The 57,097-nt window shown below is 69.3% G+C and carries 47 protein-coding genes and 9 pseudogenes; 32 read left to right on the forward strand and 24 right to left on the reverse strand.

Annotated elements, in window-relative coordinates; translation table 11 throughout:
* Positions 1-60: 60 nt before the first annotated feature.
* From PV734_RS44670 to PV734_RS44690, 5 genes and pseudogenes are all read right to left on the reverse strand, one after another.
* Complete coding sequence (locus PV734_RS44670; RefSeq protein ID WP_319090097.1) at positions 61-270, reverse strand: DUF397 domain-containing protein; 210 nt, start codon at positions 268-270, stop codon at positions 61-63.
* A pseudogene (locus tag PV734_RS44675) lies at positions 267-497 on the reverse strand (transcriptional regulator); the annotation flags it as partial. The pseudogene PV734_RS44675 and the gene PV734_RS44670, both read right to left, overlap by 4 nt.
* A 388-nt stretch (positions 498-885) precedes the next feature.
* The gene (locus PV734_RS44680) at positions 886-1,500 is read right to left on the reverse strand and encodes a DinB family protein (RefSeq protein WP_319294977.1); all 615 of its coding nucleotides are present in this window, start codon (positions 1,498-1,500) and stop codon (positions 886-888) included.
* Positions 1,501-1,563: 63 nt separating this feature from the next.
* Positions 1,564-2,859, reverse strand: a complete 1,296-nt coding sequence (locus PV734_RS44685; RefSeq protein WP_319294979.1) for a GNAT family N-acetyltransferase — start codon at positions 2,857-2,859, stop codon at positions 1,564-1,566.
* An 89-nt stretch (positions 2,860-2,948) separates the two neighbouring features.
* Positions 2,949-3,503, reverse strand: a complete 555-nt coding sequence (locus tag PV734_RS44690; RefSeq protein WP_319090094.1) for an ATP-binding protein — start codon at positions 3,501-3,503, stop codon at positions 2,949-2,951.
* A gap of 153 nt (positions 3,504-3,656) precedes the next feature.
* Here PV734_RS44690 and PV734_RS44695 point away from each other — a divergent pair, with 153 nt between their 5' ends.
* Together PV734_RS44695 and PV734_RS44700 are read left to right on the forward strand one after the other, a co-directional pair.
* A complete protein-coding gene (locus tag PV734_RS44695; RefSeq protein WP_319294981.1) occupies positions 3,657-4,418 on the forward strand; it encodes a metallophosphoesterase family protein in 762 nt (253 codons plus the stop codon).
* Positions 4,415-4,723 (forward strand): hypothetical protein, encoded by a 309-nt coding sequence (locus PV734_RS44700; protein ID WP_319090092.1) that lies wholly within the window; start codon positions 4,415-4,417, stop codon positions 4,721-4,723. Before PV734_RS44695 ends, PV734_RS44700 begins: the two co-directional genes overlap by 4 nt.
* Before the next feature lie 400 nt (positions 4,724-5,123).
* On the opposite strand, the gene PV734_RS44705 is transcribed toward PV734_RS44700, so the two are convergent.
* Both PV734_RS44705 and PV734_RS44710 read right to left on the reverse strand, forming a co-directional pair.
* A complete protein-coding gene (locus PV734_RS44705) occupies positions 5,124-5,585 on the reverse strand; it encodes a DUF2690 domain-containing protein (RefSeq protein WP_319294983.1) in 462 nt (153 codons plus the stop codon).
* Between the two features lie 139 nt (positions 5,586-5,724).
* Entirely contained in the window at positions 5,725-6,093 is a 369-nt protein-coding gene (locus PV734_RS44710) for a peptidoglycan-binding domain-containing protein (protein ID WP_319090090.1), read from the reverse strand.
* A 282-nt stretch (positions 6,094-6,375) separates the two neighbouring features.
* Between PV734_RS44710 and PV734_RS44715 the strand changes: the two genes are divergently transcribed.
* Complete coding sequence (locus tag PV734_RS44715) at positions 6,376-7,578, forward strand: sensor histidine kinase (protein WP_319294986.1); 1,203 nt, start codon at positions 6,376-6,378, stop codon at positions 7,576-7,578.
* Positions 7,579-7,629: 51 nt separating this feature from the next.
* Positions 7,630-8,313 (forward strand): response regulator transcription factor, encoded by a 684-nt coding sequence (locus tag PV734_RS44720; RefSeq protein ID WP_319090087.1) that lies wholly within the window; start codon positions 7,630-7,632, stop codon positions 8,311-8,313.
* A 211-nt stretch (positions 8,314-8,524) separates the two neighbouring features.
* Here PV734_RS44720 and purU (PV734_RS44725) read toward each other — a convergent pair.
* Both purU (PV734_RS44725) and PV734_RS44730 read right to left on the reverse strand, forming a co-directional pair.
* A pseudogene (gene purU, locus PV734_RS44725) lies at positions 8,525-8,701 on the reverse strand (formyltetrahydrofolate deformylase); the annotation flags it as partial.
* Between the two features lie 12 nt (positions 8,702-8,713).
* Positions 8,714-9,034 (reverse strand): annotated as a pseudogene (locus tag PV734_RS44730) (DUF6584 family protein); the annotation flags it as partial.
* A 201-nt stretch (positions 9,035-9,235) separates the two neighbouring features.
* Here PV734_RS44730 and PV734_RS44735 point away from each other — a divergent pair.
* Positions 9,236-9,466: pseudogene (locus tag PV734_RS44735) on the forward strand (5,10-methylenetetrahydrofolate reductase); the annotation flags it as partial.
* A gap of 84 nt (positions 9,467-9,550) precedes the next feature.
* Here the strand turns inward: PV734_RS44735 and PV734_RS44740 are convergent.
* The 3 genes and pseudogenes from PV734_RS44740 to PV734_RS44750 form a co-directional block, all read right to left on the reverse strand.
* Positions 9,551-9,694 (reverse strand): annotated as a pseudogene (locus PV734_RS44740) (DUF397 domain-containing protein); the annotation flags it as partial.
* A 46-nt stretch (positions 9,695-9,740) separates the two neighbouring features.
* A complete protein-coding gene (locus PV734_RS44745; protein WP_319294988.1) occupies positions 9,741-10,721 on the reverse strand; it encodes a phosphotransferase enzyme family protein in 981 nt (326 codons plus the stop codon).
* Positions 10,722-11,087: 366 nt separating this feature from the next.
* Entirely contained in the window at positions 11,088-11,930 is an 843-nt protein-coding gene (locus tag PV734_RS44750) for an NAD(P)H-binding protein (protein ID WP_319294990.1), read from the reverse strand.
* Between the two features lie 96 nt (positions 11,931-12,026).
* On the opposite strand from PV734_RS44750, the gene PV734_RS44755 reads away from it, so the two are divergent.
* Positions 12,027-12,998, forward strand: coding sequence for an AraC family transcriptional regulator (locus PV734_RS44755; RefSeq protein ID WP_319090084.1), 972 nt, complete (start codon positions 12,027-12,029; stop codon positions 12,996-12,998).
* A 48-nt stretch (positions 12,999-13,046) separates the two neighbouring features.
* On the opposite strand, the gene PV734_RS44760 is transcribed toward PV734_RS44755, so the two are convergent.
* The 4 genes from PV734_RS44760 to purU (PV734_RS44775) all read right to left on the reverse strand — a co-directional run bounded on the left by PV734_RS44760 (position 13,047) and on the right by purU (PV734_RS44775) (position 15,662).
* Positions 13,047-13,610, reverse strand: a complete 564-nt coding sequence (locus PV734_RS44760) for a YcxB family protein (protein WP_319294992.1) — start codon at positions 13,608-13,610, stop codon at positions 13,047-13,049.
* 27 nt (positions 13,611-13,637) lie between these two features.
* Complete coding sequence (locus PV734_RS44765; protein WP_319294994.1) at positions 13,638-13,937, reverse strand: hypothetical protein; 300 nt, start codon at positions 13,935-13,937, stop codon at positions 13,638-13,640.
* Between the two features lie 71 nt (positions 13,938-14,008).
* Entirely contained in the window at positions 14,009-14,677 is a 669-nt protein-coding gene (locus PV734_RS44770; RefSeq protein ID WP_319294996.1) for a hypothetical protein, read from the reverse strand.
* Between the two features lie 103 nt (positions 14,678-14,780).
* On the reverse strand, positions 14,781-15,662 hold the full coding sequence (gene purU / locus PV734_RS44775; protein WP_319090080.1) for a formyltetrahydrofolate deformylase: 882 nt from the start codon (positions 15,660-15,662) through the stop codon (positions 14,781-14,783).
* Between the two features lie 252 nt (positions 15,663-15,914).
* On the opposite strand from purU (PV734_RS44775), the gene PV734_RS44780 reads away from it, so the two are divergent.
* The 12 genes from PV734_RS44780 (at position 15,915) to PV734_RS44835 (ending at position 36,967) form a co-directional block, all read left to right on the forward strand.
* The gene (locus PV734_RS44780; protein ID WP_319090079.1) at positions 15,915-17,390 is read left to right on the forward strand and encodes an aldehyde dehydrogenase family protein; all 1,476 of its coding nucleotides are present in this window, start codon (positions 15,915-15,917) and stop codon (positions 17,388-17,390) included.
* Between the two features lie 20 nt (positions 17,391-17,410).
* On the forward strand, positions 17,411-18,508 hold the full coding sequence (locus PV734_RS44785) for a glycine betaine/L-proline ABC transporter ATP-binding protein (protein ID WP_319090078.1): 1,098 nt from the start codon (positions 17,411-17,413) through the stop codon (positions 18,506-18,508).
* Between the two features lie 491 nt (positions 18,509-18,999).
* Positions 19,000-20,526: an ABC transporter permease gene (locus PV734_RS44790; RefSeq protein ID WP_415924381.1), complete on the forward strand. Its 1,527-nt coding sequence runs from the start codon at positions 19,000-19,002 to the stop codon at positions 20,524-20,526.
* Positions 20,527-20,539: 13 nt separating this feature from the next.
* A complete protein-coding gene (locus PV734_RS44795) occupies positions 20,540-21,529 on the forward strand; it encodes an ABC transporter substrate-binding protein (protein WP_319090076.1) in 990 nt (329 codons plus the stop codon).
* A 367-nt stretch (positions 21,530-21,896) separates the two neighbouring features.
* Positions 21,897-24,344: an FAD-dependent oxidoreductase gene (locus PV734_RS44800; RefSeq protein ID WP_319090075.1), complete on the forward strand. Its 2,448-nt coding sequence runs from the start codon at positions 21,897-21,899 to the stop codon at positions 24,342-24,344.
* A 165-nt stretch (positions 24,345-24,509) separates the two neighbouring features.
* Complete coding sequence (locus tag PV734_RS44805; RefSeq protein ID WP_319090074.1) at positions 24,510-25,742, forward strand: sarcosine oxidase subunit beta family protein; 1,233 nt, start codon at positions 24,510-24,512, stop codon at positions 25,740-25,742.
* A 24-nt stretch (positions 25,743-25,766) separates the two neighbouring features.
* Positions 25,767-29,048: a sarcosine oxidase subunit delta family protein gene (locus PV734_RS44810; protein ID WP_319090073.1), complete on the forward strand. Its 3,282-nt coding sequence runs from the start codon at positions 25,767-25,769 to the stop codon at positions 29,046-29,048.
* Entirely contained in the window at positions 29,041-29,688 is a 648-nt protein-coding gene (locus PV734_RS44815; RefSeq protein ID WP_319090072.1) for a sarcosine oxidase subunit gamma, read from the forward strand. The genes PV734_RS44810 and PV734_RS44815 overlap by 8 nt, the downstream gene beginning before the upstream one ends.
* Before the next feature lie 385 nt (positions 29,689-30,073).
* A complete protein-coding gene (locus tag PV734_RS44820; RefSeq protein WP_319295015.1) occupies positions 30,074-32,986 on the forward strand; it encodes a glycosyl hydrolase 115 family protein in 2,913 nt (970 codons plus the stop codon).
* A 136-nt stretch (positions 32,987-33,122) separates the two neighbouring features.
* Positions 33,123-33,812 carry a polysaccharide lyase family 7 protein gene (locus PV734_RS44825; RefSeq protein ID WP_319294998.1) on the forward strand — a complete coding sequence of 230 codons (690 nt, stop codon included), beginning with the start codon at positions 33,123-33,125 and terminating at the stop codon, positions 33,810-33,812.
* 3 nt (positions 33,813-33,815) lie between these two features.
* Positions 33,816-34,565, forward strand: a complete 750-nt coding sequence (locus PV734_RS44830) for a heparin lyase I family protein (RefSeq protein ID WP_319090070.1) — start codon at positions 33,816-33,818, stop codon at positions 34,563-34,565.
* Positions 34,566-34,624: 59 nt separating this feature from the next.
* Positions 34,625-36,967 carry a glycosyl hydrolase family 95 catalytic domain-containing protein gene (locus tag PV734_RS44835; protein ID WP_319295000.1) on the forward strand — a complete coding sequence of 781 codons (2,343 nt, stop codon included), beginning with the start codon at positions 34,625-34,627 and terminating at the stop codon, positions 36,965-36,967.
* A 137-nt stretch (positions 36,968-37,104) separates the two neighbouring features.
* Here PV734_RS44835 and PV734_RS44840 read toward each other — a convergent pair whose 3' ends face one another.
* From PV734_RS44840 to PV734_RS44850, 3 genes are all read right to left on the reverse strand, one after another.
* Positions 37,105-37,851: an alpha/beta hydrolase gene (locus PV734_RS44840; protein WP_319295002.1), complete on the reverse strand. Its 747-nt coding sequence runs from the start codon at positions 37,849-37,851 to the stop codon at positions 37,105-37,107.
* 224 nt (positions 37,852-38,075) lie between these two features.
* The gene (locus PV734_RS44845) at positions 38,076-38,357 is read right to left on the reverse strand and encodes a twin-arginine translocase TatA/TatE family subunit (protein ID WP_319295004.1); all 282 of its coding nucleotides are present in this window, start codon (positions 38,355-38,357) and stop codon (positions 38,076-38,078) included.
* A gap of 117 nt (positions 38,358-38,474) precedes the next feature.
* Entirely contained in the window at positions 38,475-39,050 is a 576-nt protein-coding gene (locus PV734_RS44850) for a TerD family protein (RefSeq protein WP_319090066.1), read from the reverse strand.
* A gap of 157 nt (positions 39,051-39,207) precedes the next feature.
* Here PV734_RS44850 and PV734_RS44855 point away from each other — a divergent pair, with 157 nt between their 5' ends.
* Both PV734_RS44855 and PV734_RS44860 read left to right on the forward strand, forming a co-directional pair.
* The gene (locus tag PV734_RS44855; RefSeq protein ID WP_319090065.1) at positions 39,208-39,597 is read left to right on the forward strand and encodes a BlaI/MecI/CopY family transcriptional regulator; all 390 of its coding nucleotides are present in this window, start codon (positions 39,208-39,210) and stop codon (positions 39,595-39,597) included.
* A 6-nt stretch (positions 39,598-39,603) separates the two neighbouring features.
* Entirely contained in the window at positions 39,604-40,542 is a 939-nt protein-coding gene (locus PV734_RS44860; protein WP_319295006.1) for a M56 family metallopeptidase, read from the forward strand.
* A 31-nt stretch (positions 40,543-40,573) separates the two neighbouring features.
* Here the strand turns inward: PV734_RS44860 and PV734_RS44865 are convergent, their stop codons facing one another.
* Positions 40,574-41,029 (reverse strand): TerB family tellurite resistance protein, encoded by a 456-nt coding sequence (locus PV734_RS44865; RefSeq protein ID WP_319090063.1) that lies wholly within the window; start codon positions 41,027-41,029, stop codon positions 40,574-40,576.
* Between the two features lie 448 nt (positions 41,030-41,477).
* Here PV734_RS44865 and PV734_RS44870 point away from each other — a divergent pair.
* A pseudogene (locus PV734_RS44870) lies at positions 41,478-42,814 on the forward strand (hemolysin family protein).
* Positions 42,811-43,830, forward strand: a complete 1,020-nt coding sequence (locus PV734_RS44875) for a hemolysin family protein (RefSeq protein ID WP_319295008.1) — start codon at positions 42,811-42,813, stop codon at positions 43,828-43,830. Before PV734_RS44870 ends, PV734_RS44875 begins: the two are co-directional and overlap by 4 nt.
* A gap of 20 nt (positions 43,831-43,850) precedes the next feature.
* On the opposite strand, the gene PV734_RS44880 is transcribed toward PV734_RS44875, so the two are convergent.
* Positions 43,851-44,369 carry a hypothetical protein gene (locus tag PV734_RS44880; protein WP_319295010.1) on the reverse strand — a complete coding sequence of 173 codons (519 nt, stop codon included), beginning with the start codon at positions 44,367-44,369 and terminating at the stop codon, positions 43,851-43,853.
* A 106-nt stretch (positions 44,370-44,475) separates the two neighbouring features.
* Positions 44,476-46,428: an amino acid transporter gene (locus tag PV734_RS44885; RefSeq protein ID WP_319090059.1), complete on the reverse strand. Its 1,953-nt coding sequence runs from the start codon at positions 46,426-46,428 to the stop codon at positions 44,476-44,478.
* A gap of 553 nt (positions 46,429-46,981) precedes the next feature.
* On the opposite strand from PV734_RS44885, the pseudogene PV734_RS44890 reads away from it, so the two are divergent.
* The 8 genes and pseudogenes from PV734_RS44890 to PV734_RS44925 form a co-directional block, all read left to right on the forward strand.
* Positions 46,982-47,213 (forward strand): annotated as a pseudogene (locus PV734_RS44890) (sensor histidine kinase); the annotation flags it as partial.
* Positions 47,214-47,404: 191 nt separating this feature from the next.
* Entirely contained in the window at positions 47,405-49,282 is a 1,878-nt protein-coding gene (locus PV734_RS44895) for an APC family permease (protein ID WP_319295011.1), read from the forward strand.
* Positions 49,283-49,322: 40 nt separating this feature from the next.
* Positions 49,323-49,529, forward strand: a complete 207-nt coding sequence (locus tag PV734_RS44900; RefSeq protein WP_319090057.1) for a hypothetical protein — start codon at positions 49,323-49,325, stop codon at positions 49,527-49,529.
* Entirely contained in the window at positions 49,526-49,615 is a 90-nt protein-coding gene (kdpF, locus tag PV734_RS44905) for a K(+)-transporting ATPase subunit F (RefSeq protein WP_009326374.1), read from the forward strand. The genes PV734_RS44900 and kdpF overlap by 4 nt, the downstream gene beginning before the upstream one ends.
* 7 nt (positions 49,616-49,622) lie before the next feature.
* Entirely contained in the window at positions 49,623-51,302 is a 1,680-nt protein-coding gene (kdpA, locus tag PV734_RS44910) for a potassium-transporting ATPase subunit KdpA (protein WP_319090056.1), read from the forward strand.
* A complete protein-coding gene (kdpB, locus tag PV734_RS44915) occupies positions 51,299-53,434 on the forward strand; it encodes a potassium-transporting ATPase subunit KdpB (RefSeq protein ID WP_319090055.1) in 2,136 nt (711 codons plus the stop codon). The genes kdpA and kdpB overlap by 4 nt, the downstream gene beginning before the upstream one ends.
* A 6-nt stretch (positions 53,435-53,440) precedes the next feature.
* Complete coding sequence (locus tag PV734_RS44920; protein WP_319090054.1) at positions 53,441-54,112, forward strand: potassium-transporting ATPase subunit C; 672 nt, start codon at positions 53,441-53,443, stop codon at positions 54,110-54,112.
* Positions 54,113-54,293: 181 nt separating this feature from the next.
* A complete protein-coding gene (locus tag PV734_RS44925) occupies positions 54,294-54,977 on the forward strand; it encodes a response regulator (RefSeq protein WP_319090053.1) in 684 nt (227 codons plus the stop codon).
* Here PV734_RS44925 and PV734_RS44930 read toward each other — a convergent pair.
* Positions 54,965-55,228: pseudogene (locus PV734_RS44930) on the reverse strand (UTRA domain-containing protein); the annotation flags it as partial. The gene PV734_RS44925 and the pseudogene PV734_RS44930 sit on opposite strands and share 13 nt — an antisense overlap.
* 17 nt (positions 55,229-55,245) lie before the next feature.
* Here PV734_RS44930 and PV734_RS44935 point away from each other — a divergent pair.
* Entirely contained in the window at positions 55,246-55,413 is a 168-nt protein-coding gene (locus tag PV734_RS44935) for an integrase (protein ID WP_319295013.1), read from the forward strand.
* A 189-nt stretch (positions 55,414-55,602) separates the two neighbouring features.
* Here PV734_RS44935 and PV734_RS44940 read toward each other — a convergent pair.
* Positions 55,603-56,036 (reverse strand): annotated as a pseudogene (locus tag PV734_RS44940) (hypothetical protein).
* Positions 56,037-56,353: 317 nt separating this feature from the next.
* Between PV734_RS44940 and PV734_RS44945 the strand changes: the two are divergent.
* Positions 56,354-56,764 (forward strand): hypothetical protein, encoded by a 411-nt coding sequence (locus PV734_RS44945; protein ID WP_319090051.1) that lies wholly within the window; start codon positions 56,354-56,356, stop codon positions 56,762-56,764.
* The last annotated feature ends 333 nt before the right edge of the window (positions 56,765-57,097 follow it).

A 57,097-nucleotide genomic window follows, 5' to 3' on the forward strand; every position in this document is an offset into this window, starting at 1 on the left:
GTGGTGCGGTGAGCGTTACTGGGGGCAGGCGCCCCCAGCCGCCCACTTCGGCCCGCCTTGTCAGACGGTGCCGAACCCGCCGGCCTTGATGCCCGCCACGAACGTGACGAACGAGGCGGCTGGGATGTCGAGTACCGGACCGTCCGGGTTCTTGGAGTCACGGACGGGAACCACGCCGAGCGGGACGACGAGGTTTGCGGCGACAGCTATGCAGGCGCCGCCGTTGTTGCTGTACGAGGACGTGAACCAACGCGGGGATTCGGTCGTCACGGGGTGCCCTTTCGAAGCTGCTTGATCATGGCCACAGACGCAGTCTGGGAGGGTGCTTCGGCCCGTAGTTGATGGTAGGCCGTCAGCATGGGCAGTACGAAAGTGCTTTCTCGTTCGAGATGCCCCCGATGTGCGGACTCGGCGTAGGACATGAGTGAGCGGTCCGGCAGGGTCAGGATGTAGAGCGGCAGGTCGAAGGGGTGACGGGCACCCATCCGCCACCGCGCGAAAATCGGACGGTGACGAGACCGGGACGGGCCGCTATCCCGTGGTGGACGTGGCGAACGCGTGGGAACTGCGATCCATGCTGGAAGTCACGACACCGGGCGTGGAACTCGCCTACGAACAGAGAGACCGGATCCGCGCCGCCTACATGGTCCACGCGGACGGTTCATGGGCCCGGGCATCCGGCGAGTGGACTGACCCCCTGAGGTTCACCAGGGCGGACCGCAACGGCTCTGGACCGCACTGGAACGCATCAGGAACCGCCTCAACGCGGAAGGGTCGTTGCCGCTGCTCGGAGCAGATGTTCGTATCACTCCTGATGGGGTGTGCCATCTGTCGCGCGGGAACTGGAGCGCTGTCATGGGCGCCCGGTAGAACCCCCGGCACGAGTCAGTCACGCGATGTGGCACGAGGTGGAGCGTCGCGGTCGGCTTCCCGTGCCGCACGCTCAAGTCGGCTCCGATAGCTTTCCCACCACTCCCGGTCGCCCGGCGCCATGTTCGCGTTGTCCTTGCTCAGCCCCACGGCACCGTCAATGAGCTCCCGGACGATATCGGCGTGTCCGGCGTGCTGGTGCGTCTCGGCGATCATGCGCATCACGGCATGATGCAACGTCACCTCGTTCGCGTCGCTCGGCCACCACGGCACTCTGCCTGTCGAGTCCAGCGCCAGTTCGTCGATCGACGCGTCCGCGTGTGCCCTGGCCCGACGGTAGAGCCCCACGATGTACTCGCGTGACTCCTCGGCCGTGGCCCACATGTCCGCGTTGATCTCGGCATCGTCCTGGAGCCAGGGCAGCGGCTCGCCGGACGGCCGCCCGAAGGTATCGCCGAGGTAGCCCAGCTCCAGACCGGCCACGTGCTTCACCAGGCCCAGGAGGTTGGTGCCGGTCGGTGTCAGCGGGCGGCGGATGTCGTACTCCGAGAGCCCTTCGAGTTTCCACAGGAGGGCATCGCGGGCGGACTGCAGGTAGAAGCGAAGGTCGGCCTTGGGGTCCGATGTCATGGGGACAGTCTTCCTCTCACGGGTATCTTTTCCGCCGCCTGTGCCCACTGCCCGCGGCCTGTCCTAGAAGCCGAAGGAGTTGTGCGGTTCGGGGTCGGTGCGGAACAGCCGGGCCAGTTGCCCGATCGCGCCGTCTGAGTGCGGAGTGATGTGGCCCGCGTACGTCAGGTCGTGCGCCGACATGCCGCCGAAGTAGAGCGAACTGAGCGCCGGTACCGTGATGGTCAGGTCTGCCTCCTGGTCGGTGGCGACGCAGGTCGCCGTGGCACTGTCCGCGCGGAGAAGCCATGTCCGGTTGTTTGCCGGGCACATGCTGTCGTCCTCGATACTGAACGCCAACTCGCCGGCGGTGTCGTACGAACGTTGTGTCAGGGCGAGGGGAACGTCGAGCAGGCGTGCCCACAGGTTGTCCGACTGGCGGGTGATGCGCATCGCCCGTGGGTTCGCGAGCATCCACCGCAGGGGTTCGTCGCGCGGACGGCCGGGCGCCACGATGGTCCTCGTGAGGTCGAAGTCGACCAGCAAACTCCACAGGGCGCGATAGGCCACCGGGTCCGTAGCCTCCAACGCCTCGACGACGAGCGTTCCCGCGTTGCCGGCTGTCGAGGACCACGGCAGCCGAAAGTTGGCTATGCCGTCCACATCGCCGTGCTGGTCACGGTGGACGAGATACCGCAGTCGCCCGTTCGTACCGTCCGCGCTGTCGGACAGCCCGTCCCAGCGTCCGGGCAAGGGGGTGAGCTCACCGACACGGGCTGCACGAACCTCCGCGTGCACCAGGGGCCAGAACTTCCGCGCCTGCGTGGCGTCGACCAGCTCCAGCGAACCCGGATCGGGAGCTGCCGGCAGCAGGGCCGCCTCGTGACGGTCCAGCTCCCACCGCACGCGGTAGGTCGCCGGCGAGAAACCGAACCGGCCGTAGATGCTGCCCTCGCTCGCGCTGAGCATCGCCAACGGCTCGCCCCGGTCCAGGGCCGCCTCGAACATGGCCTGCATCATCCGCCGCAGGTAACCGCGTCGGCGGTGTGTGGCGATCACCGCGGTAGCCGTGACGCCGGCCATCTTGACCGTGCCCCCGCCGGGGACCGTCACATCGAAGGAGATCGTGGCCGATGCGCCGACACACGCACCGTCGGCGAATGTCGCGATCGGATGGAAGGCTTCGTCCTTGGAGTCAGCGTCGGCCCACTTCTCAAGCTGCTCGGCGGTCGCCGGAGTGCGCTGCGGAGGCCACGGCTCCGGACCACCGTGCCACGCGGCATCGGCGGGTTCCCAGTGCGGCAACCCGTTGGCGTAAGGCAAGGCCAGGTAGTACGCGTTCATCTCGTCGCGCCGTGGCGGGCGGATCTGAATAGCCATGCCGGATATTGCATCCACGGCCATCGCCTACGCACAACCGATTACTTGATCGCTTCGGCGAGCGGACACGCCAGGGCAGTGACCTCTTGTCACTCTGCGGGTGGCTGACGCAGGGCGTGCGCGATCACTGAGCTCACCGTGGCTACGCGGTGGGTCAGGTCGCCGGCGGGAATGTCGATGATCTCGTAGCCGAACGCGCGGTAGCTCTCTTCGTGGATCCTCTCGAAAACCAGTGACTCCTGGAAACTGATCCGCCGGGCCGCGGTCGGCTCGCAGAACCCCAGGTTGCGGACGAAGAGCACTTGCCGCTCGTAGACCCCTTCCGAGGTGATCCGGTCGAGCTCCGCGGCCAGCGCGGCAGACACCGGCCGTCCCAGGTAGGTGGCGAGGGCGTGGGTGCAGACCGGGGACCGGTCGAACACCCGAACAGAGCCGCTGGCCTCCAACTGCCGTTGTCGTTGCAGCGCGACGATCTCGTCGATGAAGGACGCCCGTGTCCATGGCTGGTCATCGCCCAGGGCCTGCGCCTGCGCGATGACCGCCGTTGCCGCCTCCTCGACCACGTCGTAGCCAAGTTCGTCCAGGCACCGCAGGATTGATGTCTTGCCCGCGCCCGGTGTGCCGGTGAGAACGTACCGCCGCATGATCCGAGAGCCCTTCTCGCAGGTTGAGGCAGGTCCATTGCCCGCCGATTTCTCCTCTGTCGGAGGCGCGATCGGCGGGCAATGGAGAAGGAGACGCTACGCGCCGGGCGAAAGATCGCACCACTCGGCTGCCTCCAGCCCACAGTGGTGGCCATGCTGAACCGAGTAGCGGTCCTGTCCGACATTCACGGAGTCCTGCCGGCTCTGGAGGCGGTGCTCGCCGAACCGGACGTCAGTACCGCCGAACACATCGTGCTCACCGGTGACATCGCCGCCGGCCCGCAACCGGCTCAGGTTCTCGACCTGCTGTCCGGCCTCGGCGACCGTGTCATCTGGATCAGCGGCAACGCCGACCGTGAACTCCTCGAATACCGCCGGGGGCAACGTGACACGATCCCCGATCCGATCGCCCCCTGGGCAGCCGAACAGCTCCGCGAGGACCATCTCGACCTTCTCGGCTCGCTGCCACGATCGCGCTCCCTGTCCGTGAACGGCCTGGGGCAGGTGCTGTTCTGCCATGCCACCCCTCGCGACGACGAGGAAGTCGTCCTGGTCGACTCCCGCCTCGACCGTTGGGCGGAAGTCTTCGACGGACTCGATGCCGACATTCGCACCGTGGTCTGCGGCCACACCCACATGCCGTTCGTCCGCCTCGCCCACGGCCGACTCGTGATCAACCCCGGCAGCATCGGCATGCCCTACGGACGAACCGGAGCACACTGGGCCCTCCTGGGCCCGGGCGTCGAACTCCGCACCACGCACTTCGACATCGAGGCCGCAGTCACCCGGCTCGGCCAGGACTCGTCCTACCCCGACATCACCGTATGGGCCGACTACTTCCTGCACGCTCGCGCGACCGACGCCGACGCCCTCGCGGCCTTCGCCCCACGGGACGGGCGCGACCACAGTTCGTGACACCCGCCCTCACCCAGGACAACGGACAGTCGGACACCGACTACCCGCCCGCTCTCACCGAGTTGTTCGCCACCGCACGAAAAGCGGAAGGCGACGAGACCGGCACGGGCCGCTATCCCGTGGTGGACGTGGCGAACGCGTGGGAACTGCGCTCCATGCTGGAAGTCACGACACCGGGAGTGGAACTCGCCTACGAGCAGCGCGCCCGGACCCGCACCGCCTGTCTCGTTCACGCCGACGGTTCATGGGCCCGGGCGTCCGCCGAGGGGACCGATCCGCCGGAGGTTCATCAGGGGGGACCGTAACGGCTCTGGAGTGCGCTGGAACGTATCCGCAACCGCCTCAACACGGAAGGGTCGTTGCCCCTGCTCGGCGCTCAAGTCCCTATCACTCCTGACTGGGTGTGCCATCTGTCCAGAGGGAAGTGGAGTGCTGCCATGGGCGCCCGACAGGGCCCCGGGGCTGCACCTGTTCACGTTCAACCAGGTCGCGGAGACGGAACGCTGGCGCTGTGCCTTGCTGGACCGGTTGGGCGGGTGAGGTTCGCTTCGGGGGTGCGCCGGGAGTGGTGAGCGGTACTGGGGGCTGCCGCCCCAGCCCCCCGCTTCGGCCCTTGAGGGGCCTCGTCCTCAAACTCCCCAGAGAGGGCACCCCCGGGCGGGTCGAGGGGCGGGCAGCCGGAGGCCCTTGGCGGTCTGGTCCTCGTCAGAACGAACCGGTGCGCGCGTACATTTCGTGAGGATCGTCGCCGATGTAGCTCCAGGCAGTGGCGTAGCTGGTCACGTCCTTGTCGTTGAGCATCATCGACATCATCTCGTTGGTGCCGGTCTTGTGCGAGCAGCCATAGCGCTTGCCGTCACTGTTGCGCCAGACGTTGCAGCCCATGCCGGACCAGTACTGCTCAGGAACGGTGTTGTCGACCATGGCCCACACTGTTCGACACGTGGGGCTGTACCACAGGGTCGCCTCGACGGTGACGGTCTTCTTGTATTTCGAGCTGTAGTAGCGGTCTGTATCCGACTTGGCCACGTAGGACCCATTCGCGCAGCCGCTGTATATGGGGTCCTGCCCGTCGTACGAGGCCGCGTGGGCGTTGCTGGTGAACAGAAGAGACGAACTGGCGGCCAGCAGCAGGGGGAGAACTGTTCTGAGCAGTCGTGAACTCACGGGAATCAGCCTTTCGGAAAGGACTACGGGGTGGTGGACTGTGGTGCGCGAATCAGAGGGCGCGAACGCTTCCTTCGCGCTTCGCCCTGAGTGCGAAGCGCTCTGGGACGACTGTTTTCCGGGGTCAAGCGCGCCAGGATCAGGACGGGCAGTTCGAACGCAACGCGCCCCATGTGTAGGGGCCGACGATGCCGTCGACCGCCAGTCCCGAATCGCACCACCGGTGGTAGGCGCTCTGGAAGTTACGGACCGCGGTCTCGGTTTGCGAGCCGAATATCCCGTCCACCTGGCCGGCGCTCAGATAGCCTCCGGCCTTCAGCAGGCACTGGACCTCGATGACCCGGTTGCCGGTGTCGCCGCGGGAGGTGAGCGCGGTGCCGGTGTAGTGGCTGCCCTGGTTGCCGCAGGTGTAGGTGGTGGCGGAGGCGGGCAGTGCGGTGGCGACGCCGCCCAGGAGGAGCGCGGCGGAGACGGTCAGGCTTCCGGCAAGCAGTCGGATGCGGCTCATCGTCTGGATTTCCTTTCGGAGGCGGACGGGTTGTATGTCAGGGAGCCTCGACGTGCGGAGTCCCCTTGTTTCCTGCGGTGCCGTGGCGATCGCAGCGCAGGCGGCCGAGGGTGAGCGGCCGGTCGTTGTCGCAGAGGAAAAGCTAGCCGGAAGGGCTTTCCCCTCGCGTCCCACAGTGGGTTGAACTCCCTCTGCAACCAGGGTGGTTGGCGGTCTACCACCTGGGGTGTAGCTGTGGTGGAAGGCGGGGTGGAGCGCTTGTTCGGGGCCTACGCTCGGACGATGTTCGTGCAGCGCACGTGGAGCCCGGCGGTTCGCAGGGTCTTCCCGCAGGTGGTAGACCTCGTCTATGCGGTGGTGTCGGTCTGGCTGTCGAGCACCGCGCTGCGCAACTGGTCCGACCCGCACGGCTACTGGCGGCAGACCGATGTGTGGGCCTACGTGCTGATCGCCCTGGTCTATATGCCGTTGGTCTTGCGCCGCCGGGCTCCCCTGACCGTGTTCATCGGCACGGTGGCCTGCGTGCTGTGTTACTTCACCCTGGCCTACTACCACGTGGTCGTTGTCAGCGGAATGTGCCTGGCGTTCTACACCGTCGCGGCGCGGTGCCCGCGCAGGGTCGCCGCGAAGTGTGCGGCCGTGTCGCTGTTCGTGCTGCTGTGGGGCGCGCGGCTCGCCCAGTCCGGGAGCGGCCCGTTCAGTGTGGCCTTCGTGATCGTGATGGTCGCCGTCACCTGGGTGACCGGCGACCGGTTCCGCAGGCTCGCGGAGCGCGGCGAACGGCTCGCGGTGCTGACCGAGCAACTGCGCCTGGAACAGGAGGAGAAGGCGCAGCGGGCCGTCATCGCCGAGCGGATGAAGATTGCCCGTGAACTGCACGACGTGGTCGCCCACCACGTGTCAGCGATCTCCGTCCAGACCGGCCTCGCCGACTACGTCTTCACCTCCGACTCCGGGACGGCCCGTGCGGCGCTGGAGACCATCTCGGGCAGTGCTCACGAGGCCATGGCGGAGATGCGCCGGATGCTGGTCGTCCTCAGGGAAGGGACCGAGCGTGCCCGGGAGGAAGAGGGGGGCGAGCACTCCGCGGCCCCAGGGCTCGGGCGACTGGACGAGCTGGCCCGGCGCGTCGAAGCCGCGGGTGTCTCCGTCGACGTGCGGATCACGGGTGCTCCGTTCGCGCTGCCGCCGGGCGCCGATCTGTGTGTCTTCCGGGTCGTCCAGGAAGCTCTCACCAACGTCATGAAGCACGCGCCGGCGGCGAGCGCGAGCGTGGTGGTGCACTTCGACGAGGCTGCGGTCCGTGTCCGGGTGGCCGACGACGGACAGGCAGTTCCCGTCGCCACCACCGGGGGGTCCACCGGCCATGGTTTGATCGGAATGCGTGAGCGGGCCGGTATCTACGGCGGGACGGTGACGGCAGGCCCTGGGCCGCAGGGCGGCTTCGAAGTCGTGCTGATGGTTCCGGTGTCCCGCGACAGGTGAACAAGCGTCTCGGCTCCCGGCCGGGCAGCCGCGAGGAAGGCGACACCGCGCATGCCCACAGTGCTTGTCGTAGACGACCAGGTCCTCATCCGCTCGGGACTCGTCGCACTCCTGCGGGCCGCACCGGGAATCGAGGTCGTCGGCGAGGCGCGGGACGGCGGGGAGGCCATCGAGATCGCCATGCGGACCAGACCCGACGTCATCCTGATGGACATTCGCATGCCGGGCATCAGCGGGATCACCGCCACCGAGCGCATCCTCGCCCAGGCCCCGCCCCCGCCCCCCAAGATCCTTGTCCTGACCACCTTCGACCTCGACGAGTACGTCTACGGCGCTCTCAAGGTCGGCGCCTGCGGCTTCCTGCTCAAAGACACTCCACCGGACCGGCTGCTCGCCGCCGTCGACACCGTGCACGCCGGCGACATGCTGTTCAGCGCCCCAGTGATCAAAGGACTCATCGAGACCTACACGACCCGCCCGGCCGCACCCGAGCCGCACTCCGCGCTGGACACCCTGACCCCCAGGGAGCTGGAGGTCCTCGGGCTCGTCGGCGCGGGCATGTCCAACTCCGACATCGCCCAGCAGCTCGTGCTCAGCACGGCGACCATCAAGACACACGTCCACCGCTGCATGAGCAAGCTCACCCTGAACAGCAGGGCACAGGCGGTGGTCTTCGCGTACGAGACCGGACTGATCTCCCGCAGCCCCGCCACCCGGGGCATGGACAACACCTGAGGTGTATGGACAACACCTGAGGTGTGGAAACCGCCATGTCGTCAAAGGCGCCCGGGAGCGACAAAGGAGCGCGAACGCCGCCCGGCCCTCGTGACCTGGCGCGGTGAACGGAAGACGATCGAAGCCGTCGCAGGGGCCCGGCGCCGTGAGGGCCCGACCGGGTGGGAAAGGCGCGCGACCCCGGCCGCACTCACCCGGCCTGTATATGAACTCAGCGGAACACCACCGTCCTGCTCTCCACCATCACCCGGCTTTCGCTGTGCCACTTCACCGCGTGGGCCAGGACCTGGGCCTCCACGTCCCGGCCCACCGTCACCAGCTCGCCGGGGTCGAGTGAGTGGTCCACCCGTACTACGTCCTGCTCGATGATCTGGCCCTCGTCCAGGTCCGATGCCAGGTCGTCCCGGTAGCAGGAGGCGGGGTCGTCCCAGTCGACGGGGTGCCCCAACTCCCCGGCGCAGGCGGTCCGCACCGCGACCAACTGCCCCTCCGCGAAAGCGTTGGCGGCCTTCGTCTCAAGGCCGTGCCAGGCGAGGGCCTTCATCCGCCGCCCGGGAGACCCGTAGCGTGCCTCGAAGGCGGTGGTCTCGTCGGCGTTCCGGTCTCCTTCGAGGTACATCCAGCGTCCAGCCTCGGCGGCGTCGCCGTAGAGCCGGTACACCTCGGCCAAGCGCCGGCGGAGCGTCAGGTCGTTCGGGAAGGACGACACCAGCCCGCGCAAGGGTCTCTCTCAGGGGCATGAACGCATGATCGGATACCGAACTGACCTACGTCGACCTGGTTTTGTCGCTCAGTACTCGGTTGCTCTTGACGGCATCGGCTGAACCTCACTGAGGCGAGACACCGCCAGTAATGGGACAGCCTTTGGCTACGAGAACACGGCTCTGCACCCGTCCCGCACCCGCAAGACGAGGCTCTCGGAGAGGTCGCCCTGCCCGTGTACGTGGGTGTGGCTGGGCCTGTGCAGCGGGCGAAGCTGTTGTCGATGGCGACGAAGATCGGGGTGGGTGAGTCGACGCGCTTCCTGACCCGGCACCCCCTGTGGTTCGCGGCGCCCGGGGCGGGGGTGGCGGGGCTCCACCTGTTCACGTTCAACCAGGTGGAGGAGACGGAGCGGTGGCGCTGCGCGCTGCTGGACCGGTTGGGCGGCTGAAGTCGCCTCGGGGGCGCGCCGGTTGTGGTGCGGTGAGCGTTACTGGGGGCAGGCGCCCCCAGCCGCCCACTTCGGCCCGCCTTGTCAGACGGTGCCGAACCCGCCGGCCTTGATGCCCGCCACGAACGTGACGAACGAGGCGGCTGGGATGTCGAGTACCGGACCGTCCGGGTTCTTGGAGTCACGGACGGGAACCACGCCGAGCGGGACGACGAGGTTTGCGGCAACCGCTGTTGAACAGCGGCTACTCGCATCGGGGCCCGCGCCCAGCTGATCACCCCTCCGCTTCCACAACCGCGGCCAACCGAAAGACGGCCGCCGGATCGGGCACGCTGCGCAGCGACGCGACGACCCTGCCGCCGGCGAACTCTCGCTGGGCGGCGGTCACGCTCGGGTCGATGGCGCACTCCGCCTGTACGTGGATGAAGTTCAGTTCCGTTGCGAAAAGCATCGAGAACGACTGCGGGCCCTTGACGGCGGCACGTCCTCCGGCGTTCCGATAGGACCGTGCCAGTCGCCGGGCCGCGTCGAGGTCGGTCCGGTCGCGGCCGGCCCATACGTAGACGGCGCTCGCGAGTTCTCGTTCCGCCGAAACAGGACCCGCGTTGTCCCAGTCGAGGAGGACCGGCCCGTTCGAGCCGACCAGGACGTTCTGGGGCTGCAGGTCGCGATGCGACGTCACCAGGTCGTCGGGGTCGCAGGGAGTCACCCACTGCGCCAGCTCAGGCGCGGAAGTGGCGATGAACCGGCCCAGTGCGTCCGCCCACGGGAGTCCCGCCTCGTGAACCTTCCTGTGCAGGTCCTGCCAGTCGGCGTCACGGGGGCACCGCTCGTACCAGGGGTGCGGTGCCTCACTCGCGCCCTCTCCCGCCTGGTGAAGGAGCGCCGTGGTCCGGCCGAACCAGTCCAGGATGTCCGGGTCGGACGCGTCCGCCGTGGTGCCGTCGATCCAGTCGTACAGCTTGACGTAGGACCCGCCGGCGGAGGGCGGGAGGTGAGAGACGTATGAGCCGTGGCGATTGGGGAGAAGCCGCGGTGATGCGATTCCCAGGCTTTCCGCGGCCTGCCGCAACGCCGCCTCCCGTTGGACCTGTTCCTCGTCGCAGCCGAAGAGGAGTTCCTTTATGGCCCAGGAGGAGCCTTCTCCGGACAACTTCCAGATCTGACCCAACGCGCCTCGGGTTACGGGTTTCGTGGTCCATGGCCCGGCGCCGAGGGTGTAGGTCTCCGCTATCAGGTCGGCCGCGTCGCGCATTCGGACACCTCTCCGGGGGCGAATGGTCAGCGCCGACTGTACGTCAGCATCAGCGCGGGCCAGGGGCACCTTTTCTCCTGTCGGTCCATCAGTTCACGGCCGAACGGGTCCCTGGTCATGGGGCGGCCATCGCGCAACTCCTCGAGTGGCGAAGCTCGTTGAGTGAGAGGTGACGTGCCCGTCCGGGCGGACCAGGACGGTGCCGTGCGACCCGAACGGCCACCCGAGCAGCCAGGTCGGGGGTTCAGGTGGGGCAGGGTTACCAGGGGTTCCGGGGCGTGTTTCTCGATCAGGCCAGACCTGTCAGCCGCTCGGGGAACGCCCCTGACCGGAGGAGGCCAGGTAGGCGGCAGACGCAGATGAGCGTTATGCGGACCAAGTGCCCTGCGCGGCAGTGGTCTTGGCGTAGTCGGTGAAGTCCCGGGGCACGCGGCCCAACGAACGCTGAACGCCGTCACTGAGTGTGGCAAGGCCACCGGAGCGGACGTACTCGTACAGGCTGACGGACAGCTGTACCCATTCCTCGGGTATGCCTTGGGTGCGCTGTTCGTCCGCGTACGCCTCGGGGGTGAGCGGCACGTAGCGGATGTCGCGGCCGGTGGCCCGGGCGATCTCCGCGACCGCCTCGCCGAAGGTCATCAGTCGTGGGCCGCTGAGTTCGTAGTGCCACCCGGTGTGTCCGTCCTCAGTGAGCGCGGCGACCGCTACCTCGGCGATGTCCTCGGCGTCGACGAACGCTTCCTTGCCGTCCCCGGCAGGCAGCCGTACCTCGCCGCTCAGTACGGGGCCGAGCAGGAAGTCCTCGCTGAAGTTCTGGAAGAACCACCGCGGCCGCAGCACGGTCCACTCCAGCCCCGCGTGCTCCAACGCCCGCTCCGCGGCGAGGACGTGCTCGTGGTCCGCCCCGCCCTCGGGTACGGACAGCAGCACCGCCCGCGGCGCCCCGGCCGCCCCGGCCGCCACGGCCTGCCGGGCGAACGCGGCAATCGTCCGGGCGGCCTGCGGGCTGCCGAGGTCGGGGACCACCAGGTACATCCCCGTCACATCCCGCAGCGCGGGCTCCCAGGTAGCGGGATCCGTCCACTCGAAGGACGGCAGACCGGACCGGGAGACCGCGCGGACCGCCACGCCCCGCTCCTCCAGCAGCCGCACAACTCTGCGACCCGTCTTTCCCGTGGCACCTGTCACCAGGATGATCTCTTCGCTCATGCCCTCGACTCAACCAGCCGCCAGGGTTCTCACCCATGCCACGCAGGCTCACGTCCATACGCGTTCGTCCACACGCGTTCGTCTACGCTGCCCGGCATGGATCCCTCGGGCCTGACCGGCATCGATCCCCTGACCGATCTCCTGAACGGGGTACGGACCAGTGGCTCGGTCTTCAACCAGTCTTCCGTGACCGGTGCCTGGGCGACCCGCTTCGAGGACGGCTCACCACTGTCCCTCGCGGTTCTTGTGCACGGCTCCGCGTGGATCACCCCCGAGGGCGGCACGCCGGTCCGGCTCGGCCCCGGTGACGTGGCGGTGCTGTGCGGGGGCGCGCCGTATGTGATCGCGGACGACCCGGGCACGGAACCGGACACGGTGATCCGGGCCGGAGGCCGCTGTACGACGCGACAGGGCGAGGAACCGCTTCCCGCACGGATCCCCGACGCGGGCGCCTGGAACACCGCGGAACCGGATCGCACCCTTCTGATCAACGGCCTGTACACCGTGGACGCCGGCACACCGGGCCGACTGCTCGCGGTGCTGCCGCCGCTTGCCCTCGTCGAAGCGTCCGTGGGGACCTGTCCGGTCAGCCACTCGGCCTTCGAAGAGATCATCCGTGAGGAACCCGGACAGCAGATCCTGCTGGACCGGACGATGGACCTGATGCTGATCACCGCCCTGCGCGCCTGGTTCACCCGCCCCGGCTCCCAGATCCCCGCCTGGTACCGGGCCCACAGTGACCCCGTGGTCGCCCCCGCACTGCGCCTACTGCACGCCGACCCCGCCCGCCCGTGGACCCTGTCCACCCTCGCGGCGAGAACCGGCGTTTCACGAGCGCACCTCGCCCGACGCTTCAACGCCCTGGTCGGACAACCACCCATGACCTACCTACGCCAACGCCGCCTGGCTCTCGCCGCCGACCTGCTGTGTGAGCCCGGCATGACACTCGCTGTGGTGGCCGACCGTGTCGGCTTCGCCAACGCCTTCGCCCTGAGCACCGCGTTCAAGAAGGAACACGGCATCAGCCCGAGTGAATACCGCACGCGCGCGATACGGGCGGAAATCTGACGCTTTGGACGTCATCAGCCCGGCGGACGGTCTCCAGCCGGACACCTGTCAGACGCGAGGAGTGTGCTGGTCCAGAATCGCCCGTAGCCGCTCAAGATCCCCAGCCTCGTGCAGGCCCCGTTTGGGCAGGACGTCGAGGCACAGGATGTTGGGATCCCGGCTGAGCAGGACAAAGTGACCTGCCGTTTCCCGGTACCCCTGGAAGGTGGACCATTTCTGGATCAGTGTGGCGTGGTCGGTACGGCAGGTGATCCCGGCCGGAGACACGGTGGCGCGGTACTCGCCCTGCCATTCGATGAGCCGCCGGACCTGGGCGGCTTGCAGCCGCGGGTAACCCCACACCAGCAGGACGACCAACAGGAACACAGCCGTTGAGAACACGTCGACACCGCCACGGATGACGGCGGAGAGCAGCCACTGTCCTAGCCCCAGGAGAAGGAGGACCCCCCGCAGTACCAGCCCGGTCCACTTGATCCGCTCACGGACCCGCAGGCCGACCAGGGTGTCGGCGGGCTGTGGCAGGTACGCCAGTTCGACTACGGTCCGCTCGTCCACGACATCGTCAGATGTTGCCGAATCGTTGGTGCCTTGGTCGCTGTGGCCTTCGGTCATGGTCCCTCCCCGTACGAGACATGCAGATCAGTCGAGTGGCTCGGTCACGGACTCCGTGTCGGAGTCGTGGATCAGTTCGGCGAGTTGGATGAGGAGACCGTGCGTCGCCATGCGCCCCTGGAGGCGGATGAAGTAGGACCGGCTGGAGACCTTGAAGATCTCACGGCGGCGCACCTTCCCGCCGCCGTGCCGGTACGTGTTCGCCGCCTCCAGCAGAGCCGTCTCCGCTTCCTCGGGGCTGCCTTCGAACTCCGCGACGGTACGCGCTTCGCTGTTGGCCTCTGCCACACCGGCGACAGGTATGGCGAGCACTATCCACCGGGGCATCTCGCGATCGGTTCCTCCCACTGGGTGCCGCCCTTCCGCGACACGCGCGGGGCCAGTGTGACAGGTGATCATCAAATGCCGGACGGGCCGGCAGCGCGAGGCGTGCCGTGCCAGCGCCACTTGGTGAGGCGGGGGTGGCCGGGGAGTTCCGTGCGGCCGGTGGCCCAGAGGAGGGTCGGCCAGCGGTCCGTGTCGGTCGGGGCGCCGGGGAAGAGGCGGGTCAGTACGCGGTCGCACAGGTCGGCGGGCGGTGTCCAGGTGACGCCCAGGCCCTCGGCGACGTCGTGGGTGTGGACCAGGGTCTCGACGATGCCCATCGCGGCGAACCCCTCGGGGTCGGCCTGGCCGAAGATGTGGTGTGCCCGGACCGTGGGTGGCGTCGTACGGACGATCGCCGTCAGCAGGGCGCCGCTGGCATCCAGTACTTGCAGCAGCCCGGCCGGGCCGGCCTCGCGGTCCGCGAAGACGGCGTTCGCCGGGCCGCCCGGCCTTTTGCGGCTCCAGGCGAAGGGGACGTGGGTGTCCGACGGCGGTTTCGCCGGGGCGAGTTGGACGGCGTAGGAGAACAGGTCGTCGGCGAGGTGCTCGACGGTCTCCCAGCAGTCCCACTCCAGGGAACCGGCCTTGGCACTCCAGTCCGCCGCGTTCGCCCCGCGCAGCGACGTGAGCGCCAGGCGGACGGCGTGTTCGACGTCGTCCGCGGTGACCGGGCCGGTCGTTGATCCCTGTGGTTCAGCCATGGCGGGACCGTATCAACGGGGGGCGGGGGCGAAGGGTGTCGAGGGTGCCTGGTGAACGTGCCGAGACGGGTGAGTGGGCGGGAGACCCCCGTATACGACCGCCTCAGCGGAAGATCACCGTCCGGCTGCCCTCCACCATCACCCTGCTCTCGCTGTGCCACTTCACCGCGTGGGCCAGGACCTGGGCCTCCACGTCCCGGCCCACCGTCACCAGTTCCCCGGGGTCGAGTGAGTGGTCCACCCGTACCACGTCCTGCTCGATGATCTGGCCCTCGTCCAGGTCGGACGTCACGTAGTGCGCCGTGGCGCCGACGAGCTTCACTCCGCGGTCGTAGGCCTGCTCGTAGGGGCGTGCGCCCTTGAAGCTGGGGAGGAAGGAGTGGTGGATGTTGATGGCCCGGCCCTCCAGCTCCTTGCACAGGTCGTCGGAGAGGACCTGCATGTAGCGGGCCAGTACCACCAGGTCTATGTCCAGGTCGCGGACGAGTTCCAGCAGCCGTGCCTCGGCCTCCGGCTTGGTGTCCCGGGTCACCGGGATGTGGTGGAAGGGGATGCCGTAGCTCTCCGCCAGGCTCTCGAAGTCGCGGTGGTTGGAGACGATCGCCGGGATCTCGATGTTCAGGCCACCGGTGCGGCGGCGGAACAGGAGGTCGTTCAGGCAGTGGCCGAACTTCGACACCATGATCAGGGTCCGGGTCGGGGTCGACGCGTCCCGCAGGGTCCAGGAGATGCCGTAGGCCTCGGCGACGGGGCCGAATCGGTAACGCAGGATTTCCAGGTCCGCGTTCGGATCGGAAACATCGAAGTGGACCCTCATGAAGAAACGGCCCTGGAGACGATCATCGAACTGCTGGCTCTCCAGGATGTTTCCCGAGTTCCGGACGAGAAAGCCGCTCACGGCGTGGACCAGCCCCGAGCTGTCGGGACACGAGAGGGTGAGGACGTACTCACTGCCAGCTACCGGGCGAGGAAACTTAGGGGACACGTCGGCCTCCGTTGGTGCGTATTGCACAACATGGTGAGCGATACGCAACATGGTCGGCTCGGCGGCCCCTCCGGTCAAGGGTGGAGTCCGGCGTCGGGGCGCTGCCGGGGCTGCCGGTGGGTGCCCGATGAGGCACTGTCGAAATCGTCATCCGCCAACCACTTGACGTATGTCCGCACATTCGCGAGGGTGTTCCACCACAAGCAATTGGGTGCACGATGCGCAACGAATTTCTGTTGAAAGGCTTGGCGCGTGGCAGACCTGTATGTGGACGGTGAATGGCGGGAGCCGGTGGCCGGTGGCCGCCGCGAAATCCGATGTCCCGCTGACGGCAGGCTCGCCGCCACCGTCTCGGAGGGGACACGCCCCGACGCCGAGGCCGCGATAGCCGCCGCCCGCCGTGCCTTCGACACAGGACCCTGGCCGCGTACCCCCGAACGGGAGCGCGGCCGACTGCTGCTGCGCACCGCCGACATCATGGAGCGCGACGCCAAGGAGTTCGCCCGCGCCGAGTCGCTCGACACCGGCAAGCGACTGGTGGAGAGCGAGTACGACATCGCCGACGTCGTCTCCTGTTTCCGCCACTACGGCGGGATCGGGGGCACGGACGCCGGCCGCGTCATCGACACCGGGCGCGACGATGCCGTGAGCCGGGTCGTGTACGAGCCCGTGGGAGTGTGCGGACTCATCACCCCCTGGAACTACCCCCTCCTGCAAGCCAGTTGGAAGGTCGCCCCGGCTCTGCTCGCCGGCAACACCTTCGTCCTCAAGCCCAGTGAACTCACCCCCTCCACCTCCATCCTGCTGATGAAGGCGCTGGCGGAGGCCGGGCTCCCCGCCGGCGCTGGCAACCTCGTGCTGGGGGCCGGGCCCGAGGTCGGGGCGCCGCTCTCCGAGGATCCCGCCGTCGACATGGTCTCCTTCACCGGCGGCCTGGAGACCGGCAAGCGCGTCATGGCCACCGCCGCCGCCGGCGTGAAGAAGGTGGCCCTGGAACTCGGCGGCAAGAACCCCAACGTCGTGTTCGCCGACGCCGACTTCGAGGCGGCCGTCGACTTCGCCCTCACCGCCGTCTTCCTGCACTCCGGACAGGTGTGCTCCGCCGGTGCCCGGCTCATCGTCGAGGACTCCCTCCATGACCGGTTCGTCGACGAGGTCGTACGGCGGGCGCGGCAGATCCGGCTCGGCGGGCCCTTCGACGCCGAGGCCGAGACCGGCGCGCTGATCTCCGCCCAGCACCTGGCGAAGGTCGAGGCGTACGTCGCCGCCGGGCTCGCCGAGGGTGCCGTACTGCGCTGCGGCGGTGAGCGGCCGGACGATCCCGCGCTCGCCGGCGGCCACTACTACCCGCCCACCGTGCTCGACGAGTGCACGCAGGACATGCGCGTGGTGCACGAGGAGTCCTTCGGGCCCGTGCTGACCGTCGAGCGCTTCCGGGACGGGGACGAGGACGATGCCGTACGCATCGCCAACGACACCGAGTACGGACTCGCCGGCGCCGTCTGGACGCAGGACGCCGGGAAGGCCCAGCGGGTCGCCCGGGCGCTGCGTCACGGCACCGTGTGGATCAACGACTACCACCCCTATGTGCCGCAGGCGGAGTGGGGTGGTTTCGGGCATTCGGGTGTGGGCCGGGAGCTGGGACCGAGCGGCCTGGACGAGTACCGAGAGCCCAAGCACATCTGGCAGAACATCCAACCCCGGCCGCAGCACTGGTTCCGCGGCTGAACGCCGAAAAGAGGTCGATCGTGACCCCAGTACAGACCGAGGTGCCGCAGCGGCGCGGCACGCCCCAGGACTCGGACGGCACGCCGGTCATCTCCGTGCGCGGCCTGTGGAAGGTGTTCGGGCCGAAGGCGGAGCGGGTCCCGGAGTCGGAGGAGCTGTGCGGGCTCACCCGGCGCGAGCTGATGGACCGTACGGGATGCACCGCCGCCGTACGCGACATCGACTTCGACGTGGCGCCCGGCGAGGTGTTCGTGGTCATGGGTCTGTCGGGTTCCGGCAAGTCGACCCTGGTGCGATGTCTCACCCGGCTGATCGAACCCACCGCCGGTGAGATCGTCTTCGAGGGCGAGAACATCCGCGACGCCGACGACAAGCGGCTGCGCGAGCTGCGCCGCGAGAAGTTCTCCATGGTGTTCCAGCACTTCGGGCTGCTGCCGCACCGGCGGGTCGTCGACAACGTCGCCTTCGGGCTCGAGATACGCGGGATGGGCCGGGCCGAGCGCATGAAGCGGGCGCTGGAGGTCGTGGAGCTCGTCGGGCTCTCCGGGTACGAGAACTCCTACCCCGACCAGCTCTCCGGCGGTATGCAGCAACGCGTGGGCCTGGCAAGGGCGTTGGCCGGTGACCCGGAGGTTCTCCTCTTCGACGAGCCGTTCTCGGCGCTCGACCCGCTGATCCGCCGCGACATGCAGAACGAGGTCATCCGGCTGCACCACGAGGTCGGCAAGACGATGGTCTTCATCACCCACGACCTCTCCGAGGCCCTCAAACTCGGCGACCGCATCCTCATCATGCGCGACGGCAGGATGGTGCAGTGCGGGACGGGCGACGAGCTGGTGGGCGCGCCCGCCGACGACTACGTACGCGAGTTCGTGAAGGACGTACCGCGCGCCGACGTCCTCACCCTGCGCTGGATCATGCGCCCGCCGGTGGACGGCGACGCCCTCGACGGCCCCGAGCTGGGTCCGGACGTCGTCGTACGGGAGGCCACCCGGGCCGTCCTCGCCGCCGAGAAGCCGGTCAAGGTCGTGGAGAACGGCAAGCTGCTCGGCATCGTCGGCGACGAGGAGATCCTCGCGGTGGTCGCCGGACAGGGACAGGAAGGCGACGCGCGATGACCGTCGCCATGGAGAAGCCCCCGACACCGGAGGCACCCGAGCCCGCGGACGCGGTGCCCGAGGCCGCCGCGCCCGTCGCCGCCGTACGCCGGATCAGCCGGCGCCTGGTGGTCGGGGCGATCCTGGTCGGCTGGCTGGTGCTGTTCGCCGTACTGCGCGGCACGAACACCCTCACCCTCGCGGCGGCGGACCTCACCGACCTGCACCGGTGGCTGAACGACGTCTACGACTCGATCGGCGCCAACCGCAACTCCAACCCGCTCTTCCTCTACTTCTTCAACGAGATCCGCCTGGTCATCGACAACCTGGCGACCTTCGTCCAGCATCTGATCTCCCAGCCGTCCGACTCGCGGCCGCTGCCGCAGATCGGATGGCTCGGGGTCGTCGGGATCGCCGGGTTCGTGTCGTGGGCCGTGGGCAACTGGCGGGTGGCGCTGCTGACCGTCGCCGGGTTCGTGTTCTTCGGGCTGCAGGGGCTGTGGCAGGAGAGCATGGACACGCTCGCCCTGACGCTGACGGCGGTGCTCGTGGCGCTGCTGTTCGCGATTCCGCTGGGTGTGTGGGTGGGGCTGTCCGACCGGGTCAACAAGGTCATGTCGCCCGTCCTGGACTTCATGCAGACGATGCCCACCTTCGTCTACCTCGCCCCGCTGACCCTGTTCTTCCTCATCGGTGGCGCCTCCGCGACCATCGCCACCGTCGTCTACGCGGCCCCGCCGGCGATCCGGATCACCGCGCACGCCATCCGGACCGTGCCGGAGACCACCGTGGAGGCGGCCGACTCGCTGGGCGCGACCCGGTGGCAGTCGCTGCTGAAGGTCCTGCTGCCGATGTCGAAGCGGACCGTCGTGATGGGCGTCAACCAGACCATCATGGCCGCCCTCGCCATGGTGACCATCGCCGCCCTGATCGACGCGCCCGGCCTCGGCAAGACCGTCATCCAGGCCCTGCAGTCGCTCGACGTGGGTACGGCCTTCAACGCGGGCCTCGCGATCGTCGTCATGGCGATCGTCCTCGACCGCGTCACGACCGCCGCGAGCGGGCGTGAGGAGGCGGCCCGGCGTTCGGGCGGTCGACTCCTCGCCTGGCGGCGGCAGTTGGTGGTGGCGGGAGCAGTGGTCGCCGCCGTCCTCGTCTATCTGTCGCACACCTACGTGTGGGCGGCGGAGTTCCCCGGCGAGGGCAGCGTCGGCAGTTCCGTCGCGAGCGGCGCCGACACCGCGAGCACCTGGGTGCAGGACAACCTGTCGGGTCTGACGAACGCGATCCGCGACGCCCTCACCAACGGCCTGCTGAACCCCTTCCAGACCCTGCTCACCGACTCGCCCTGGTGGCTCGTCGGCGCGGTCCTGGTCGGTGTCGGCGCGGTGCTCGGCGGCTGGCGGTCCGGGGTCACCACGGCCGTCTGCGTCGGGCTGCTGGTCGCCACCGGGGTGTGGTCGGACAGCATGACGACCCTGGCGTCCACGCTCGTCGCCACGGTGATGACGATGCTGCTGGCCGTCGTCGTCGGTGTCTGGATGGGGCGCAGCACGCTCGCCGACCGGCTGATCCGGCCCACCCTGGACGCGGCGCAGGTCATGCCGCCGTTCGTCTACCTCGTACCGTTCCTGGCGCTGTTCGGCGCGACCCGCTTCACCGCGATCGTCGCCGCCATCGTCTACGCGGCGCCCGTCGCCATGAAGATCATCGCGGACGGGATACGGAACGTGCCCGCGACCACCGTGGAAGCGGCCACCTCCGCCGGGTGCAACACCTGGCAGATCATCACCAAGGTCCAGCTGCCGATGGCACGCGGAGCCCTGAGCCTGGCCACCAACCAGGGTCTGATCTACGTGCTGTCGATGGTTGTTGTGGGCGGCCTGGTAGGCGCGGGCGCCCTCGGCTACGACGTCGTGGCCGGCTTCTCGCAGGGGCAGCTGTACGGGAAGGGGCTGGCGGCGGGGCTGGCCATCGTCCTTCTCGGAGTCATGTTCGACCGGATCACTCAGGCAGCGGCGCGGCGTGCAGGCGCGTAAGGAGCTAACCACCATGGCAAGGCAAGCAACACAGTGGAGAGTCGGCGCGGCCGGCATGGCCGTCCTCGCCCTCACCCTCACCGCCTGCGGCGGCGCGAAGGTCGGTGACGACTCCTCGGGCTCCGACAACTCCTCCGGGACCTCCGGTTCCTCGACGAAGTGCGGCACCTTCAACCTCGCGGTCAACCCGTGGGTCGGCTACGAGGCGAACGCGGCGGTCGTCGCGTACGTCGCGGAGCAGAACCTCGGGTGCAAGGTCACCAAGAAGGACCTGAAGGAGGAGATCGCCTGGCAGGGCTTCGGGACGGGCGAGGTGGACGCCGTCATCGAGAACTGGGGCCACGACGACCTGAAGAAGAAGTACATCACCGACCAGAAGACCGCTGTCGAGGTCGGCCCGACCGGCAACGAAGGTCTGATCGGCTGGTACGTGCCGCCGTGGCTCGCCAAGGCCCACCCGGACATCACCGACTGGAACAACCTCGACAAGTACGCGGCCAAGTTCAAGACCTCCGAGTCGGGCGGGAAGGGCCAGCTTCTCGACGGCGACCCGTCGTTCGTCACCAACGACGAGGCGCTGGTCAAGAACCTGAAGCTGGACTTCAAGGTGGTGTACGCGGGCAGCGAGACCGCCCTCATCCAGGCCTTCCGCAAGGCGGAGAAGGACAAGGAATGGGTGATCGGCTACTTCTACGAGCCCCAGTGGTTCATGTCCGAGGTGCCGCTCGTCAAGGTCAAGCTGCCCGAGTACAAGACGGGTTGTGACGCCGACGCGGAGAAGATCGCCTGCGACTACCCCGTGTACAAGCTGGACAAGATCGTCAGCGCGAAGTTCGCCAAGTCGGGCAGCCCCGCCTACAACCTGGTCAAGAACTTCACCTGGACGAACGACGACCAGAACCTCGTGGCCAAGTACATAGCCGAGGACAAGATGACGCCGGAGGCGGCGGCGAAGAAGTGGGTCGACGCCAACAAGGCGAAGGTCGACGCCTGGGTGAAGTAGTTCTGTCGAGTACGACTGCCCGGTGGGCGGCGCGCGAACGAGCGCGCCGCCTGCCGGGCATTGCCGTTTTTCGCCCCCGCCGCCCCTACCCGTCCCATCCCTGGGGGCTGCGCCCCCAGACCCCCGCCACGGCCCTGAACGGGCCTCGTCCTCAAACGCCGGACGGGCTGAATACCCAGCCCGTCCGGCGTTTGAGGACGAGCGCGTTCAGCGCGACAAAGGGGGTCTGGGGGCGCAGCCCCCAGGGATGGGACGGGTAGGGGCGGCGGGGGCGAGAACCTCTTGACACCCACCTGCACGGCAGGCACATTGAGTTGCGCAACCTGAATCATGTTGCGTACAAAGCAACTGAACCGGAGGTGCGGCGATGGCGGGACCCCGAGTGGTCATCATCGGAGCGGGCGTCGTTGGCGCGGCACTCGCGGACGAGATCTCCGCACGAGGCTGGACCGAAGTGACCGTGGTCGACCAGGGCCCGCTGCCCGCCACCGGAGGCTCGTCGTCGCACGCGCCCGGCCTGGTCTTCCAGACGAACTCGTCCAAGACGATGACCGAACTGGCCCGCTACACCGTCGAGAAGTTCTGCTCCCTGGACGTCGACGGACAGCCCTGCTTCCTCCAGGTCGGCGGCCTCGAAGTGGCCACGACCCCCGAGCGCCTCACCGAACTGCACCGCCGCCACGGCTGGATCACCGCCTGGGGCGTCGAGTCCCGCCTGCTGACCGCCGAGGAGTGCGCGGAGCAGCACCCGCTGCTGAACCCCGACCGGGTCCTGGGCGGCCTCCTGGTCCCCACGGACGGCCTGGCGAAGGCCGTCCTCGCCGTGGAGGCCCAGATCCGCCGGGCCACCGAACGAGGCGTGACCTTCCTGCCCCGGCACGAGGTACTCGACGTGCGGCAGACGGACGGCCGCGTCACCGGCGTCGTCACGGACCAGGGCGAGATCCCGGCCGACATCGTCGTGTGCTGCGCGGGCATCTGGGGCCCGAAGATCGCCCGCATGGCCGGCCTGAACCTTCCCCTCACCCCGCTGGCCCACCAACTGGCCTGGACCGGCCCGGTCCCCGCCCTCGCCGGTCAGACGGAGGAGGCGGTCCGCCCGATCCTGCGCCACCAGGACGCCGACCTCTACTACCGCGACCGCTTCGACGCCATCGGCATCGGCTACTACGGCCACCGTCCGATGCCGGTCTCGGCCGACGACATCCTCTCGTTCGGCGAGGCGGACACGGCCGGCGGAATGCCCTCGGTCCTGAAGTTCACCGAGGACGACTTCGAGCCCGCCTGGACGGAAACCCAGTCGCTCCTCCCCGCCACGAAGGACGCGAAGGTCGAGGAGGGCATCAACGGCCTGTTCTCCTTCACCACCGACAACTTCCCGCTGCTGGGCGAGTCCCAGGACGTCAAGGGCTTCTGGGTCGCCGAGGCCGTGTGGGTCACGCACTCGGCGGGCGTGGGCCGGGCGATGGCCGAGCTGCTGGTCGACGGCCACTGCTCGTCCTTCGACCTCCACGAGTGCGACCTCAACCGCTTCGAGCCGCACCAGCTCTCCCCGGAGTACGTCCTGGCCCGTGACTGCCAGAACTTCGTCGAGGTCTACGACATCCTGCATCCGCTGCAGCCGTCGGGGGACCCGCGCCCGATCCGCACCAGCCCCTTCCACACCCGCCAGCGTGAACTGGGCGCCTTCTTCCTGGAGGCGAACGGCTGGGAGCGCCCGCACTGGTACGAGGCCAACGCGCCCTTGGTGGAAGGCCGTTCCGTCCCCACCCCGAACGACTGGGCGGCGCAGTACTGGTCGCCGATCGTCGGCGCGGAGGCCCAGGCAACCCGCGAGACGGTCGCGATGTACGACATGACGGCACTCAAGCGCCTTGAGGTGACCGGCCCCGGCGCCGGTGACTTCCTCGAAGGCCTGACGACCAGCAAGGTCGCCAAGTCGGTCGGCTCGGTGACGTACACCCTGCTCCTCGACCACGACGGCGGCATCCGCAGCGATGTCACCGTGGCCCGCCTGGGCCGCGACCTCTTCCAGGTCGGCGCCAACGGCAACCTCGACCTCGACTGGTTCACCCGCCACCTCCCGGCCGACGGCACGGTCCAGGTCCGTGACATCACCCCCGGGACCTGCTGTATCGGCCTGTGGGGACCGCTGGCCCGCAAGGTCCTCCAGCCCCTGACGGACGAGGACTTCTCGAACGAGGGCCTGAAGTACTTCCGCGCCAAGCGCGCCTACATCGGCAGCGTCCCGGTGACGGCGATGCGCCTGTCGTACGTCGGTGAACTCGGCTGGGAGCTCTACACCACCGCCGACCAGGGCCAGAAGCTGTGGGACACCCTGTGGCAGGCGGCGCAGCCGCTCGGCGGCATCGCGGCGGGCCGGGGCGCCTTCAACAGCCTCCGCCTGGAGAAGGGTTACCGCTCCTTCGGCACCGACATGACGTACGAGCACGACCCGTACGAGGCCGGCGTCGGCTTCGCCGTGAAGCTCGACAAGGGCGACTTCGTCGGCAGGGCGGCACTGGAACGCCGTAAGGACGACGTACGCCGGAAGCTCACCTGCCTGACCATCGAGGACCCGAGGTCGGTCGTGATGGGCAAGGAACCGGTGTACGAGGGTGACCGGCCGGTCGGCTATGTCACCAGCGCCGCCTACGGCTACACGATCGGCAAGGGCATCGCGTACGCGTGGCTGCCAGCTGAACTATCGACTCCTGGACGTGAGTTGCACATCGGCTATTTCGATGAGCGGGTGGCGGCCGTGGTCGCCGAGGAACCGCTGTTCGACCCGACGATGTCCCGCCTCCGTGGGTAGGCGATCCGCTGGAGGGGCGGCGGGGGGTTGTCGGTCCGCTGCGGCGCCGTCGTGGCTGGTCGCGCAGTTCCCCGCGCCCCTACAGGGCGCTGCCCAGCCGCACCCGGCTTTGCCGGTCCCGCTCAGGGCCCCCGGCCCACTCACCGCAGAAGACGGAGTAGCGCGATGAGCCCCCGTACCCCCGGCGCCGAGCTGCCGGAGCATCCCGACTGGCTGTGGCGTACGCCCGAGCCGAAGCGTTCGTACGACGTGATCGTCGTGGGCGGCGGCGGACACGGGCTCGCCACCGCGCACTACCTGGCGAAGAACCACGGCATCACCAACGTCGCCGTGCTGGAGAAGGGGTGGCTGGCGGGCGGCAACATGGCCCGCAACACCACGATCATCCGCTCCAACTACCTGTGGGACGAGAGCGCCGGCATCTACGAGCACGCGCTGAAGCTGTGGGAGGGACTGGAGGAGGAGCTGGACTACCCCATCCTCTTCTCCCAGCGCGGTGTGCTGAACCTCGCCCACAGCCTCCAGGACGTCCGCGACAGTGTGCGCCGGGTGGAGGCGAACCGCCTGAACGGCGTCGACGCGGAGTGGCTCGACGCGGACCGGGTCAAGGAGGTCTGCCCGATCGTCAACACCTCACCGGACGTGCGTTATCCGGTGCTGGGCGGCACCTACCAGCCGCGCGCGGGCATCGCCAAGCACGACCACGTGGCGTGGGGCCTGGCGCGCTCGGCGGACGCGGCGGGCATCGACATCATCCAGAACTGCGAGGTGACCGGCCTCGACGTGGTCGGCGGCAGGGTGGTCGGGGTCCGGACGACCCTGGGTCCGATCGCGGCGGGCAAGGTGGCGCTGTGCTCGGCGGGCCACACCTCGGTACTGGCGGCGATGGCGGGCATCGAACTCCCGCTCCAGAGCCACCCGTTGCAGGCACTGGTCTCCGAACTCCTCGAACCCGTGCACCCGACGGTCGTGATGTCCAACGCCGTGCACGTGTACGTCAGCCAGGCGCACAAGGGCGAGTTGGTGATGGGGGCGGGCATCGACTCGTACAACTCGTACACGCAGCGCGGGGCGTTCCACATCATCGAGGAACAGATGGCGGCGGCCCTGGAGCTCTTCCCGGTGTTCGCCCGGGCCCATGTGCTGCGCACCTGGGGCGGCATCGTGGACGTGAGCCCGGACGCGTCGCCGATCGTCGGGCTGACCCCGGTGGACAACCTGTACCTCAACTGCGGCTGGGGGACCGGGGGTTTCAAGGCGACCCCGGGCGTCGGCTGGGTCTTCGCGCACACGATCGCCCACGACGCCCCCCACGCCCTCAACGCCCCCTTCTCGCTCGACCGTTTCACCACCGGCGCGCTCGTCGACGAGCACGGCGCGGCCGCGGTGGCCCACTAGGGATCCTCAAGGGAGCCGAACGACATGCTGCTCATCCCCTGCCCGTGGTGCGGGCCCCGCGACGAGGCCGAGTTCCACTACGGCGGCGCGGCCCATGTGGCGTACCCGGAGAACCCGTCGGAACTCACCGACGAGGAGTGGGCCCGGTACCTGTTCTTCCGCGACAACGCGAAGGGCCCCTTCGCCGAACGCTGGAGCCACGCGGCGGGCTGCCGCCGCTGGTTCAACGCGGTCCGGAACACGGCGACGAACGAGATCCTGGCGGTGTACCGGTCGGGCGAGGAACGCCCGGCCGCCACTCCGCAGCCCCGGCCGGCGGCATTTTCAGCCCGTCCGGCGCTTGAGGACGAGGCCCCTTCAGGGCCGACCGGGGGCCTGGGGGCAGAGCCCCCAGAACTTTCGGGAAGGGGCGGGGTGGGGGAGGAGAAGTCCCAGCCGTTCAGACACCCCACCCGCGGTCACATAAACCGCCACGCCCCCCTCACCTTCACCTTCGACGGCACCGAATACCAGGGCTACCAAGGCGACACCCTCGCCTCCGCCCTCCTCGCCAACGGCATCATCCACGCAGGCACCAGCATCAAACTCGGCCGCCCCCGAGGCATCTTCTCCGCAGGCCCGGAAGAGCCCAACGCCGTCATCCAGATCGAGGCCCCGTTCCCCGAGCCGATGCTCCCCGCCACCACCGTGGAGCTGTACGACGGCCTGGTGGCAACCAGCCTCCCCGGCCAGGGCCGCCTGGCCACCACACCCGACCCCGCCCGCTACGACGCCGTACACGCCCACTGCGACCTGCTGATCGTCGGCGCGGGCCCCGCAGGCCTCGCCGCAGCCGCCGCGGCCGCCCGCACCGGCGCCCGCGTCATCCTCGCCGACGACCGCCCGGAGCCGGGCGGCAGCCTCCTGGGCACGGGCGAACACCTCGACTGGGTGGCGGAGACCACGGGCCGCCTCGAAGCGGCCCCCGACGTACGGGTCCTGTCCCGCACCACGGTCTTCGGCTACTACGACGACAACCACCTCCTAGCCGTGGAACGCCGCACCAACCACCTCGGCGCCGCCGCCCCCGACAACGTCTCCCGCGAGCGCGTCTGGCGTATCCGCGCCCGCCGGGTCGTCCTCGCGACCGGCGCCCACGAACGCTCCCTGGCCTTCGCGGACAACGACCGCCCCGGCGTGATGCTGGCCGCCTCGGCGCGTACGTACGTGAACCGTCACGGCGTCCTGCCCGGCCGCAGGGCGGTCGTGTTCACGACGAACGACAGCGCGTACGCGGCCGCACTCGACCTCGTCGAGGCAGGCGTCGACGTGCCGGCGATCGTCGACACCCGCCCCTACCCGGGGGAGTGGGCCGAGCGGGCGAGGGCCGCCGGCATCGAGGTCCTGCCGGGCCACGCCGTGGTCGGTACGACAGCCGACGCGACGGGCGTCACGACACGCGCCGCGACAAACGACACGCGCCTGACCGCCGTAAGGGTCGCCCCGTACGAGGGCGAGCCCACGGAGTCCGGCGGAGGCGCGGGCCGACGGGAGTTCGCCGCCGACCTGCTCCTCGTCTCGGGCGGTTGGAACCCGGTCGCCCACCTGTTCAGCCAGGCGGGCGGCAAACTCCGCTACGACAACGCGCTCGGCACCTTCGTCCCCGACAGCTGCCGTCAGGCCGTCGAGGTCGCGGGCAGCGCGGCCGGGGCCCTGGACCTGCCCTCGGTCCTCGCCCAGGGCGTGGACGCGGCCTCCCGCGCACTCGCGGCGGAGGGCTGCACCCCCGAGGCACCCCGCCTCCCCACCCCGGCAGCCGTGCCACCCACCACCCCGCCCATGCACGTGTACGCCATCCCCGACGCCTCCGACACACACTCCTTCGTCGACCTCCAGCGTGACGTCAGCGTGGACGACCTGGCCCGGGCGACCGGCGCCGGTATGCGCTCGGTGGAGCACACCAAGCGCTACACGACGGCGGGCACCGCCAACGACCAGGGCAAGACGTCCGGCGTACTGGCCAGCGGTATCGTCGCCGCGCTGCTCGGCGTCGACATCTCGGCGCTCGGCACGACCACGTTCCGGCCGCCGTACACGCCCGTCTCCTTCGCCGCCCTCGCGGGCCGCGACCGGGGCGCGCTGCACGACCCGGTCCGGACGACCGCACTGCACGCCTGGCACGTCGAGCACGGCGCGCTCTTCGAGAACGTCGGCCAGTGGAAGCGCCCCTGGTACTACCCGCGGGCCGGCGAGGACATGGAGGCGGCCGTTCTGCGCGAGTGCGCCGCCGCCCGGGACAGCGTGGCCTTCATGGACGCCTCCACCCTCGGCAAGATCGACGTCCAGGGCCCGGACGCGGGCGCCTTCCTCGACCTGCTCTACACCAACATGATGAGCACCCTGAAGGTCGGCATGATCCGCTACGGCGTGATGTGCCGCCCGGACGGCATGGTCTTCGACGACGGAACCGTCATCCGCCTCGCCCCCGACCGCTTCCTGGTCACCACGACGACGGGCAACGCAGCCGCCGTACTGGACTGGATGGAGGAGTGGTCCCAGACCGAGTGGCCGGACCTGCGCGTCCACTGCACCTCCGTCACCGAACAGTGGGCCACCGTCGCTCTCGTCGGCCCCCGCTCCCGGGACGTCCTCGGCTCCCTCGCCCCCCAACTGGCCGTGGACAACGCCGACTTCCCCTTCATGGCCTGGCGCGAGACGCTCGTCGCGGGCATCGACGCCCGGGTCTGCCGGATCAGCTTCTCCGGCGAACTGGCCTACGAGATCAACGTGTCCCCGTGGGAGGCCCGCGCCCTCTGGGACGCCCTGTACGAGGCCGGCGCCCCCTACGGCATCACCCCGTACGGCACGGAGACCATGCACGTCCTGCGTGCCGAGAAGGGCTACCCGATCATCGGCCAGGACACCGACGGCACCGTCACTCCGCAGGACCTCGGCATGAGCTGGGTGGTGTCGAAGAAGAAGCCCGACTTCATCGGCAAGCGGTCGTACGCCCGGGCCGACGCCGTCCGCCCCGACCGCAAGCAGCTGGTCGGCCTGCTCCCGGACGACCCAGGCACGTTCCTCCCCGAGGGCACTCAGCTGGTCGCCGACAGCGAGCTGCCCGCGCCGCCCGTGCCGATGCTCGGCCATGTCACCTCCAGCTACCGCAGCGCGGCCCTCGGCCGGACCTTCGCGCTCGCCCTGATCAAGGGCGGCCGGGAACGCGTCGGCGAACGCCTGTACGCACCCGTGGGCGACCGGCTGGTCCCGGTGACCGTCGCGAGCCCCGTCCTCTACGACCCCGAGGGAGCCCGCCGAGATGGCTGACACCACCACCCTGAGCGCCGCCCGGCCCTCCTTGTCCTCCCCGTCCCCCCTGCCCGCCCTGTCGCCGGTGTCACCTCTGGCGGACGCCGCCGGTCGGCTGGCCGCCGCGACCCGCGCCTCCGGGGGTGCGATCCGGCTGGCGGAACTCCCCTTCCTGACCCAGCTCAACGTGCGCCTCGACGCCAAGGGCGCGGCGGCGGACGCCATCGGGCTCGCACTGGACCTCCCGCTGCCCCTCGCCCCCAACACCGTCGTCCACGCCGGGGAGTTGGTCGCCCTGTGGCTGGGCCCGGACGAGTGGCTGCTCGTGGGCCCGCCCGGCGGCGAACGGGACCTGGAGAGCCGTGTCAGAGAGGCGGCCGGAGACGAGCCGGTCTCCGTCGTCGACGTCTCCGCCCAGCGCACCACGCTCCTCGTCACGGGCCCCCGAGCCCGTGACCTGCTGGCCCACGGCTGCGCCCTGGACCTCCACCCGCGTGCCTTCGGCCCCGGCCGCTGCGCCCAGACGACCCTGGGCCGCACCCAGGTGGTACTGGTCGCCCGGGACGAGGCCAGGGCCGGATTCTGGGTGCTGGTCCGCTCGTCCTTCGCCGGCTATCTGACGGACTGGCTGCTGGACGCGGCGACGGAGTACGTCTGAACAACTCCCGTGGGCACGAATCGTGTCCGTCGTCCGGCGCCCCGCACGGTGAGTGGTCCGTGCGGGGCGCCGGACGTTACCGGGTTGTGGACGACGCCGGGTTATGGACGTTCGGGCCGGGGCTGACCTAGGGTGCATGGCAAGCGCTTTCTAGCCTGACCATGCCAACGTGCTCATCCGTACGGATCGTTGGCAAGCGCGCCTTTCGCCTGCTCACAGCCACTCATACGCTCAGCTCTCCGGACCGGCTGTGCGAAGAGCCGGCGCGGGGCTCTGGGCGAAAAGGGAGCGTCTCGTGCCGCACCACGAATCCCAGAGCCCGTCACCTCGGCCGCAGATCCCACCCCCGGCGACGCCATGGACCCGCAAGTCCTTCCTGCGGGGCATGGCCGCCGCCGGAGTGACCCCACTGCTCCCCGGGCTGCTCGCCGGAACAGCCCACGCCGCACCCTCACTTCGGACCGGCAGCCCCGAATTCCCCCTGCTACGGGGCGGGTCGGCCACCGGCGTCTTCGTGGACGCGGCAGACGACCCCGCCGTGATCCGCGCGGCCGGGGACCTCCAGGCGGACATCGAGCGGGTCGGCGGCGTACGGCCGGAACTCCTGCACACCGTCCCCGACCGGGCCGGCCACCTCGTCCTCGTCGGCACGATCGGCGCGAGCCCGGTCATCGACGGGCTCATCGCCCAGGGCCGTCTGGACGTGGCCCGGGTGAAGGGGAGTTGGGAAGCGTCGGTCACCCAGGTGGTCGACCGTCCGCTGCCGGGCGTGGACCGCGCCCTGGTGATCGCGGGCAGCGACCGGCGCGGCACGATCTACGGGATCTACGACACCTCGGAACGCATCGGGGTCTCGCCCTGGTACTGGTGGGCAGACGTGCCGGTGGAGCACCGGGACGAGGTGACTGTCCCGACCGGACCCTTCACCCGCCGTGAACCGTCGGTCCGCTTCCGGGGCATCTTCATCAACGACGAGCAGAACCTGACCACTTGGTCCCACCGGACCCAGGAGCCGGACAAGAACATCGGCCCCGAGACCTACAGCCACGTCTTCGAGCTCCTCCTCCGCCTCAAGGCCAACTACCTCTGGCCGGCCATGCATCCGTACTCCGACTTCTTCAACAAGTACCGCGAGAACCCCGAACTGGCCGAGCACTACGGCATAGTCGTCGGCTCCAGTCACCCCGAGGCCCTGCTCCGCAACGGCGTGCACGAATGGGACCCGTGGGCGGCGGAGCACCTGAACGCCGACGGCAGCCCGCCGGTGTACGACTACACGGTGAACCCCGCTGTCATCTCCGACTACTGGCGGGCCCGGGCCCGCCAGAACGCCGCCTACGAGAGCAGTTGGACCCTCGGTATGCGCGGCCTGCACGACAGCGCGCTGGAGACGAAGTACGCCACGACGATTCCCGAGAAGGTCGTGGTGATGAACGACATCATCGCCGACCAGCGGCGGATCCTGGCCGAGGAGGTCGGGCCGGCCGCCGAGCCGCAGATCTTCATCCCGTACAAGGAGGTGCTGGACCTCTACAACGCGGGAGTCCAGGTACCCGACGACGTCACGCTCATCTGGCCGGACGACAACCACGGCAACATGCGCCAGCTGCCGAACGACGCGGAGCGACGGCGTGCGGGCGGCAACGGCATCTACTACCACCTCTCCTACTGGGGTCGCCCGAAGAGCTATCTGTGGCTGGACACCACCCAACCGGCCAAGGTCTGGCAGGAGTTGCGCCGAGTGTACGAGCACGGCGCCGACCGTGTGTGGATCTTCAACGTGGGTGACCTCAAGTCGATCGAGAACGGGCTGTCCTTCGCCATGGACGTCGCCTGGGACGTGGACAGATGGGGCGCCGACGACGTCGAGGACTTCCTGGTCGAATGGGCCGGCCGCCAGTTCGGACGACGGCACGGCCGTGAGATCGCCGCGATCCGCACCGAGTACCACCGTCTCGCGGCGGAACTGCGCCCGGAGTTCATAGCGCCCGGCCTGCTCTCCGTGATCCACCACGGCGACGAGGCGGGCCGCCGGATGACCGCCTACGAGCAACTCCTGGAACGGGCAAGGACCTTGGGCGCCAAGCTGCCCGAGGCCTACCGCGATGCCTACTTCGAACTGGTCGAATACCCCGTGCACGGCGCCTACTTGATGAACCTGAAGTACTACTGGGCGGACCGTAACGCGCTCGCCCGGCGTCAGGGGCGCGGCGCCGGGACGAACCGCTTCGCGGACCTCGCCGAGGCGGCCCATGCCACGGAGGCGGCGCTCACCAAGCGCTACAACACCGAGGTGGCGGGCGGAAAATGGGACGGGATCGTCAACCCGTACCCCTCGCAGATCCCGAAGGCGCCGGGCCGCCCGGCGGTCACCAGGATCGCCCGCCAGGAGACGTCGGGCCTGGGGGTGGCGGCGGAGGGCAACGAGACGGGGACGGCCCGCCCGCTGTCCTTCTTCTCCGGCACCCGGGACCGCCGATTTCTGGACGTCTTCAACACGGGCTTCCTGGAGATGGGTTGGACCGCCGAGACCAGTCAGCCCTGGGTCCGGCTGAGCGAGTCGGGCGGCTCCCTGACCGAGCAGACCAGGGTGTGGGTGGAGATCGACTGGGACCGGGTGCCCGAGGGATCGTACGAGGCGACGGTCACCGTGAGCGGCACCGGCGCCAACGCCGGACAGCGGGTCGACGTACCGCTGAGGGTGCGCAACGACGGTGAACGGGCTCGGCGTCGGCGGTGCGGGTTCGTCGAGGCGCACGGGTACGTCTCGATCGACGCGGCACACACCGACCGCCGGGTGGCGCGCGGCGGGGCCCGCTGGCGGACCGTGGTCGGGCTGGGGCGTCGTAGCGGCGCGGTGGAGGCGGTGCCGTCGACGGCGGCGCCGATCACCGCCGACTTCGCCTCGCGGGCACCGGAGTTGAGGTACCGGGTGCGCTTCAGCAGCACGGGGACCTTTCCGGTCACCGTCTTCCGGTTGCCGTCGCTCGACGAGCGGGGGCGTCGGCGGCTGGCGGTGTCGCTCGACGACCAGCCGGTGACGGTCCTGTCGGGACAGTCCGTCGCCACCGGCAACCGGGGCGACGCCTGGGCCCGCAACGTGGAGGACGGCGTCGAGAGACTCACGGCCACGGTGACCGTCGCCGAGCCCGGCGAGCACGAACTGCGGATCTTCATGGTCGATGCGGCGATAGCCGTGGACCAGATCGTCATCGACACGGGAGGCCTGCCGGTCAGCTATCTGGCTCCGCCGGAGAGCCATCACCCGGTGTTCAACCCCGGTCCGCGACTGGAGTAGCCCGGGCAGTGGGTTGGCGTACATCGGATCTATCTTCGTCTGGGCCTGAACATTGACGCACTTCTGGTCTAGTCCTACGCTCCCTCGGGAGATAGATCCGATGAATCGCACATCTCACCCGGGAAGGTTATTTGGCATGCCCATGACCCCATCGCGGCGTACGGTTCTCGCGGCCGGCGGCTTACTCGCCTCGGGCGCCCTCTGGTCGACGACTCGGGCGACAGCCTCGGCGTCTCCCGCGGCCCCCGCCGCGTCCCCCACGGACGGCTGGACGAAGACGGCGTTCACGTACAGCATGCACAAGCCCTGGAACCTGGACCTGAGCGACCGGTACAGCAACAGCGGCGGTGTCCACCGCATGTGGGTGTACGACACCGACGAACCCCTGTCGCAGGGCAGTTCCACCGACCCGCGCACCGAGATGCGCTGGAAGCGGGAGTACACCTCCGGCCGGCACATGTGGGACGCCGACGTGTACCTCCCGTCCGGCACGAACGGCGCGACCTTCGTGCAGATCCTCCGCGTGATCCACCCCGACGGCACACCGGCCACGGACTTCATGCTCAACGTGTACAACACGAACGGCGGCACTGTACGGGCGTTCGACCGCACGGTCCTGAAGACCGGCGCGTACGGCACGTGGTTCAACGTCAAGCTCGCGCACGATGCCTCGGCCGGCAGCGTGAAGGTCTATTTCGACGACGAGTTGGTGCTGACCACCGAGGACCGGGGCCCCGCCACCCGCCACTTCAAGAACGGCGTCTACCACCACGGCACCGGCCGGGCCGAGGCCCGCTTTCGCAACATCACCTACTGGACCCGGTGAGCCGTGCGGAGACGAACCGCACTCACCGCGCTCGGCGGACTCGGCCTCGCCGGTGTCACCGCCGCCGTCCTGCCGGGACAGGCAAGCGCCGCGGACGAGGTCCACTTCCAGAACCGCGGCAGCGTCGAGGGCTGGGACCACGCCTACACACAGAAGGCCGGCACCATCGAGACCGTCGACTCGCCCACCTACAAGGGCGCGCACGCGCTCGCGGCGACCCAGACCTACGTCGACGAGACCGGCGGCTACCACTCCGAGGTCATCCGGCGCGGCGCGCAGAGCGTCGGCGAGGACCGGTACTACGGCCAGGCGATCCGCCTCGGGCCCGGCTGGACCTTCCACGACCAGAACGTCACCTTCCAGCAGTGGTCGCCCGAAGACCCGGAAGGGCCCTGGCTGTTGATGTTCGTCATCGGGTCGGAGATCCGGTTCGGCGGCTCCGGGGGCATCAAGGGCACCGCCGGGTCGATCAGCGGCCTGCGGGACACCTGGATCCGCGTCGTCACCCGGCTGAAGCTCGACGGCGACGGCCGGGGCGCCTTCGAGGTGTGGCTGAACGGTACGAGGACGGTGAGCCGGACCGGCATCACCGTGCTGCCGTCCACCTCACGGACGATCCGCTGGTCCAACGGGATCTACTGCACCGCCTGGCGCGAGGGGAAGCCGAGCGGCCCACGGACTCTGACGATCCTGCACGACAACCACCGGATCGCCTCGACCTACGCCCTGGCCGAACCGGCCGACTGGGCCTGACACCGGCGTCGCCCCACCCCTCACCGTCCCCCCACCTTCTGGCTTCTGGAGGCACCCGCATGACCTCTCGTAGAGCAGTGCTCGGCTCGGCGCTGGGCGGTACGACGCTTGCCGCCCTGCCCGTAGTCGCGCAGGCCGACCCCGTCGATCACGCCGATCACGCCGGGCCTCCTGGCCAGGCAGGAGACGCCGTGGCCGTCCGCCGGCCCTGGAAGCTGCGTGACCGTATGGACTCGGACGCGGCCTGGTCCGGCTTCCTGCGCAAGCAGGACCTGCTGTGGCGCAGGCTGCCCACGCTGTGGCACGAGGGACCGTTCCTCGGGGACGGGCGGCTGGGCAGCATGGTGTACCAGGAGCCGGGCGTGAACGCGATCCGCTTCACCGTCCAGCACGGCGAGGTCCAGGACCACCGACCGGAACTCGGCAGCGGCTGGGGCACCTGCCGGCTCCCCGTGGGACACCTGACCCTGGACCCGGTCGGCACGATCACCGCCGTGGACTGGCGCCTGAGCCTGTGGAACGCCGAACTGACCGGCACGGTCACCACGGACAAGGGCACCCTGACCCTCGCCGCACTCATCCACGACGGTGTTCTGGCCGCCCGTGTCACGGCGGCCGGCGACGAGAAGGTCCACTGGACGTTCCACCCGGAGGACGCGATCAGTCCCCGCAGGATCAGCGAGGCCCCACCGGCGGACTACGTCACCAACCCGCCCTGGACCACCCGGACCACCGGCGGAGTCGAGCAGGTGCTCCAGCCCCTGACCGGCGGCGGCCAGACCGCGACGGCGTACCGACGCTCGGGCGACACCCTCCTGCTCACCGTCGCCCACAGCCACCCCTCGAACACCCGGGCGGGGGAGGAGTCGCTGAAGAAGATCCAGAAGATTCCGACGATCCGGCAGGCCCTGGGAATCGCCCCGTACACCGCCCTGCGCACCTCGCACACCCGCGCCTGGCACGCGTACTACCGCAAGAGCTTCGTCTCGTTCCCCGACGAGCGGCTGCAGAGCTTCCACTGGATCCAGCTCTACAAGGTCGCGTCGGCCAGCCGCGCGGGCGGTCCGCCGATGGCCACCTGCGGCCCCTGGCTGGAGCCCACGCCCTGGCCGGCGGTGTGGTGGAACCTCAACATCCAGCTGGAGTACTGGCTGATCCACGGCTCCAACCACCTGGAACTCGACTCGCTGGCCACCACCCTCCGCCAGAACCAGGAACAACTCACCACGAACGTGGCCGCCGCCTACCGCTCGGACAGCGCCGGAGTGGGCCGCAGCTCCGACATGTTCGCCAACCGGAGCGTCGGCAGGCCCGGCACGGGTGCCGAGGTGGGCGACCTGACCTGGGCGCTGCACAACGTGTGGCTGAGCTACCGCCACAGCATGGACGAGAAGCTGCTGCGGGACACCGTCTTCCCCGTGCTCCGCCGGGCGGTCAACTACTACCTGCACTTCCTCCAGCCGGGCGACGACGGCAAGCTGCACCTCCCGTCGACGCTCTCCCCGGAGTACCCGGTCGTCCCCCCGCAGGACACCAACTACGACCTGGCGCTGATCCGTTGGGGCTGCACGGCCCTCCTGGAGGCCGCCGAGCGCCTGGGTGTCGACGATCCGCTCGCCCCCCGCTGGCAGGAGACCCTGGCCAAGCTGACGCCGTACCCCGTGGACGGCAACGGCTTCATGATCGGTGCCGACACCCCGTACGCGCAGTCCCACCGCCACTACTCCCACCTGCTGATGGTCTACCCGCTGTACCTGGTCAACTGGGACCAGCCGGAGCAGCGCGAACTGATCGAGAAGTCGGTCGTCCGCTGGCACGCGCTGACCGGCGCCCACCGCGGCTACAGCTACACGGGAGCCGCGTCGCTCTACGCGATGATGGGCCGTGGCGACACGGCCCTGACCTACCTGAAGAAGTTCTTCGACCCCACCACGCGCTACCCGTGCCGGGCCAACACCCACTACACGGAGGCCGGCCCGGTCATCGAGACCCCGCTGTCAGCGTCCCAGTCCCTGCACGACATGCTCTGCCAGAGCTGGGGAGGCGTCGTACGGATCTTCCCGGCCGTCCCGCCCACCTGGCCGGACGTCACCCTCCACGACTTCCGCACCCAGGGCGCCTTCCTGGTCAGCGCGGCCCGTACGGGGGGCGCCACCCGCTTCATCCGGATCCGGAGCCTGGCCGGCGAACCGTTGCGCCTGCGCCACGACCTGTCCGGCGGCCCGCTGACGGCCCTCCTGGACGACGGCACCCCGGCCCACACTCACACCGCGGAGGACGGCACCCTCACGATCGACCTGGCCAAGGGCCGGGAGGTCCTGCTGTACGCGGGTGAGCGCCCTGACCTGGTGATCGACTCGGTGCCGCTGGTGGAGCGGGGGGCGGCTTGGGGGCTGCCGTAGGTCTGCCCCGGCACCGGTGAGCCGCCGGTCACCGCCGTCGAGGAGGGCCGGGGCCTCTCCTCGATGACAGTGACGTGACGGCTACGGCAGCACGGCGGACGCCGCTCACCCTCTGCCGGTGGCCGGACTGCCCGGCGTCACCTCAGGTGTCGGGTGAAGAACTGGGCCGCGGCGTCCCCCGCGAACTGCGGGACGCCGGTGTGCCCGCCCATGTTGGCGTGCAGCGTCTTCTCCTTGGAGCCGAAGGCGTCGAACAGGTCCAGGGCCGCCTGCCGGTCGTTGCCCTCGTCGTCCCACTGCAGCAGGACGTGCAGAGGAATGGTCACCTGGCGGGCCTCCTCGAGCATGACGCGAGGGACGAAACTCCCGGCGAACAGAACAGCGGCCGAGATGCGCGGCTCGACCACCGCCAGCCGGGTCCCGATGGAGATCACTCCCCCCGAGTACCCGACCGGGCCGCTGAGGTCGGGCAGGGACAGCAGGGCGTCCAGGGCGGCCCGCCATTCCGGGACCGACTGGTCCACCAGGGGGAGGACGAGCCGGTCGATGATCTCGTCACCGACCGGCTCGCCGGCCTCCAGGGCCCGACGCATGTCGGCGACGGCCTGCTCGGCGGCGGGTGAACGGGGCCGGTCGCCGCTTCCGGGGAGCTCGATGGTGGCCGTGGCGAAGCCGCACGCCGCGGAGTGCCGGGCTCGGCCCACCAGCCGGGGGTACGCCCTGCGCAACCCGACAGGAGGAGGGCTGAGCAGGATCAGCGGCGCCGGTGCGGACTCGGATGCGGACGCGGATCCGGGTGTCCACAGGATGCCGGGGATCTCCCCGAGGGTGAATTCGCGTTCGAGGACGCCGTCGTCGAGACGCTGTTCGGAGGTGAACTGCATGGTCGTGCCTTTCGGGAGGGCTCAGAACGGCGCTCCCGGACGACCTACCGCCCGACCGTGACCCCGGAGGAGAGCACCCATGTCGATACAGCGTTCACGGGTACCACCTCCTCGTCATCTCGCACGGCCACCGGAAAGCTAGCAGCGGCGGCGGTGCCCCGCCAACGGGTTTTCAGATACAGCGTTCGGTGCGGCCCGCGTCAAGTGACGCCCTGCCTCTGCCGTCAGATGTCGCGCGGTGTCGCGCCGCGCCCCTCGTTCGGTCGCCCGGTTTCCGTGGCGGGCGTGCCGGTACCCGGAGTGACAGTCTCGCCCTGGATGACACGGGGAGCCGAGCCGCTCTCCGGCCCTTCCCCCTCCTTCTCGTCTTCCTTCGCGGCGCGGGCCTCGGCCTTGAGGATCCGGGCCGACTTCCCTGCCGAGCGCGCCAGTTCAGGAAGCTTCTTCGCCGCGAGGACGGCTATGACGACGATGAGGATGACGGCCAGTTCGCTCAGTCCGAACACGGGGTTCCTGTTCTTGGGGAGGGCCGGCAGCAGGAGGCCGCGGCTCGCCGGTGGGTCCGTCGAGCCGCGCCGGGCAGCCTCTCGCAGGGTGACGTGGGCGGCGGGTGCCGGCCTCGGTCAGATGCTGACGCCGAAGTCGGAGGCGATGCCGGCCAGTCCGGAGGCGTACCCCTGGCCGACCGCGCGGAACTTCCACTCGGCACCGTTGCGGTACAGCTCGCCGAAGACCATCGCGGTCTCGGAGGAGGCGTCCTCGGACAGGTCGTACCGCGCGATCTCCTGCCCGCCCGCCTGGTTGACGACCCGGATGAAGGCACCCCGGACCTGGCCGAAGCTCTGGCCGCGGTTGTCGGCGTCGTGGATGGAGACCGGGAAGACGATCCGGTCGACCTCGACGGGTACGCCCGCCAGGTTCACCTTGATCGACTCGTCGTCGCCCTCGCCCTCGCCCGTGAGGTTGTCCCCCGTGTGCTCGACGGACCCGTCCGGGCTGGTGAGGTTGTTGTAGAAGACGAAGTGCCGGTCCGAGAGGACCTTGCCGGAGGCGTCCAGGAGCAGGGCGGAGGCGTCGAGGTCGAAGTCGGTGCCAGTGGTCGTCCGGACGTCCCAGCCCAGGCCGACCAGCACGGCGGTCAAGCCCGGGGCCTCCTTGTTGAGCGAGACGTTGCCGCCCTTGGACAGGGAAACTCCCATGGTTTTCCTCCTGGTTGAGATCCTGGGGTGCGGTTGCACCGGAACGCAATCTACATCACTGTAGAAACAGCGCGAGGTGTGATTGCGGGTGCGCGGCCCCGGGTGTCCTTACGATGGAGCGCCCGTGAAGTACGCGGCAGCGGAAGGGAGACAGGGCGTGACGAATCACCGACAGCCTCCCCGGCGACGGGGACAGGGTGAACTGGAGGCGTTGGTGCTGTCCGCGCTGCGCGAGGCGGACGGACCGGCGACGGCGGGCTGGGTGCGGGAGCGCCTGGGCAGTGGCCTCGCCTATACGACCGTCATCACGATCCTCACGCGGCTGCTGACCAAGGGTGCGGTCACCCGCGAACGGGCCGGCCGGTCCTTCGCCTGGCTGCCCGTGGCGGACCAGGCCGGCCTCGCCGCCCACAAGATGCGCCGGGTGCTGGACAACGAGGGAGACAGACAGGCCGTGCTGGCGAGTTTCGTCACCGGTCTCGGTCCCGACGACGAGCGTCTGCTGCGCGAGCTTCTGGGCCGGTCCCCCGACAGCCGGGGAGACTGACACTTCATGGGGGTCTTCGTCTTTCTGCCGTTGGTGCTGCCGCTGACGGCGTGGCCGGTCGCCCGCCTCGCCGAGCAGCACCTCCATCCGCGTACCGCGACCCGGCTGCTGGCCGGCGTGGCCGCCGTGATGGCCGTGTGCAGCACGGTGTGCCTGGCGCTGCTGATGGTGGTCGGCACCGCCCAGCTCCCGGGCAACCCGCTGCCCGACGGCTGGTCGGACCCCGAGGTGCGCGAGGCCGTCCCCTATGACGAGGTGGTCGGCAAGGCGGCCATCCCCGCCCTGTGCGTGGTGGCGCTGGCCTGCACCCGGACCCTGTGGCGGCACCGCCGGACCCGCCGTCGAGCTCACCGGGCTCTGGCCGGGCTGCCGGCCACGGAGGTCGCGGTCCTGCCCGACGCGGCTCCCTACGCGTACGCACTGCCGGGCGGCGGTCGCGATCGGATCGTCGTGACCACCGGGCTGCTCGACTCACTGGAGCCGGCCGAGCGCCGAGCCCTGTTCGCCCACGAGCGCGCCCACCTCGCCGCCCGTCACCACCGCCACCTGCTCGCCGTACAACTGGCCGCCCGGGCCAACCCGTTCCTGCAGCCCCTGCGTACGGCGGTGTCGTACACGGCGGAGCGATGGGCCGACGAGGACGCGGCGCACGTGGTCGGCAGCCGTCGTGACGTGGCGCGGGCGATCGGCAAGGCCGCGCTGGTCTCCGGTTCCCGTGGCACACCACTGGCCACGCTCGCCGGCTTCGCCGCGCCGGGGCCGGTGCCGCGCAGGGTGGCGGCCCTGCTCGGACCCGCACCCGTGGGGCGCCGCTGGCCGTCCGTGTTCACCACGGTCGGCCTGGCGACCTGGGGCGCTGCGGCGGGTACGGCCGTCTCGGCGATGTCGTCCGCGAACGCCGCCGTGACCATGATCTTCATCCTCCACGCGGCCACGCCCCTGTGACCCGCCGGGCGGACGTAGGCCAGAGGCCGAGTCAGAGGTCGAACTCGTGCGGCGGCAGGTCCAGGGTGAAACACGCCTCGCGCACGACGGCCTGCTCGGTCTTGTCGAAGTCGCCGTCCGCGCCACCGATGACGATGCCGATCTGGATGACGGCACGAGCCTCGGCCGGCTTCTTCTTGGCCTTGGCGATCTCCTGCAGCACGCTCACCTTGCCGAACGCGAAGTCGGCGGTCAGCTTGTTGAGGTTCTCGTCGAAGCGTCGCTGCAGATCCATCGCGTCGAAGTTCTGCAGCACCTCGTTGGTGGCGATCAGCTGGGCCACCCGCTGGCGCTCCGAGGGGTCGATGCTGCCGTCGGCGGCGGCGACCAGGGCGCACATCGCCATGCTCGCGTCGCGGAAGGCGCCGCTCTTGAGGTCGTTCTTCTTCGCCACGAGCTGAGTCTGCATCGTCGACGCGGACTCCTTGAAGCGGTCCCACAGGGCCATGAGAACTCCAGAATGTCAAAATGGATCAAGATCAACAGCACGGTCTACAGCAACGTAGAAACTAACCGCCGGGCGGATAAGTTCCACCGGGCCCAGTGGATTTCTCTTCCTGCTCTTCCTACTCCTCCCGCCCTTCCTACCTCTCCTACCCCTACTCCTCTTCCCCTTCATCGTCGCCCTCGAAGAAGTCCCCGACCTCGTCCACGACTTCGGCCGCGACCATCCCGCCGACCACACCGACGCCGAGGCCGGTCGCGGGTGCGCGGGCTCGCCGCGCAGGGGAACGCGGCTGTGGTCAGAATCGTTGCCAAGGTGAACGTTCTAGTGAAGGAGCATCCTTGTCCGCCAGCTCGACGGACTCCTCGGGGCACGATCCCCGGCCACCCTCCCGCCAGGTCTCTCCTGAGCGCGGCGCGCGGCGGGGCACCCACTCCGGGCTGAGGCGTCGATGAGCGCACCGGAAGCCTGGCTCGGTCTGCTCGCCGTACTGCTGCTGACCGTGGGCACCGGCTATTTCGTCGCTCAGGAATTCGCGTACGTGTCCGTCGACCGGCTGGCCCTGGCTCGCGAGGCCGAGGCCGGTGACCGGAGGCCGCCCGTGCGCTGAAGGTCCTGGAACGCCTGTCCTTCATGCTGTCCGGCGCCCAGCTCGGCATCACCGTCACCGGCCTGGTCGTCGGTTTCATCGCCGAGCCGTCGGTGTCCGCGCTGCTCAAGCCCGTACTGACCGGCATCGGTGTTCCTGACGGGGCGGTCGGCGGAATCTCCGTCGTGCTCGCCTTCGTCCTGGCCACGGTCGTCCAGATGGTGATCGGCGAACTGGCCCCGAAGAACCTCGCCATCGCCGTCCCCGAACGGCTGGCGAAGTCGCTGGCCTCCTCCACCCTGGCGTACCTGAAGATCGTCGGCCCACTCGTGCGCGTTTTCGACGGCGCGGCCAACACGCTCCTGCGCAAGGTCGGCATCGAGCCCGTCGAGGAACTCCACCACGGCGCCACCCTGGAGGAACTCGGCCATCTGATCGGCGAGTCCCACGAGCAGGGCCAACTGCCCAAGGACACCGCCGCACTCCTCGACCACGCCCTGGAGTTCTCCGATCGCACCCTGGACGAGGTGATGGTGCCGCGCGTGGAGGCCGTTTTCGTCCGCAGGGACGCGAGCCTCGCCGATGCGGTCGAGCTGATCGCCAGGCACGGCCACTCCAACTACCCCGTCCTGGGCGACCATCCGGACGACGTCGGCGGAGTGCTCGGCGTCCGGGAGCTCATGGCCCTGCCCGCAGACGGCTTCACGGACACCACGGCGGCCCAGGCCGCCCGGCGGCCCCTGCTGCTGCCGGACACACTCCCCCTGCCGGACGCGGTGGAGCAGATGCGGGCCCAGGGCGACGAGTTCGCGGTCGTCCTGGACGAACACGGAGGTGTGGCGGGCATCGTCACGTACGAGGACATCGCCGAGGAACTGGTGGGTGACATCGCCGACGAGTCCGACCTCATCACCGAGATCGCGGTCGCGGACGGCGACGGCTGGCTGGTGGACGCGGGCCGCCGCCTGGACGAGGTGGCCGAGGTCACCGGCGTCGACCTGCCCACGGACGACGACTACGACACCGTGGCCGGCCTGATCGTCGACCGGCTGAGCCGCTTCCCGACCATCGGGGACAGCCTCACGGTCGACCTGCCCGGCGGGGGCCGCGCACTGATCGACGTACGCACCCTCGACCGGCACGTGCCGGACCGTGTGCGCATGGAACGGCTGGCCGAACAGACGGAGGAGCAGGCATGAGTTTCCCCATGGCGCTCTTCGTCACCGTCCTGCTGCTCATCGGCAGTGGGTTCTTCGTCGCCGCCGAGTTCGCCCTCGTCGCCGCCAAACGGCACCGCATGGAGAAGGCCGCCGCCGAGGGACAGCGCGGCGCGGGCGCGGCCCTGGCCGGTATGCGCGAGCTGTCGCTGATGCTGGCCGGCGCCCAACTGGGCATCACCGTCTGCACGTTGGGCCTGGGCTCCCTCTCCAAGCCCGCGATCTCCCACGAACTCGACCCGCTGCTGCACGACCTGGGCCTGCCCAGCGCGCTCAGCTACGGAGTCGCGTTCGCCGTGGCGATGATCGTCGTCGTGTTCCTGCACATGGTGGTCGGCGAGATGGCCCCCAAGTCCTGGGCGATCGCGCACCCCGAGCGTTCGGCGATGCTGCTCTCCCCGGCCTTCCGGGCCGTGGTCAGGATGGTGCGCCCGCTGATCGCCGTCCTCAACCGGATCAGCAACGCGCTCGTACGACTGTGCCGGGTCACCCCGCGCGACGAGCTGACCTCCGTCCACAACCGTGAGCAGCTCACGCACCTCGTCGAGGAGTCCGAACGGCTGGGCCTGATCAGCAAGGACGACTCCGAGTTGATCACCAACTCGCTCACCGAGCCCCAGACTCCGGTCGGTGAACTCCAGGTGCCCGCCGAGCTGATCATCTCCGTGCCGGCCGAGGCGGACGTGGCGGAGATCCTCGCGCTCGCGACCGAGCACGACCGCAGCCGCCTGCTGGTGCGCGACGGCGAGACGGTCGTCGGCTCCGTCCACGCCCGCGACGCCCTGGTCGCCAGGGCCCGGCGCAGAGCCGTCACCGCCCGGCAACTGGCGCGCCCGGTGCCCGAACTGACCGTGCGGAACACCGTCGGCGACGCCATCGAACAACTGCGCCGCCGCCGCGCCTCACTCGCCGTGGTCCGCGACGACACGGGCGGACTCACGGGACTGGTCACCCTGGACGACCTGCTCGCCCGACTCCTGCACCCACAGGCATCCTGAGCCGGCCGGCAGGGGAGAGGTCACGAGAGTCCCGACTCCCGGAGTACGGCCCTGGCCGTCTCGGCGTCGATGCGACGGCCCAGGCGGTTGATGACGTCGGCTCCGTGGCTCAGCGTTCCGTGCTCCAGGGAGCGGCGGACGCCGGTGTCGAGCTCGTGCATGAGCAGGGGGTTGGTGGCGAGGATCCGGGAGTCGAGTTCCAGGCTGTGGCCGTGGACGTCCCGGAGGACCAGGTGGGAGGAGACGCCGCCGTACTGCCGTACGGCAGTCAGCGCGTCCGTGCGGATGACGAGCCGGCGCGACAGGGTGCGTACGGCCAGCCAGCCGGGGCCCGCGCTCACCCGTGGCGGCAGCAGGATGGTGAACACCACGGCGGAGAGGACGGACCAGAGCAGGGCGCTGAGAGGCGTCAGGGTTCCCGCGTCCCAGTCGACCAGGAGGCTCATGGCGCAGAACACCAGGCCGCAGCCTGCCGCGAACCGGGCGCTGCCGGGCCAGTGGCGGTCGCCCGTCGGGGCCGCCGGTGCGCTCCGTTCCATGTCTCTGACGTTAGGCAGCCGTACGGGGGTATGGCCCCGCTGCTGACGGGGCCCTGACGCCGGCGGAGCGAATGTTGACGGGATTCTGACGCGGTTGCCGCAGCCGTCAGCCGGTGTGGACGCGGGGGCGGCGGGCGCGGTCAGGTTCCGCCTCGCGCAGGACCTCCCGGGTGACCGGGGCGACCTCGCCCTGGCCGAAGAGGAAGAAGCGCAGGAAGTTGGCGAAGGGGCCGCCCTCGGTCCACTCGAAGTAGATGTGCGGGGTGCAGCCCGTCGTGTCGCGGACGTGCAGGAGGAGGGCGGCGAGGGCGTTGGGGATGGAGGAGGACTCGAGGGTCAGGACGCGGTAGCGCTTGTGCAGCACCTCGCCGCGTACCGTCAGGCCCGCCTCGAACTCGGAGGGGTCGGTGACCGTCACCTCGACGAAGACGAAGTCCTCCTGCTCCGGCATGTCGTTGTCGGCCCGGATCTGCTCGATCTTGTCGCGGTACTCGGCCTTGTCGCGCTGGTCGGGCTCGTTGGCGATGAACCGTATCTTGCGGCTGGCCATGTCCCGGATGAATCGTTCCGCCATGTCGTCCAGCGTGACGCTGGTGACGCGGAGCTCGAAGGCGCGGGCCAGCCGGGACAGCAGCGAGACCAGGATGATGCCCGCGATGAAGCAGGCGCCGATCTTGACGCCGTCGGGGCGCTCGATGACGTTGACGACGGTGACGTAGAGGAACACCGCCGAGATGACGGCGAAGCCGATCGTCCAGCCGCGCTGGCCGGCCTTGCGGGCTGCGATGGTCACGGCGATCGCAGCCGAGCTGATGAGCACCAGCACGCCGGTGGCGTACGCGCCGCCCTGCTTGTCCACGTCCGCGTCGAAGATCCACGTGACGAGGAAGCCGATGAGGGTGAAGACGATGACCATCGGGCGCACGGCCCGTGCCCAGTGCGGGGCCATGCCGTAGCGGGGCAGGTAGCGGGGCATCAGGTTGAGCAGGCCGGCCATCGCCGAGGCGCCCGCGAACCACAGGATCGCGATCGTCGACACGTCGTACACCGTGCCGAAGACGTTGCCCAGGTACTCGTGGGACAGGTAGGCGAGGGCGCGGCCGTTGGCCTTGCCGCCGGACTCGAACTCCTTCTCCGGGATGAGCAGGGTGGTGATGAAGCTGGTCGCGATCAGGAAGACGCTCATGACGACGGCGGCGGCGGTCAGCAGCTTCTTGGTCTCCCGGATACGGCCCTTCGGGTTCGCCTCCGTGTCGGTGTCGTCACCCTTCACGTGCGGCATCACCGCGACGCCGGTCTCGAAGCCGGACAGGCCGAGCGCGAGCTTGGGAAAGACGATCAGCGCCACGCCGACCATGACGAAGACGTTGCCGTGTTCGGCGGTGAGGGCGGTGGACCAGTCGGTGATGACATGGCCCTCCGTGACGACGTGCCACAGGCCGACGGCGACCACCACGATGTTCAGCCCGAGGTAGACGGCGACCAGGACGACGGCGACACCGATGGCCTCCAGGAAGCCCTTGAGGAAGACCGCGCCGAGCAGGGCGACCAGGATCATGGTGATCAGCACCTGCTTGTCGTGCAGCGCGCTGGTCAGGTGCGGGTTCTCGACCAGGTGGGTGGAGGCGTCGGCGGCCGACAGGGTGATGGTGATCAGGAAGTCGGTGGCGGCGAAGCCCAGCAGGGTCAGGACGAACAGCTTGCCCTGCCAGAAGGACAGCAGCCGTTCCAGCATCGCGATGGAGCCCTCGCCGTGCGGGCTCTCCTCGGCCACCCGCCGGTAGACCGGCAGGGCTCCGACGAGGGTGACGACGACGAGGACGATGGTCGCGACGGGGGAGAGCAGGCCGGCCGCGAGGGCGGCGATGCCGGGCTGGTAGCCGAGGGTGGAGAAGTAGTCGACGCCGGTCAGGCACATCACCCGCCACCACCGCTGGCCCTTGTGCGCGGGCTCCGGCTTGGCGTGCGGGCCCGTGAGGCCACCGCTCCTGCCCATGTCGGTCAGACCCTGCAGCATCCAGGCACGTAGACGTTGCTGTGGGCGTGCGGTGGTGGCCATCGGGGTGCTCCTGATGCGTGTTCGGCTCGGGGTTCGGGCCATCACGCGGACGGCGGCACCAGCGTAAGCAGAGAGTGACGTGAGCGCCGAGGGGGAGCGTGCTCCGAGGGCGTCAAGACTCCGTTAAGAGCGGCCGGGTGCCTGTGGCATTCCGTGCGTACGGCTGAGCGGAGCCCGTTTTCTTCGTGCGGGCTCCGCTCAGCCGTCCGCGTGAGTCCACCGTCGCGAGGGCCACGAGGACGAGAACCGTCCCTACGCCGCGTATGCCGTCAAGACGGTGTCAAGGTCCTCGTGACCAGCGACAAGGAAACGCTGACGACGCCCCTTTCCGGCCCGCGAAGGGGCTTGTGCAGCGGGAGGATCCCTGCTGGGCAAGGGACCCTTCTGCGCAAGGGAGTTGAACCAGTGAGCGGAGTGCGTCGGCGGCGATGAGTGACGTACGGCCCGGACGGCTGAAGGTCTACCTCGGGGCAGCTCCCGGAGTCGGCAAGACCTACCGCATGCTCGACGAGGGGCGGCGCCGCGCCGCGCGAGGGGCGGACGTGGTGGTGGGCTTCGCCGAGTGCGCCGGGGGCCCGGTCTTCCCGCCGACGGACGGGACAGGCTCCTTCGAGCCGTTCCAGCGGCTCGGCGACACCGACAACACCACCGGCCTCGGCCTCGGGCTGGCCCTCGCCCGCGGCCTGACCGAGGCGATGAACGGAACGCTCACCCCCGAGGACACCCCGGGCGGCGGTCTGACCATGGTCGTGTCGCTGCCGTTCGCGGACCGGACCGGACCGTGACCCCTGACCCCTGACCGCGACCGACAGCCGTTACCGGGATCACACAGCCGTCAGGATCCCGTCAAAGTCGGCGGCCGGGGCGCGAAGATGCCGCTAGGAGCAGTCGGAGGCGACGGGAACGGGACACAACCTGGAGTGCACCGCGCACTCCTCGGCCCCTGTGCGCGGCCCTGAAGAAGGAGCGCGCACCCATGTCCGTCCTGACCTCCCCCACTCTCGGCTTCGCTCGAGCGGGGGGACCCCCACTGCCGGATGCCGTCCCCGCCGACGAGGAGCCGCCCGATACCGGCGAACGCCATCGCCTGACCGCCGTCACCGGCCTCGCCGCCCTCTCCCTGGACGCCATGGCGTCGGTGGCGTACGGCCCTGAGGCGATCGTCCTCGTCCTGGCCGCCGCCGGTGCGCACGGGCTCGGCTTCACGCTGCCGGTGACACTGGCCATCGCGGGCCTGCTGGCGGTGCTGGTCGCCTCGTACCGTCAGGTCATCGCGGCCTTCCCGGACGGTGGCGGCTCCTACGCCGTCGCCAGGACGCATCTGGGCGCCCGCACCAGCCTGGTCGCGGCGGCCTCGCTGGTCCTGGACTACGTCCTGAACGTCGCGGTGGCCGTCACCGCCGGTGTGGCGGCCCTGACCTCGGCCTTCCCCGCCCTCTACGACGACCGGCTGTGGCTGTGCCTGGCGGTGCTCGCCCTGGTCACCGGCGTGAACCTGCGGGGCATCGTGGAGTCGGCAAGGGTGTTCATCGTGCCGACGGTCGTCTTCGTCGGCTCGATCCTCGTGCTGATCGCCGTCGGGCTGTTCCGGGCCGAGCCGGTGAGCACGGCGACGGCGGCCGGCCATGCCTCGGCGCTCGCCGACAACGCCTCCACCGTGGGGGCGCTGCTCCTGCTGAAAGCTTTCGCCTCCGGCTGTGCCGCGCTGACCGGCGTGGAGGCCATCGCCAACGCCGTGCCCTCCTTCCGTGTCCCGCGCGCGAAGCGGGCGCAGCGCGCGGAGGTCGCCCTCGGCGCCGTCCTCGGCGTGATGCTGATCGGCCTGTCGGTGCTCATCGGCCGCTTCCATCTCCAGCCGGTCGACGGCGTCACCGTCCTCGCCCAGCTCGCGGACGCCTCCCTCGGCCACAACTGGGCTTTCTACGTCATCCAGTTCGCGACGATGATCCTGCTCGCCCTGTCGGCGAACACGTCCTTCGGCGGGCTTCCGGTGCTGCTGAAACTGCTCGCCCGCGACAACTACGCGCCGCACGTCTTCGCCCTCAAGGCCGACCGTCAGGTCCACCGGCACGGCGTCCTCGCCCTGGCCGCCGTCTCCGCCGCCCTGCTGGTGTTCTCAGGCGGCGACACCAACACCCTGGTCCCGCTCTTCGCGATCGGTGTGTTCGTCGGGTTCACCATCGCCCAGGTCGGCATGGTCCGGCACTGGCGTCAGGAGCGGGGGAGGGGCCGGCAGGGGAAGACGGCACTCAACGGCTTCGGCGCGCTGCTCACCGGTGTCGCGACCGTCGTCGTCACGGTGGAGAAGTTCACGGAGGGCGCCTGGCTGATCGTGATCGCCCTGCCCCTGCTCGTGGTCGCCTTCGAGACCGTGCACCGCACCTACGGCCGGATCGGCGAACGGCTCGGCATCGGCCGCATACCGGAACCCCCGCACCGCGAGCGCTCGCTGGTGATCGTGCCCGTCTCGTCCCTGTCCAGGCTGACCTCGGAGGCGCTCACGGCCGCCTCCTCCCTCGGCGACGAGGTCCGCGCGGTCACCGTCTGCTACCCGGACCCTGAAGACCGGGCGGCCCTGCACACGCTGGAGCGGTCCTGGGCCGAGTGGGACCCGGGCGTACCCCTGGTCCGGCTGACCAGCGAGCGCCGCAGCCTGGGCCGTCCTATCGCCGCCTACGTCCGTGACGTGGCCGCCACCGAGCCCGGCACCCGCGTCACCGTCCTGATCCCGGAGACCGAACCGGAACGGCTGTGGCAGCGGCTGCTGCAGAACCAGCGGGGCGGAGTCGTCGCGCACGCCGTGCGGCGGGAGACGGACGCGGTGATCTGCCGACTGCGCTTCCGCCTCCTGTGAGCCGGACACCGGCCGCCACGACGGTACGGATCGACGCCGTATGAGTCCCGTCAAAGCCGTGGGCGCCCCCGTAAGAGAGCCGTCAAGGTGCGATCCGATCCGGCCAAAGAGGCGCTTTCCTCTAATCGTCCCTGTTCGCAGAACCTCACTCCAGGAGTTCTCGATGGCCGACCTGGCCTTCGTCGTCATCACGATCGCGGTGTTCGCGCTGGTGGCTCTCGCCGCCAAGGGGGTGACGAAGCTGTGACCGCCGAGAACGTTGTCGGCCTGGTCGTGGCTGTCGCCCTGCTGGGCTATCTCGTCCTCGCCCTGATCTTCCCGGAGAGGTTCTGAGAACGTCATGGGTCCCGTACTTGCCGGCATTCTCCAGTTGCTCGCCCTGATCGTGGCACTGGGTCTGGCCTACGTCCCGCTCGGCGACTACATGGCCAAGGTCTACTCCTCCGACAGGCACTGGCGTGTGGAGAAGTGGATCTACAAGGGCATCGGCGCCAACCCGGACACGGAGATGCGCTGGCCCGCGTATCTGCGCGGTGTCCTCGCCTTCTCCGCCGTGGGTGTCCTGTTCCTCTACCTGCTCCAGCGGCTCCAGGGCGTCCTGCCCGGCTCGCTCGGCTTCTCCTCGATCGACCCGGACCAGGCGTTCAACACCGCCGTGTCCTTCGTGACCAACACCAACTGGCAGTCCTACTACGGCGAGCAGGCCATGGGCCACGTCGTCCAGACCGCCGGGCTCGCCGTGCAGAACTTCGTCTCCGCCGCCGTCGGCATCGCGGTGGCGGTGGCGCTGGTACGAGGATTCGCCCGTTCTCGCACCGGTGAGCTGGGCAACTTCTGGTCCGACCTGGTGCGTGGTGTCGTACGCATCCTGCTGCCGTTCTCCGTCGTCGTCGCGGTCGCTCTCGTCGCGTGCGGTGTCATCCAGAACTTCTCCGGCATTCACGAGGTCGGCCAGTTTTTGAATGGGCACAGCATGGGGGGTTCCCAGCAGTGGAACGGGGGCGCTGTCGCCTCGCAGGAGGCCGTCAAGGAGATCGGTACCAACGGGGGCGGCTACTTCAACGCCAACTCCGCGCACCCCTTCGAGAACCCGACGCCCTTCACCAACCTGTTCGAGATCTTCCTGCTGCTGGTGATCCCGTTCGCGCTCACCCGGACGTTCGGCCGGATGGTCGGCAGCCTGAGGCAGGGCTACGCGATCCTCGCCACCATGGCGACCATCTGGGTCGGCTTCGTCGCGCTGATGATGTGGACGGAGTTCGCCCACCACGGCCCGGCGTTCGACATCGCCGGCGGTGCGATGGAGGGCAAGGAACAGCGCATCGGAGTAGGCGCCTCGTCGATCTTCGCGGTGTCGACGACCCTGACCTCGACGGGCGCGGTCGACTCCTTCCACTCCTCGTTCACCGGACTCGGCGGCGGAATCACCATCCTGGGCATGCAGTTGGGCGAGATCGCACCCGGTGGTACCGGTTCCGGCCTCTACGGCATGCTGATCATGGCGGTCATCGCGGTGTTCATCGCGGGGCTGATGGTCGGCCGCACGCCCGAGTACCTCGGCAAGAAGATCGGCACCCGTGAGATCAAGTTCGCGGCCTGCTACATCCTGATCACCCCGGCCCTGGTGCTCGTCTTCACGGCGGCGGCGATGGCGTTGCCGACGCCGGCCAACTCGATGACCAACAGCGGGGCGCACGGCTTCTCCGAGATCCTGTACGCGTATTCGTCGGCCGCCAACAACAACGGCTCGGCCTTCGCCGGGCTGAACGCGGACACCCAGTGGTTCAACACGACCCTGGGCCTGGCGATGGCCCTGGGCCGGTTCCTGCCGATGGTGTTCGTGCTCGCGCTGGCGGGTTCGCTGGCCGAGCAGCAGCCGGTCCCGGCGACCGCGGGCACCCTGCGGACGGAGAAGCCCCTGTTCACGGGTCTGCTGGTGGGCGCGATCCTCATCATCACCGGACTGACCTACTTCCCGGCGCTCGCGCTGGGCCCGCTGGCCGAGGGGCTGGCGTCATGACAACCGACACGACGAAGCAAGAGGACGCGATGTCCACAGCCACCCCGACCCGGGCGCCGCACAGCGATGTGCCGACCGGCCACAAGGACGAAGGCAAGGTCGGCGCGGGTGTGTTCGACCCCAGGCAACTGGTCAGGTCGCTGCCGGACGCCTGCCGCAAGCTCGACCCGCGGGTGATGGTCAAGTCCCCCGTGATGTTCGTGGTCCTCGTCGGCTCGGTCCTGACGACGGTGTTCTCCTTCAAGGACCCGGGAGACTGGTTCGGCTGGACCATCAGCGCCTGGCTCTGGCTGACCGTGATCTTCGCCAACCTGGCGGAGGCGGTCGCCGAAGGCCGGGGCAAGGCCCAGGCGGACACCCTGCGCAAGGCCAAGACCGACACGGTCGCGCGGCGCCTGACCTCGGACGGGAAGTCCGAGGAACAGGTGCCCGGCACCGAGCTGCGCATCGGGGACCGCGTCGTCTGCGAGGCCGGCGACATCATTCCCGGCGACGGTGACGTCGTCGAGGGCGTCGCGTCCGTCGACGAGTCGGCCATCACCGGGGAGTCGGCCCCGGTCATCCGCGAGTCCGGCGGCGACCGGTCCGCGGTCACCGGTGGCACCAAGGTGCTGTCCGACCGGATCGTCATCAAGATCACGACGAAGCCCGGCGAGACCTTCATCGACCGCATGATCGCCCTGGTCGAGGGCGCGGCCCGGCAGAAGACGCCGAACGAGATCGCGCTGAACATCCTGCTCGCCTCGCTGACCATCGTCTTCCTGCTCGCGGTGGCCACCCTGCCGCCGTTCGCGGACTACGCGGGCTCACACCTCTCGATGGTCGTGCTGGTCGCCCTCCTGGTCTGCCTCATCCCGACCACCATCGGCGCGCTGCTCTCCGCGATCGGTATCGCGGGCATGGACCGCCTCGTCCAGCGCAACGTACTCGCCATGTCCGGCAGGGCAGTCGAGGCCGCCGGTGACGTCTCCACCCTGCTGCTGGACAAGACCGGCACGATCACGCTCGGCAACCGGCAGGCGTCGGAGTTCGTGCCGGTGACCGGGACGACCGAGGCCGAACTGGCCGACGCGGCCCAGCTGTCGTCGCTGGCCGACGAGACACCCGAGGGTCGCTCGATCGTCGTACTCGCCAAGGAGAAGTACGGGCTGCGGGAGCGTCACCAGGGGGAGTTGTCCGGCGCCGAGTGGATCGCCTTCACCGCCCAGACCCGTATGTCGGGCGTGGACGTGGACGGCAGGAAGATCCGCAAGGGGGCGGCCGGTTCGGTCGTCACCTGGGTCCGGGAACAGGGCGGCGAGGTGTCCGAGGACGCCGGAGCGCTCACCGACCGTATCTCCGAGGCGGGCGGTACCCCGCTGCTCGTGGCCGTCGAAGACACCGACGGGGCACGGGTGTTGGGCGTCATCCACCTCAAGGACGTCGTCAAGGAGGGCATGCGGGAGCGGTTCGACGAGCTGCGCCGCATGGGCATCAAGACGGTCATGATCACGGGTGACAACCCGCTGACCGCCAAGGCCATCGCCGAGGAGGCGGGCGTCGACGACTTCCTCGCCGAGGCCACCCCCGAGGACAAGATGGCCCTCATCAAGCGGGAGCAGGCTGGCGGCAAGCTGGTCGCGATGACGGGTGACGGTACGAACGACGCGCCCGCGCTCGCCCAGGCCGACGTCGGCGTGGCCATGAACACCGGAACCTCGGCCGCAAAAGAGGCCGGCAACATGGTCGACCTCGACTCGAACCCGACCAAGCTGATCGAGATCGTCGAGATCGGCAAGCAACTCCTCATCACCCGGGGCGCGTTGACGACGTTCTCCATCGCCAACGACGTCGCGAAGTACTTCGCGATCATCCCGGCGCTGTTCGCGGCCGTCTACCCGGGCCTCGACAAGCTCAACATCATGAACCTGTCCTCGCCCGACTCCGCGATCCTCTCGGCGGTCATCTTCAACGCGCTGATCATCATCGCGCTGGTCCCGCTGTCCCTGCGAGGCGTGCGGTACAAGCCGGTCAGCGCCGACAAGATGCTCCGCCGCAACCTCACCGTCTACGGCATCGGCGGGCTGGTCGCCCCCTTCGTCGGCATCAAGATCATCGACCTGCTCATCTCCCTCATCCCCGGGATCGGCTGAATCGCCATGAACAACTCGGTCACGAACACAGCCCGGTTGCTCTGGGCGGGCCTGCGTGCCCTCCTCGTGCTGACCCTGGTCACGGGCGTCATCTACCCGCTGGCCGTCACCGGCGTCGCCCAGGCACTCTTCAACGACAAGGCCAACGGCTCGGAGATCAAGGCGGACGGCAAGGTCGTCGGCTCGTCCCTCATCGGGCAGGCGTACAACCTGCCGCTGAAGAAGGGCGAGGAGACCCCCGCCCCCGACCTGAAGTGGTTCCAGGGCCGCCCGCAGAACGGCCTCGGCAGCAACAGCGTCAACACCCAGTACAAGCTGATCCTCTCCGGCGCGACCAACCGCTCCGGCGACAACAAGGACCTCATCGACTGGGTGACCGCCGCCAAGGCAGCCGTCGTCAAGGACAACTCGGTCGCCGGCTACACGGTCAAGCCCTCGGACGTACCCGCCGACGCGGTAACGTCCTCCGGCTCCGGCCTGGACCCGGACATCTCCCCGGAGTACGCCGACCTCCAGGTCCACCGGATCGCCGAGCAGAACGGCCTGACCGTCGTCCAGGTGCGGAAGCTGGTCGACGACCACACCGAAGGCCGCACCCTCGGCTTCATCGGCGAGCCCCGCGTGAACGTCCTCGAACTCAACATCGGGCTCAAGGAACTGGTGGCGAAGCAGAGTTGATGCCGTTACGTGCTGATCCGCGCGGGAGCCGGCGACCTGGGAGCCGCCATGGTTTCGCCGACTCCCGCCGCCATGGGGCCGGTTGCGATACTCCAGGGTTCCCTGACACCCCCTCGGAACCTCACGCCCGCCCACCCGCTCGCTCGCCCGCCCGCGCGTACGAAACGAAAGGCGTACACCCATGACGAGGGTGTTGGTGGTGGAGGACGATCCGCAGTTGGTAAGGGCCCTCGTGATCAGCCTGCAGGCACGCCGGTACGGGGTCGACGCGGCGCCCGACGGCACCACGGCCCTCCGGCTGGCGGCCACACGTCAGCCAGACGTGGTGATGCTCGACCTGGGCCTGCCCGACATGGACGGCGTCGATGTCATCAGGGCACTGCGCGGCTGGACCCGCGTACCGATCCTGGTGCTGTCCGCCCGCCAGGCGTCGGACGAGAAGGTCGCCGCCCTCGACGCCGGCGCCGACGACTACATCACCAAGCCCTTCAGCATGGACGAACTCCTGGCCCGCCTGCGGGCAGCCGTCCGGCGCACGGAGGACGCGCCGCTCGTTCCCGAGGCGTCACTGGTGGAGACCGACGAGTTCACCGTCGACCTGCTGGCCAAGAAGGTCGTACGAAGTGGCCGGGACGTGAGGCTGACCCCGACCGAGTGGCACCTGCTGGAGATCCTGATCACCAACCCCGGCCGACTGGTCAGCCAGAAGCATCTGCTCCAGGAGGTCTGGGGAGTCACGACCGGCAACAAGACCAACTACCTGCGGGTCTACATGGCCCAGCTCCGCCGCAAACTGGAGAGGGACCCCTCCCACCCCCGCTATCTGATCACCGAGCCCGGCATGGGCTACCGCTACGAGGGGTGACGTGACACGCGGCAAGCTCCGGATTCGCAGTGAGCGGCGGGCACCACGATGTCCGCCGTCTCCACGGGCCGTCCCTCATCGCTGTAGTACGTCCGCCGGATGTGCGTGACAAGGGCGGCTTTCTGGATGCCGAGAAGCGACTCCTCTTCAGCGGTCGCCTGCCTCGGCTCCGGCTGCTCCACGGCGTGGCTGACGGTGATGCCGCTCGAGGCCATGCGGTTCACGACACCCGCCCCGGCGTGCGGACAACCGGCACACGCGCCTCACGATGTGGCTCAATGACGGGATCCCGCCCGCCCAGGTGGCCGACTGGGCCGGAAACAGCGTGCCGGTGCTGCCGGCCACTTACGCCCGGTGCGTCGAGGGGCAGTTGCCTGACTTGAAAAGGCGCCTGGAGGCTGCGGGCGATCTCCCCGAGCTGCCCGACGCCGACTGAGGTTCCTCGCCGAGAACTTCGACACGGCCCCCCGTGGAAACCCGGTGACAGCCGGACAGCCCCGGAACCTGCCCCTTGATCGTCGGGGGAGTGTCCGGGGCTTCACTATGCCGAGCGAAACCCGCTCTCCGCTGTGAGGCCACGGTCCTCGTCGCGGCCATCAACGAATGGCTGTGACCAGACGCGTCGCTAGAGCTCGTAGTCCTGGGCCAGTTCCTCCCAGCGAACGCTGCCAAGCGACCCATCAGCATCCTCACCCGACGGGACATCCGGGGTGGCCTGGAACCAGACCACGACAAGAGCGGAGCGGTACAGCACAGGGTCGAGCTCAGGAGCGACCGCTGTCGAGCCGAAGACACCGATGCAAGCCACGGAAGGCAGCACCTCAACAGGGCCGAAGGCGCCGACGGTCTGGTCCGGGTACTCACGGGAGGGCTGAACGAGATGGAACGGCGTGGAGGGAAACGCGCGTTCGGCCTGCCACTGGAGACCGCTGACCGTCATGTCGTTGACGCGCTTGCACGGGTAACCCTCCAGCATCCCCCCCCGTAGGTCGACGACATCCGCAGCTCAATGAGCTCGATCGAACGACCAGACGAGAGGACTATGCGGCTCAGTGGCATCCCGACACCCTATGCGCGTGATCCACTGCTGGCGCACGTCCTAGGCGGGGACAAGCAGCCCACCTTGCCTGACTGTCGTCCGCAGCTGGCATTCCAAGTAGTCGTAGGCGCCTGAGCTGGGGTTTCGGAGTGAAATGCGGCCCGTCTGGACCCCAGCCGACGAAAGCCAGCCACGACGGAGGGCGCGCCGATCGACCAGGCGCGCGTGTGCCTCGCTGTACCCCCACCGGCCTCAGCCACGATGTCGACGGCGTCCTCCAGGGGGTACCCGTCCATTCGTGGAACCGTAGGCGGTGTGTTCGATGTCGTGTCATCCCGTGGACACAGCCAAGTCGAGACCCGACTCATGCCTCCCCTGGGCGGCCTCCGCGCTGTTCGGAGCTGCTGTCGGCTGCGGCGCATGGTCTCTGACCGTCTGGGCGCGCGCGTACTGTGACGCGGGCTACGACGCCGGCGGACGCTTCGAACTCAACTTCCTGCTTCCTCTCGTAGTGGGAGCCGAAGCACTCGTCGGGCTTGGGGCGTGGGCCGTCGGCCGACGCCTGGTGCTCGGCCCGCGGAGGGTGGTTCGTGTCTCGCTGTCGGCGTTGCTGGTGGTTGTTGCGACGGTGGGGCTGGCGTGGTGGTTCTTCGCGAGCCGAGGGACGCTGGACGGCTATCCAGGCGACTCTGGCCTCTGCCCGGCGAGCAACGTCCCTCCGCAGTGGCCTGGCTGGATTCCTGCTTGATCGGCCACAAGTGGTCTCCGGTGGCCTCGGCCTCCCCGAACTGCCCGACCCCGGCTGACGTTTCTCGCCGAGAACTTCGACACGTATTCGACACGGCCACCAGCGAAAACCCGGTGACAGCCGGACAGCCCCGGAACCTGCCCCTTGATCGTCGGGGGAGTGTCCGGGGCTGCGGCGTGCGAGTGAAACCCTGACCTGACCAGCAAAAAGGCCCTCCCGAAGGAGGGCTGAGACTTGCGCCCCCGGCAGGACTCGAACCTGCGGCCAAGCGCTTAGAAGGTGTGCGAGGTTTAGCGATGTGCTTACCTGCGTCTTTGCAGGTCGCCCCGAACC

This window comes from Streptomyces sp. AK08-02 (assembly GCF_033795085.1).
Classification (GTDB): domain Bacteria; phylum Actinomycetota; class Actinomycetes; order Streptomycetales; family Streptomycetaceae; genus Streptomyces; species Streptomyces echiniscabiei.

Bases quoted from the DNA above. Each gene is read 5' to 3' on its own strand.
- PV734_RS44680 (WP_319294977.1), bottom strand. From the start codon at position 1,500: ATGACATCGGACCCCAAGGCCGACCTTCGCTTCTACCTGCAGTCCGCC.
- PV734_RS44685 (WP_319294979.1), bottom strand. From the start codon at position 2,859: ATGGCTATTCAGATCCGCCCGCCACGGCGCGACGAGATGAACGCGTAC.
- PV734_RS44690 (WP_319090094.1), bottom strand. From the start codon at position 3,503: ATGCGGCGGTACGTTCTCACCGGCACACCGGGCGCGGGCAAGACATCA.
- PV734_RS44695 (WP_319294981.1), top strand. From the start codon at position 3,657: ATGCTGAACCGAGTAGCGGTCCTGTCCGACATTCACGGAGTCCTGCCG.
- PV734_RS44710 (WP_319090090.1), bottom strand. From the start codon at position 6,093: ATGAGCCGCATCCGACTGCTTGCCGGAAGCCTGACCGTCTCCGCCGCG.
- PV734_RS44715 (WP_319294986.1), top strand. From the start codon at position 6,376: ATGTTCGTGCAGCGCACGTGGAGCCCGGCGGTTCGCAGGGTCTTCCCG.
- PV734_RS44720 (WP_319090087.1), top strand. From the start codon at position 7,630: ATGCCCACAGTGCTTGTCGTAGACGACCAGGTCCTCATCCGCTCGGGA.
- PV734_RS44745 (WP_319294988.1), bottom strand. From the start codon at position 10,721: ATGCGCGACGCGGCCGACCTGATAGCGGAGACCTACACCCTCGGCGCC.
- PV734_RS44750 (WP_319294990.1), bottom strand. From the start codon at position 11,930: ATGAGCGAAGAGATCATCCTGGTGACAGGTGCCACGGGAAAGACGGGT.
- PV734_RS44755 (WP_319090084.1), top strand. From the start codon at position 12,027: ATGGATCCCTCGGGCCTGACCGGCATCGATCCCCTGACCGATCTCCTG.
- PV734_RS44760 (WP_319294992.1), bottom strand. From the start codon at position 13,610: ATGACCGAAGGCCACAGCGACCAAGGCACCAACGATTCGGCAACATCT.
- PV734_RS44765 (WP_319294994.1), bottom strand. From the start codon at position 13,937: ATGCCCCGGTGGATAGTGCTCGCCATACCTGTCGCCGGTGTGGCAGAG.
- PV734_RS44770 (WP_319294996.1), bottom strand. From the start codon at position 14,677: ATGGCTGAACCACAGGGATCAACGACCGGCCCGGTCACCGCGGACGAC.
- PV734_RS44790 (WP_415924381.1), top strand. From the start codon at position 19,000: ATGGACACGCTCGCCCTGACGCTGACGGCGGTGCTCGTGGCGCTGCTG.
- PV734_RS44795 (WP_319090076.1), top strand. From the start codon at position 20,540: ATGGCAAGGCAAGCAACACAGTGGAGAGTCGGCGCGGCCGGCATGGCC.
- PV734_RS44800 (WP_319090075.1), top strand. From the start codon at position 21,897: ATGGCGGGACCCCGAGTGGTCATCATCGGAGCGGGCGTCGTTGGCGCG.
- PV734_RS44805 (WP_319090074.1), top strand. From the start codon at position 24,510: ATGAGCCCCCGTACCCCCGGCGCCGAGCTGCCGGAGCATCCCGACTGG.
- PV734_RS44810 (WP_319090073.1), top strand. From the start codon at position 25,767: ATGCTGCTCATCCCCTGCCCGTGGTGCGGGCCCCGCGACGAGGCCGAG.
- PV734_RS44815 (WP_319090072.1), top strand. From the start codon at position 29,041: ATGGCTGACACCACCACCCTGAGCGCCGCCCGGCCCTCCTTGTCCTCC.
- PV734_RS44820 (WP_319295015.1), top strand. From the start codon at position 30,074: ATGGCCGCCGCCGGAGTGACCCCACTGCTCCCCGGGCTGCTCGCCGGA.
- PV734_RS44825 (WP_319294998.1), top strand. From the start codon at position 33,123: ATGCCCATGACCCCATCGCGGCGTACGGTTCTCGCGGCCGGCGGCTTA.
- PV734_RS44835 (WP_319295000.1), top strand. From the start codon at position 34,625: ATGACCTCTCGTAGAGCAGTGCTCGGCTCGGCGCTGGGCGGTACGACG.
- PV734_RS44840 (WP_319295002.1), bottom strand. From the start codon at position 37,851: ATGCAGTTCACCTCCGAACAGCGTCTCGACGACGGCGTCCTCGAACGC.
- PV734_RS44850 (WP_319090066.1), bottom strand. From the start codon at position 39,050: ATGGGAGTTTCCCTGTCCAAGGGCGGCAACGTCTCGCTCAACAAGGAG.
- PV734_RS44860 (WP_319295006.1), top strand. From the start codon at position 39,604: ATGGGGGTCTTCGTCTTTCTGCCGTTGGTGCTGCCGCTGACGGCGTGG.
- PV734_RS44865 (WP_319090063.1), bottom strand. From the start codon at position 41,029: ATGGCCCTGTGGGACCGCTTCAAGGAGTCCGCGTCGACGATGCAGACT.
- PV734_RS44875 (WP_319295008.1), top strand. From the start codon at position 42,811: ATGAGTTTCCCCATGGCGCTCTTCGTCACCGTCCTGCTGCTCATCGGC.
- PV734_RS44880 (WP_319295010.1), bottom strand. From the start codon at position 44,369: ATGGAACGGAGCGCACCGGCGGCCCCGACGGGCGACCGCCACTGGCCC.
- PV734_RS44885 (WP_319090059.1), bottom strand. From the start codon at position 46,428: ATGGCCACCACCGCACGCCCACAGCAACGTCTACGTGCCTGGATGCTG.
- PV734_RS44895 (WP_319295011.1), top strand. From the start codon at position 47,405: ATGTCCGTCCTGACCTCCCCCACTCTCGGCTTCGCTCGAGCGGGGGGA.
- PV734_RS44900 (WP_319090057.1), top strand. From the start codon at position 49,323: ATGAGTCCCGTCAAAGCCGTGGGCGCCCCCGTAAGAGAGCCGTCAAGG.
- kdpA (WP_319090056.1), top strand. From the start codon at position 49,623: ATGGGTCCCGTACTTGCCGGCATTCTCCAGTTGCTCGCCCTGATCGTG.
- kdpB (WP_319090055.1), top strand. From the start codon at position 51,299: ATGACAACCGACACGACGAAGCAAGAGGACGCGATGTCCACAGCCACC.
- PV734_RS44920 (WP_319090054.1), top strand. From the start codon at position 53,441: ATGAACAACTCGGTCACGAACACAGCCCGGTTGCTCTGGGCGGGCCTG.
- PV734_RS44925 (WP_319090053.1), top strand. From the start codon at position 54,294: ATGACGAGGGTGTTGGTGGTGGAGGACGATCCGCAGTTGGTAAGGGCC.
- PV734_RS44935 (WP_319295013.1), top strand. From the start codon at position 55,246: ATGTGGCTCAATGACGGGATCCCGCCCGCCCAGGTGGCCGACTGGGCC.